General features: G+C 69.2%; 63 protein-coding genes and 1 pseudogene (1 of these 64 running past the window's edge). 26 read left to right on the top strand and 38 right to left on the bottom strand.

What is annotated here, in order from left to right; genetic code table 11:
• From ACWEVP_RS44935 to ACWEVP_RS44910, 6 genes are all read left to right on the top strand, one after another.
• A protein-coding gene (locus ACWEVP_RS44935) for an MFS transporter (RefSeq protein ID WP_452068713.1) crosses the window boundary here: on the top strand, nucleotides 1-719 show its 3' portion. Its footprint begins 709 nt before the window's first position; the window shows 719 of its 1428 coding nt (coding positions 710-1428); the start codon falls outside the window, past its left edge; it ends in the stop codon at nucleotides 717-719.
• Between the two features lie 19 nt (nucleotides 720-738).
• Nucleotides 739-1323, top strand: coding sequence for a TetR/AcrR family transcriptional regulator (locus ACWEVP_RS44930; RefSeq protein ID WP_452068712.1), 585 nt, complete (start codon nucleotides 739-741; stop codon nucleotides 1321-1323).
• Nucleotides 1324-1470: 147 nt separating this feature from the next.
• Nucleotides 1471-2790: an LVIVD repeat-containing protein gene (locus tag ACWEVP_RS44925; RefSeq protein ID WP_452068711.1), complete on the top strand. Its 1320-nt coding sequence runs from the start codon at nucleotides 1471-1473 to the stop codon at nucleotides 2788-2790.
• 17 nt (nucleotides 2791-2807) lie between these two features.
• Nucleotides 2808-4172: a hypothetical protein gene (locus ACWEVP_RS44920; RefSeq protein ID WP_452068710.1), complete on the top strand. Its 1365-nt coding sequence runs from the start codon at nucleotides 2808-2810 to the stop codon at nucleotides 4170-4172.
• A gap of 413 nt (nucleotides 4173-4585) precedes the next feature.
• Entirely contained in the window at nucleotides 4586-4792 is a 207-nt protein-coding gene (locus ACWEVP_RS44915; protein WP_452068709.1) for a heavy-metal-associated domain-containing protein, read from the top strand.
• Between the two features lie 5 nt (nucleotides 4793-4797).
• A complete protein-coding gene (locus ACWEVP_RS44910; protein WP_452068708.1) occupies nucleotides 4798-5040 on the top strand; it encodes a CDGSH iron-sulfur domain-containing protein in 243 nt (80 codons plus the stop codon).
• A 260-nt stretch (nucleotides 5041-5300) separates the two neighbouring features.
• Here ACWEVP_RS44910 and ACWEVP_RS44905 read toward each other — a convergent pair.
• Both ACWEVP_RS44905 and ACWEVP_RS44900 read right to left on the bottom strand, forming a co-directional pair.
• A pseudogene (locus tag ACWEVP_RS44905) lies at nucleotides 5301-5447 on the bottom strand (metal-sensitive transcriptional regulator); the annotation flags it as partial.
• Nucleotides 5448-5828: 381 nt separating this feature from the next.
• A complete protein-coding gene (locus ACWEVP_RS44900) occupies nucleotides 5829-7364 on the bottom strand; it encodes a M28 family peptidase (RefSeq protein WP_452068707.1) in 1536 nt (511 codons plus the stop codon).
• A gap of 345 nt (nucleotides 7365-7709) precedes the next feature.
• On the opposite strand from ACWEVP_RS44900, the gene ACWEVP_RS44895 reads away from it, so the two are divergent.
• The gene (locus ACWEVP_RS44895) at nucleotides 7710-10022 is read left to right on the top strand and encodes a hypothetical protein (RefSeq protein ID WP_452068706.1); all 2313 of its coding nucleotides are present in this window, start codon (nucleotides 7710-7712) and stop codon (nucleotides 10020-10022) included.
• 133 nt (nucleotides 10023-10155) lie between these two features.
• Here ACWEVP_RS44895 and ACWEVP_RS44890 read toward each other — a convergent pair whose 3' ends face one another.
• Nucleotides 10156-11055: a LysR family transcriptional regulator gene (locus tag ACWEVP_RS44890; protein ID WP_452068705.1), complete on the bottom strand. Its 900-nt coding sequence runs from the start codon at nucleotides 11053-11055 to the stop codon at nucleotides 10156-10158.
• Nucleotides 11056-11246: 191 nt separating this feature from the next.
• On the opposite strand from ACWEVP_RS44890, the gene ACWEVP_RS44885 reads away from it, so the two are divergent.
• Genes ACWEVP_RS44885 through ACWEVP_RS44870 form a run of 4 tightly spaced genes read left to right on the top strand, consistent with a single transcriptional unit; the run spans nucleotide 11247 to nucleotide 14634 of the window.
• On the top strand, nucleotides 11247-12344 hold the full coding sequence (locus ACWEVP_RS44885) for an aminotransferase class I/II-fold pyridoxal phosphate-dependent enzyme (protein WP_452068704.1): 1098 nt from the start codon (nucleotides 11247-11249) through the stop codon (nucleotides 12342-12344).
• Nucleotides 12341-13183, top strand: a complete 843-nt coding sequence (locus ACWEVP_RS44880; RefSeq protein WP_452068703.1) for a transporter substrate-binding domain-containing protein — start codon at nucleotides 12341-12343, stop codon at nucleotides 13181-13183. The genes ACWEVP_RS44885 and ACWEVP_RS44880 overlap by 4 nt, the downstream gene beginning before the upstream one ends.
• 33 nt (nucleotides 13184-13216) lie before the next feature.
• The gene (locus tag ACWEVP_RS44875; RefSeq protein ID WP_452068702.1) at nucleotides 13217-13861 is read left to right on the top strand and encodes an amino acid ABC transporter permease; all 645 of its coding nucleotides are present in this window, start codon (nucleotides 13217-13219) and stop codon (nucleotides 13859-13861) included.
• A gap of 2 nt (nucleotides 13862-13863) precedes the next feature.
• Nucleotides 13864-14634, top strand: coding sequence for an amino acid ABC transporter ATP-binding protein (locus ACWEVP_RS44870; protein WP_452068701.1), 771 nt, complete (start codon nucleotides 13864-13866; stop codon nucleotides 14632-14634).
• Between the two features lie 10 nt (nucleotides 14635-14644).
• On the opposite strand, the gene ACWEVP_RS44865 is transcribed toward ACWEVP_RS44870, so the two are convergent.
• Complete coding sequence (locus ACWEVP_RS44865) at nucleotides 14645-15247, bottom strand: TetR/AcrR family transcriptional regulator (RefSeq protein WP_452068700.1); 603 nt, start codon at nucleotides 15245-15247, stop codon at nucleotides 14645-14647.
• Between the two features lie 152 nt (nucleotides 15248-15399).
• On the opposite strand from ACWEVP_RS44865, the gene ACWEVP_RS44860 reads away from it, so the two are divergent.
• Nucleotides 15400-15960 (top strand): class I SAM-dependent methyltransferase, encoded by a 561-nt coding sequence (locus ACWEVP_RS44860; protein ID WP_452068699.1) that lies wholly within the window; start codon nucleotides 15400-15402, stop codon nucleotides 15958-15960.
• Between the two features lie 3 nt (nucleotides 15961-15963).
• On the top strand, nucleotides 15964-16590 hold the full coding sequence (locus tag ACWEVP_RS44855) for a DUF2218 domain-containing protein (RefSeq protein ID WP_452068698.1): 627 nt from the start codon (nucleotides 15964-15966) through the stop codon (nucleotides 16588-16590).
• 6 nt (nucleotides 16591-16596) lie between these two features.
• Here ACWEVP_RS44855 and ACWEVP_RS44850 read toward each other — a convergent pair whose 3' ends face one another.
• The 3 genes from ACWEVP_RS44850 to ACWEVP_RS44840 are packed head-to-tail and all read right to left on the bottom strand — an operon-like array spanning nucleotide 16597 to nucleotide 18987.
• Nucleotides 16597-17553, bottom strand: coding sequence for a M56 family metallopeptidase (locus ACWEVP_RS44850; RefSeq protein WP_452068697.1), 957 nt, complete (start codon nucleotides 17551-17553; stop codon nucleotides 16597-16599).
• Complete coding sequence (locus tag ACWEVP_RS44845) at nucleotides 17550-17912, bottom strand: BlaI/MecI/CopY family transcriptional regulator (RefSeq protein ID WP_452068696.1); 363 nt, start codon at nucleotides 17910-17912, stop codon at nucleotides 17550-17552. The genes ACWEVP_RS44850 and ACWEVP_RS44845 overlap by 4 nt, the downstream gene beginning before the upstream one ends.
• Before the next feature lie 58 nt (nucleotides 17913-17970).
• Nucleotides 17971-18987: a prolipoprotein diacylglyceryl transferase family protein gene (locus ACWEVP_RS44840; protein WP_452068695.1), complete on the bottom strand. Its 1017-nt coding sequence runs from the start codon at nucleotides 18985-18987 to the stop codon at nucleotides 17971-17973.
• Nucleotides 18988-19441: 454 nt separating this feature from the next.
• Between ACWEVP_RS44840 and ACWEVP_RS44835 the strand changes: the two genes are divergently transcribed.
• Nucleotides 19442-20365 (top strand): class I SAM-dependent methyltransferase, encoded by a 924-nt coding sequence (locus ACWEVP_RS44835; protein ID WP_452068694.1) that lies wholly within the window; start codon nucleotides 19442-19444, stop codon nucleotides 20363-20365.
• Here ACWEVP_RS44835 and ACWEVP_RS44830 read toward each other — a convergent pair.
• Nucleotides 20325-20849, bottom strand: coding sequence for a carboxymuconolactone decarboxylase family protein (locus ACWEVP_RS44830; RefSeq protein WP_452068693.1), 525 nt, complete (start codon nucleotides 20847-20849; stop codon nucleotides 20325-20327). The two genes, ACWEVP_RS44835 and ACWEVP_RS44830, sit on opposite strands and share 41 nt — an antisense overlap.
• A 61-nt stretch (nucleotides 20850-20910) precedes the next feature.
• On the opposite strand from ACWEVP_RS44830, the gene ACWEVP_RS44825 reads away from it, so the two are divergent.
• Genes ACWEVP_RS44825 through ACWEVP_RS44810 form a run of 4 tightly spaced genes read left to right on the top strand, consistent with a single transcriptional unit; the run spans nucleotide 20911 to nucleotide 24711 of the window.
• On the top strand, nucleotides 20911-21219 hold the full coding sequence (locus tag ACWEVP_RS44825; RefSeq protein WP_452068692.1) for a metal-sensitive transcriptional regulator: 309 nt from the start codon (nucleotides 20911-20913) through the stop codon (nucleotides 21217-21219).
• Between the two features lie 19 nt (nucleotides 21220-21238).
• Complete coding sequence (locus ACWEVP_RS44820; RefSeq protein WP_452068691.1) at nucleotides 21239-21445, top strand: heavy-metal-associated domain-containing protein; 207 nt, start codon at nucleotides 21239-21241, stop codon at nucleotides 21443-21445.
• 52 nt (nucleotides 21446-21497) lie between these two features.
• Nucleotides 21498-22433, top strand: coding sequence for a hypothetical protein (locus ACWEVP_RS44815; protein ID WP_452068690.1), 936 nt, complete (start codon nucleotides 21498-21500; stop codon nucleotides 22431-22433).
• A gap of 25 nt (nucleotides 22434-22458) precedes the next feature.
• Entirely contained in the window at nucleotides 22459-24711 is a 2253-nt protein-coding gene (locus ACWEVP_RS44810) for a heavy metal translocating P-type ATPase (RefSeq protein WP_452068689.1), read from the top strand.
• 40 nt (nucleotides 24712-24751) lie between these two features.
• Here ACWEVP_RS44810 and ACWEVP_RS44805 read toward each other — a convergent pair whose 3' ends face one another.
• The 11 genes from ACWEVP_RS44805 to ACWEVP_RS44755 form a co-directional block, all read right to left on the bottom strand.
• Nucleotides 24752-25687: a M56 family metallopeptidase gene (locus tag ACWEVP_RS44805; protein ID WP_452068688.1), complete on the bottom strand. Its 936-nt coding sequence runs from the start codon at nucleotides 25685-25687 to the stop codon at nucleotides 24752-24754.
• The gene (locus tag ACWEVP_RS44800; RefSeq protein ID WP_452068687.1) at nucleotides 25684-26046 is read right to left on the bottom strand and encodes a BlaI/MecI/CopY family transcriptional regulator; all 363 of its coding nucleotides are present in this window, start codon (nucleotides 26044-26046) and stop codon (nucleotides 25684-25686) included. Before ACWEVP_RS44800 ends, ACWEVP_RS44805 begins: the two co-directional genes overlap by 4 nt.
• Before the next feature lie 37 nt (nucleotides 26047-26083).
• Nucleotides 26084-27118: an NlpC/P60 family protein gene (locus ACWEVP_RS44795; RefSeq protein WP_452068686.1), complete on the bottom strand. Its 1035-nt coding sequence runs from the start codon at nucleotides 27116-27118 to the stop codon at nucleotides 26084-26086.
• Between the two features lie 260 nt (nucleotides 27119-27378).
• The gene (locus tag ACWEVP_RS44790; protein WP_452068685.1) at nucleotides 27379-28002 is read right to left on the bottom strand and encodes a DUF305 domain-containing protein; all 624 of its coding nucleotides are present in this window, start codon (nucleotides 28000-28002) and stop codon (nucleotides 27379-27381) included.
• A gap of 62 nt (nucleotides 28003-28064) precedes the next feature.
• The gene (locus tag ACWEVP_RS44785) at nucleotides 28065-28466 is read right to left on the bottom strand and encodes a DUF6153 family protein (RefSeq protein ID WP_452068684.1); all 402 of its coding nucleotides are present in this window, start codon (nucleotides 28464-28466) and stop codon (nucleotides 28065-28067) included.
• A 54-nt stretch (nucleotides 28467-28520) separates the two neighbouring features.
• Nucleotides 28521-29354 carry a class I SAM-dependent methyltransferase gene (locus ACWEVP_RS44780; protein ID WP_452068683.1) on the bottom strand — a complete coding sequence of 278 codons (834 nt, stop codon included), beginning with the start codon at nucleotides 29352-29354 and terminating at the stop codon, nucleotides 28521-28523.
• Between the two features lie 150 nt (nucleotides 29355-29504).
• Nucleotides 29505-30146, bottom strand: a complete 642-nt coding sequence (locus ACWEVP_RS44775; RefSeq protein WP_452068682.1) for a DUF305 domain-containing protein — start codon at nucleotides 30144-30146, stop codon at nucleotides 29505-29507.
• A 59-nt stretch (nucleotides 30147-30205) separates the two neighbouring features.
• Nucleotides 30206-30610, bottom strand: a complete 405-nt coding sequence (locus tag ACWEVP_RS44770) for a DUF6153 family protein (RefSeq protein WP_452068681.1) — start codon at nucleotides 30608-30610, stop codon at nucleotides 30206-30208.
• A 46-nt stretch (nucleotides 30611-30656) separates the two neighbouring features.
• Nucleotides 30657-31904 (bottom strand): MFS transporter, encoded by a 1248-nt coding sequence (locus tag ACWEVP_RS44765; protein WP_452068680.1) that lies wholly within the window; start codon nucleotides 31902-31904, stop codon nucleotides 30657-30659.
• Nucleotides 31901-33040 (bottom strand): PLP-dependent cysteine synthase family protein, encoded by a 1140-nt coding sequence (locus ACWEVP_RS44760; protein ID WP_452068679.1) that lies wholly within the window; start codon nucleotides 33038-33040, stop codon nucleotides 31901-31903. The genes ACWEVP_RS44765 and ACWEVP_RS44760 overlap by 4 nt, the downstream gene beginning before the upstream one ends.
• 71 nt (nucleotides 33041-33111) lie before the next feature.
• Nucleotides 33112-33471 (bottom strand): hypothetical protein, encoded by a 360-nt coding sequence (locus tag ACWEVP_RS44755; protein ID WP_452068678.1) that lies wholly within the window; start codon nucleotides 33469-33471, stop codon nucleotides 33112-33114.
• Between the two features lie 388 nt (nucleotides 33472-33859).
• Between ACWEVP_RS44755 and ACWEVP_RS44750 the strand changes: the two genes are divergently transcribed.
• Nucleotides 33860-34528 carry a hypothetical protein gene (locus tag ACWEVP_RS44750; RefSeq protein ID WP_452068677.1) on the top strand — a complete coding sequence of 223 codons (669 nt, stop codon included), beginning with the start codon at nucleotides 33860-33862 and terminating at the stop codon, nucleotides 34526-34528.
• A gap of 86 nt (nucleotides 34529-34614) precedes the next feature.
• Complete coding sequence (locus ACWEVP_RS44745; protein WP_452068676.1) at nucleotides 34615-35055, top strand: hypothetical protein; 441 nt, start codon at nucleotides 34615-34617, stop codon at nucleotides 35053-35055.
• On the opposite strand, the gene ACWEVP_RS44740 is transcribed toward ACWEVP_RS44745, so the two are convergent.
• Entirely contained in the window at nucleotides 35038-35205 is a 168-nt protein-coding gene (locus ACWEVP_RS44740; RefSeq protein ID WP_452068675.1) for a hypothetical protein, read from the bottom strand. The two genes, ACWEVP_RS44745 and ACWEVP_RS44740, sit on opposite strands and share 18 nt — an antisense overlap.
• A complete protein-coding gene (locus ACWEVP_RS44735; RefSeq protein WP_452068763.1) occupies nucleotides 35160-35675 on the bottom strand; it encodes a methyltransferase domain-containing protein in 516 nt (171 codons plus the stop codon). The genes ACWEVP_RS44740 and ACWEVP_RS44735 overlap by 46 nt, the downstream gene beginning before the upstream one ends.
• On the opposite strand from ACWEVP_RS44735, the gene ACWEVP_RS44730 reads away from it, so the two are divergent.
• Nucleotides 35631-36080, top strand: coding sequence for a helix-turn-helix domain-containing protein (locus ACWEVP_RS44730; protein WP_452068674.1), 450 nt, complete (start codon nucleotides 35631-35633; stop codon nucleotides 36078-36080). The two genes, ACWEVP_RS44735 and ACWEVP_RS44730, sit on opposite strands and share 45 nt — an antisense overlap.
• Here the strand turns inward: ACWEVP_RS44730 and ACWEVP_RS44725 are convergent.
• The 3 genes from ACWEVP_RS44725 to ACWEVP_RS44715 all read right to left on the bottom strand — a co-directional run bounded on the left by ACWEVP_RS44725 (nucleotide 36068) and on the right by ACWEVP_RS44715 (nucleotide 39326).
• A complete protein-coding gene (locus ACWEVP_RS44725; protein ID WP_452068673.1) occupies nucleotides 36068-36796 on the bottom strand; it encodes a TIGR03943 family putative permease subunit in 729 nt (242 codons plus the stop codon). The two genes, ACWEVP_RS44730 and ACWEVP_RS44725, sit on opposite strands and share 13 nt — an antisense overlap.
• On the bottom strand, nucleotides 36793-37833 hold the full coding sequence (locus tag ACWEVP_RS44720; protein ID WP_452068672.1) for a permease: 1041 nt from the start codon (nucleotides 37831-37833) through the stop codon (nucleotides 36793-36795). Before ACWEVP_RS44720 ends, ACWEVP_RS44725 begins: the two co-directional genes overlap by 4 nt.
• Nucleotides 37834-38096: 263 nt before the next feature.
• Nucleotides 38097-39326: a hypothetical protein gene (locus tag ACWEVP_RS44715; protein ID WP_452068671.1), complete on the bottom strand. Its 1230-nt coding sequence runs from the start codon at nucleotides 39324-39326 to the stop codon at nucleotides 38097-38099.
• A gap of 156 nt (nucleotides 39327-39482) precedes the next feature.
• On the opposite strand from ACWEVP_RS44715, the gene ACWEVP_RS44710 reads away from it, so the two are divergent.
• Nucleotides 39483-39800 carry a hypothetical protein gene (locus ACWEVP_RS44710; protein ID WP_452068670.1) on the top strand — a complete coding sequence of 106 codons (318 nt, stop codon included), beginning with the start codon at nucleotides 39483-39485 and terminating at the stop codon, nucleotides 39798-39800.
• A 19-nt stretch (nucleotides 39801-39819) separates the two neighbouring features.
• On the opposite strand, the gene ACWEVP_RS44705 is transcribed toward ACWEVP_RS44710, so the two are convergent.
• Nucleotides 39820-40338, bottom strand: a complete 519-nt coding sequence (locus tag ACWEVP_RS44705) for a VanZ family protein (protein WP_452068669.1) — start codon at nucleotides 40336-40338, stop codon at nucleotides 39820-39822.
• Nucleotides 40339-40535: 197 nt separating this feature from the next.
• Here ACWEVP_RS44705 and ACWEVP_RS44700 point away from each other — a divergent pair, with 197 nt between their 5' ends.
• On the top strand, nucleotides 40536-40961 hold the full coding sequence (locus ACWEVP_RS44700) for a DUF2231 domain-containing protein (protein ID WP_452068668.1): 426 nt from the start codon (nucleotides 40536-40538) through the stop codon (nucleotides 40959-40961).
• On the opposite strand, the gene ACWEVP_RS44695 is transcribed toward ACWEVP_RS44700, so the two are convergent.
• The 9 genes from ACWEVP_RS44695 to ACWEVP_RS44655 all read right to left on the bottom strand — a co-directional run bounded on the left by ACWEVP_RS44695 (nucleotide 40952) and on the right by ACWEVP_RS44655 (nucleotide 47472).
• Nucleotides 40952-41152: a hypothetical protein gene (locus ACWEVP_RS44695; protein WP_452068667.1), complete on the bottom strand. Its 201-nt coding sequence runs from the start codon at nucleotides 41150-41152 to the stop codon at nucleotides 40952-40954. The two genes, ACWEVP_RS44700 and ACWEVP_RS44695, sit on opposite strands and share 10 nt — an antisense overlap.
• A gap of 69 nt (nucleotides 41153-41221) precedes the next feature.
• On the bottom strand, nucleotides 41222-41848 hold the full coding sequence (locus tag ACWEVP_RS44690) for a TlpA family protein disulfide reductase (protein WP_452068666.1): 627 nt from the start codon (nucleotides 41846-41848) through the stop codon (nucleotides 41222-41224).
• Nucleotides 41845-42390 (bottom strand): hypothetical protein, encoded by a 546-nt coding sequence (locus ACWEVP_RS44685; RefSeq protein WP_452068665.1) that lies wholly within the window; start codon nucleotides 42388-42390, stop codon nucleotides 41845-41847. The genes ACWEVP_RS44690 and ACWEVP_RS44685 overlap by 4 nt, the downstream gene beginning before the upstream one ends.
• Complete coding sequence (locus ACWEVP_RS44680) at nucleotides 42387-42869, bottom strand: cytochrome c-type biogenesis protein (RefSeq protein ID WP_452068664.1); 483 nt, start codon at nucleotides 42867-42869, stop codon at nucleotides 42387-42389. The genes ACWEVP_RS44685 and ACWEVP_RS44680 overlap by 4 nt, the downstream gene beginning before the upstream one ends.
• Nucleotides 42862-44841, bottom strand: a complete 1980-nt coding sequence (locus ACWEVP_RS44675; protein ID WP_452068663.1) for a heme lyase CcmF/NrfE family subunit — start codon at nucleotides 44839-44841, stop codon at nucleotides 42862-42864. The genes ACWEVP_RS44680 and ACWEVP_RS44675 overlap by 8 nt, the downstream gene beginning before the upstream one ends.
• Nucleotides 44838-45269 (bottom strand): cytochrome c maturation protein CcmE, encoded by a 432-nt coding sequence (locus tag ACWEVP_RS44670; protein ID WP_452068662.1) that lies wholly within the window; start codon nucleotides 45267-45269, stop codon nucleotides 44838-44840. The genes ACWEVP_RS44675 and ACWEVP_RS44670 overlap by 4 nt, the downstream gene beginning before the upstream one ends.
• Before the next feature lie 108 nt (nucleotides 45270-45377).
• Nucleotides 45378-46109 carry a cytochrome c biogenesis protein CcsA gene (ccsA, locus tag ACWEVP_RS44665; RefSeq protein ID WP_452068661.1) on the bottom strand — a complete coding sequence of 244 codons (732 nt, stop codon included), beginning with the start codon at nucleotides 46107-46109 and terminating at the stop codon, nucleotides 45378-45380.
• Entirely contained in the window at nucleotides 46106-46786 is a 681-nt protein-coding gene (locus tag ACWEVP_RS44660) for a heme exporter protein CcmB (RefSeq protein WP_452068660.1), read from the bottom strand. The genes ccsA and ACWEVP_RS44660 overlap by 4 nt, the downstream gene beginning before the upstream one ends.
• Entirely contained in the window at nucleotides 46783-47472 is a 690-nt protein-coding gene (locus tag ACWEVP_RS44655; protein WP_452068659.1) for an ABC transporter ATP-binding protein, read from the bottom strand. Before ACWEVP_RS44655 ends, ACWEVP_RS44660 begins: the two co-directional genes overlap by 4 nt.
• Before the next feature lie 62 nt (nucleotides 47473-47534).
• Between ACWEVP_RS44655 and ACWEVP_RS44650 the strand changes: the two genes are divergently transcribed.
• Nucleotides 47535-48272: a cytochrome c biogenesis CcdA family protein gene (locus tag ACWEVP_RS44650; protein ID WP_452068658.1), complete on the top strand. Its 738-nt coding sequence runs from the start codon at nucleotides 47535-47537 to the stop codon at nucleotides 48270-48272.
• Here the strand turns inward: ACWEVP_RS44650 and ACWEVP_RS44645 are convergent.
• Both ACWEVP_RS44645 and ACWEVP_RS44640 read right to left on the bottom strand, forming a co-directional pair.
• Nucleotides 48199-48654, bottom strand: a complete 456-nt coding sequence (locus tag ACWEVP_RS44645; RefSeq protein WP_452068657.1) for a hypothetical protein — start codon at nucleotides 48652-48654, stop codon at nucleotides 48199-48201. The two genes, ACWEVP_RS44650 and ACWEVP_RS44645, sit on opposite strands and share 74 nt — an antisense overlap.
• A gap of 37 nt (nucleotides 48655-48691) precedes the next feature.
• The gene (locus tag ACWEVP_RS44640; RefSeq protein ID WP_452068656.1) at nucleotides 48692-50233 is read right to left on the bottom strand and encodes a multicopper oxidase family protein; all 1542 of its coding nucleotides are present in this window, start codon (nucleotides 50231-50233) and stop codon (nucleotides 48692-48694) included.
• Between the two features lie 50 nt (nucleotides 50234-50283).
• Between ACWEVP_RS44640 and ACWEVP_RS44635 the strand changes: the two genes are divergently transcribed.
• Entirely contained in the window at nucleotides 50284-50976 is a 693-nt protein-coding gene (locus ACWEVP_RS44635) for a DUF305 domain-containing protein (protein ID WP_452068655.1), read from the top strand.
• Between the two features lie 60 nt (nucleotides 50977-51036).
• On the opposite strand, the gene ACWEVP_RS44630 is transcribed toward ACWEVP_RS44635, so the two are convergent.
• On the bottom strand, nucleotides 51037-52485 hold the full coding sequence (locus ACWEVP_RS44630) for a hypothetical protein (RefSeq protein WP_452068654.1): 1449 nt from the start codon (nucleotides 52483-52485) through the stop codon (nucleotides 51037-51039).
• A 134-nt stretch (nucleotides 52486-52619) separates the two neighbouring features.
• Between ACWEVP_RS44630 and ACWEVP_RS44625 the strand changes: the two genes are divergently transcribed.
• Complete coding sequence (locus ACWEVP_RS44625; protein ID WP_452068653.1) at nucleotides 52620-52811, top strand: hypothetical protein; 192 nt, start codon at nucleotides 52620-52622, stop codon at nucleotides 52809-52811.
• Nucleotides 52812-52836: 25 nt separating this feature from the next.
• Here ACWEVP_RS44625 and ACWEVP_RS44620 read toward each other — a convergent pair.
• The coding region (locus tag ACWEVP_RS44620) for a cbb3-type cytochrome c oxidase subunit I (protein WP_452068652.1) at nucleotides 52837-53444 on the bottom strand (608 nt) is incomplete at its 5' end.

The raw sequence follows: 53444 nt of genomic DNA, 5'->3' as shown, positions 1-53444 counted from the left end.
GGACGCTGGTCGCCTTGGTCGCGGGGCTCATCCTGCTCGGCGCGTTCGCCGCCATCGAGCGTGCGGTGCCGGAGCCGCTGGTGCGGCTGACGACGTCGGCGCGGCGGCCCGTGGTGGCCGGGAACCTGGTGATGCTGGTGGCGTCCGGGCTGTTGCTGTCGGACTTCTTCCTCGCCTCGCAGTATCTGCAGCACGCGCTGCGGCTCAGTGCGTTGCGGACGGGGCTGCTCTTCTTGCCGGTCGCGCTGGTGATCGGCGTCGGGACGCATCTCGGAGTCCGGGTCGTCGGCCGCTTCGGCGGACGGACGGCGGCCGCCGCGGGGTTCGCGCTGGCCGCGATCGGAGCCGCCCTGCTGATCCGGTTGCCGGCCGAGGGCAACGCGCTGCTCACGCTGTTGCCGGGATTCGCCGTATCCGGTCTCGGGCTCGGCGCGGCGTTCGTCGCCTCGACGACCACCGCCATGGCCTACGTCGACCCGCGCGACGCCGGCGTGACGTCCGGGCTGATCAACACCGGCCACGAACTCGGCGCGAGCCTCGGGATCGCGTTCGTTTCGACGCTGGCCGCGAGCAGCCTGGGTGCCGGTGCGGGTGTCGGCGGCTTCGGGACGGCGTTCGCCGGCGCGGCGATCGTGGCCGCGGTGATGGCCGTCGTGGTGCTCGTTCTGGTTCCGGCCGGACGTCCGCCGGCCACCGATGGGCCGGTGTTCGCGCACTGAGCCCCGTAGGGTTGGGCCTGTGAGCAGTACGACAGGCCGGCGCCGCGCCGACGCCGAGCGCAGCATCGCCGCGATCCTGGACGCCGCCGCGGCCTGCCTGGGCACGCAGCCGCAGATCAGCATGGCGGAGCTCGCCCGGACGGCCGGCGTCGGCCGAGTCACCCTCTACGCGCATTTCCCGTCACGAGAAGCTGTCCTGGAGGCGGTCCTCGAGCGCGCGATTGCCGAGGCCGGGGCCGTGATCGAGGAGAGCCGGCCGGAGGAGGGCACGGCGGACGAGGCGCTGCGTCGGCTGCTGCGATCGTCGTGGCAGGCCCTCGACCGGCACCGGCGGCTGTTCGAGGTCGCCCGGCGGGAGCTGGGCGCGGCCCGGCTGCGTGACTTCCACGACCCGGCGATCGAGCGGATCGACAAGCTCGTCGCCCGCGGCCGCCGGGACGGCGTCTTCCGGACCGACCTGCCGCTGAGCTGGCTGGTAACCACCGTCTACACGCTGCTGCACGCGGCTGCCGAAGACGTCAACGCGAACAGGCTTCCGCAGGCGGACGCCGGTCACGTCCTCGAGGCGACGCTGATGTCCGCGCTCGCGCCGCCTTCAGCCTGAAAGCGATTCGCCGGAACCGTCCACTTCGGTCTCTTTGTCCGCTCTCAAGGGCCGATCGTCTGGTGACATCCGTAGTGCCGCGGAGGAGAATCCCCCACGCACTTGTTCGCGTCACGGACAATTCTCCATCGTCGCCGGGGGTGCGGGATGAGACGTTCACGATCGGTGTTGCTGGGCAGCCTCTTCGGCCTGGTGTTGCTGGGGTCTTCGATCCCGGCCAGTGCGGCCCCGGACGAGAGCCGGCCGCCGGGCGGAGCCGTGCTCGACAACTTCCATCTGGTCGGGCATTCCGCGCTCGACGGGTTCGGTGACTACGGCGACATCTCCGCACACGGGAACTTCGCCTACATCGGCAGCCGATGCTCCGGCACCCACCAGGGCGGCGACGGTGTTCAGATCGTGGACATCTCGCACCCGAACCGGCCGCGCCTGGTGAGCAAGCTGCCCAATCCGGCTTACACCCGTGCCGAGGACGTCACCGTGCTCGACGTCCGCACGCCGTCCTTCACCGGCACGCTGGCCGTTGTCGGTATCCAGGCCTGCTTCAGCAGCGGGCACGAGACGGAGGTCGTGCCCGGCGTGCGGCTGTTCGACGTCACGGACGCCGTGCACCCGGTCCTCCTCGGGCAGTGGGACCTGCCGCAGGGGACTGTCGGCTGTCACGAGATCGACGCCGTGCAGCGCTCAGACGGCAAGGTCCTCGTCGCCTGCGCCCGCAACCTCGTCGACCACCGGAACAGCAACGGCGCGACCGCACTGCACCTGATCGACGCCACCAACCCGCGCAGTCCACAGAAGCTGACCGACTGGTCGCTCAACCTCACCACCGACCAAGGCGTCGGCTGCTCGGCCATTCAGTTCGCGCACAGCGCGCGGTTCGAAGACGGTGGCAACTCGGTGTACGTCTCGTACTGGGACGCCGGAACCGTTCACCTCGACATCGCGCAGCCCGCCACACCTGTGGTGGTCAGCGACACCAAGATCACGCCACCGGACGAAGACGGCGACAACCACTCGATGACGTTGGCGAACAACGGCAAGTGGCTGATCATCAACACCGAGGACACGTCTCCGGAGGACTGCCCCGGCGAGTCCGCGTATGGCGGTTGGGGCGAGGTCCACGTCTACGACAACACCAACCCGAAGCAGCCGGTGTTCCTCGGCACCTTCTCCACCGGTGACAGCCGCTCGACCCGCACCGACGGCGAGTTCACCGACCACAACACCGAAGTCGCCGCAGGCGGCCAGCTCTTCTCCTCCTGGTACTCCGGCGGCATCGTGTGGTGGACGATGAACGAGCACGGCGTCAGCACCCAGCGCGGCCAGTTCGTGCCGCCACCGAACAGCGATGGTTCGCCGGCGTCGGTCTGGGGCGTCTCCGTCGACCAGACTCACAACGTCATCCTGGCCAGCGACATGACCAGCGGTCTGTGGATCGTCAAACCCGCCCGGCTCGGCACCCTCTGACCACCCTGGAGACATCGATGGGACGCTCCCGCCTACTCGTGTCGCTGCTGGCCGCCTGCACCTTGGCGACCGGCAACACCGCCTACGCCGATTCGCCGGCCGCATTGCCCACCGGCCCGGTCGACGCGCAGAACGTGGCATGGCTGGCGCACGCGGACACCCCGTCCGCGGTGGCGGGCCTCGCGTTCATCGACTACCCCGGGCGCCACGACTCCGACGTCATGTTCGCCGACGGGGTGTTCGGCCTGCGTGCCTGGTCGCTGTCGGACCCGAAACACCCGAAACTCATCGGCGAACTGCCCGCGTCGGCGCTGGCGCTGCCCGGCGACGACGTGAGCAAGGGCTTCTGGGAAGGCGAGCACCTGCAAGTCGACCCGGTGCGGAAGCTCGTCTTCCTCACGCGTGATCCCCGGGCCTTCGGCGGGAACAAGCAGACCGGCACCTCGGGCATCGACCTCGTCGACGCCCGCGACCCGGCCCACCTGCGGTTGATCGGCTTCCACGAAGAGCCGGGCGGGCACACCTCGCAGTGCATCAACGACTGCCGCTACCTGTGGAGCGGCGGGCCGTCGCACACCGGCACCGGAAACCAGCCCCCGGACTGGCAGGGTCAGCCCGCCTGGGTCACCGACGTCAGCCGCCCCGAACACCCGTACACCTTCCCAACGCCGGTCGATCTGCACCGCAACGACGGCGTCACCGACTACGTGCACAACACCGACGTCGATGCCGCGGGTGTCGCCTGGGCCTCTGGCGCGGGCGGCGTCCGCGGCTACTGGACCACGGGGATCCACTTCGACCCCGTTCAGGGCCGGGTGCGGATCGCCACCGCCGCCGATCCGGTTCCGTACGCCGGAGGGAAGATCATCAGCCCGAACGACGCCACCTACACCTTCGACCACAATTCCTGGCACCCCCTGCGGTCCATCGGCGGCTTCGCGCCGGGCGAACTGCTGTTCGTCACGGACGAGGACTTCGGTGACACGTGCGCCGACGCCGGACGGCTGCTCATCGTGTCGCTCAAGGGCAGCTATGGCGGCGAAGCCTGGCGCTCGACGCCGGAGCACCCCTTCCGGCTCACCGTGGTCGGCGACTGGGGACCGGTCGGCAGCCCGGGTGAGCAGCCGAACGCGGACTGCTCGGCGCACTACTTCGCGCCGCTGCCCGGCGTCGGCGACGGCAACATCCTCGTCCAGGCATTTTATGGGCAGGGCACGAAGTTCATCGACTTTTCCGATCCCCGGCACCCGGTTCAGGTGGGCTATTTCTTCCCACGGGGGAGCGAGGCTGCTGTCCCGGCTTACCATGACGGTCTGGTCTATGCGGCGCAGTACTCCGGCGGGATCGACGTCCTGCGCTTCACTGCGCCGCGTCGCTCCTAGTCCACCGTGTACACCAGGATGAAGATCGCGGCCGCGAACTCCTTTAGTCGGAAGAAGATTCCCGTCTGCTCCTGTTTCCGTCCTGGAGAGGGGTTCGGCGGGCCCGCTGTCCGAGGCCTGGCGCCGTCGGCTCTCGCCCGGGGCACCAATGCCCCGCATGCGCCGGGTCTGCGGGAAGTCAGTTCGCGAGCGACACTGCCTCGGCGGCCGAACCGGTGGTGCGGTGCGTCGCCGGCGCGGCGGTCCGCGGCCGTCGCGACTGACCCGCAGCTTTGCTGGACGCGGCCGGGAGGCCGACGACATCCGCGTGGACTTCATCGGGTTTACATACCCTACCCCCGTAATGTTATGGTGGCTGATGTCGGCTGATCGTCTTGTGCCGGCGCCGAGACTTGACTCGAAGGGACGATGTGATGGAGACCAGCGTGTACACGGTCAAGGGCATGACCTGCTCCGGTTGCATGAACAAGGTGACGGGCGCGGTCAGTGGTTTGGCCGGTGTATCCGAGGTCGATGCCGACATCGCCAGCGGCGAGTTGACCGTGGTCAGCGAGGGGCCGGTGAACGCGCAGCTGGTTCACGCTGCCGTCAAGGACGCCGGCTACGAGGTGCTGAGCTGAACGCGATGCCGGGACGGGACGGGTCCGTTCCCGATGCTGTGGTCAAGATCGTGGAAAACGGGCCGTATCAGGTGAAGGGTCCGGTGCGGCTGGTCGATCACGACAACAATGAGTACGACCTCGAGGGCAAGCGTTCGTACTTGCTCTGCCGTTGTGGACAGTCCGCGAAGAAACCGTTCTGCGACGGCGCGCACGCCCGTACCGATTTCACCGCCGAAGAACGCGCTGAGACAGCGGTACGGCAGTAGGCGGGCCCGGGTGGTTGAAAGGATCCAAGCTGCCCAGCCACCCCGCGGCACTAAGATCGGTGGGCTTCCGCGTGCTGGTAGTACACCGTTGGATAAAGGAGTTCAAGTGGTCGGATCCGCATTGCGTCGCCAGTCACCCAGGATCCGCGCCGCGCTCCGGTCGGACACGAGCCGTGCTGTTCTGGCCTGTGTGCTCGGTTGCGCAGTCCGCGTGCTCACGCACAAGAATCGCAGTGAACGTTCGTTGCCGGACGGCCCGGTTAGGACCGAACGAGCCGCACGATCGCATCGGAGGCTTCACTGAGCTTCGTCTCGGCGTCCTTGCCGCCAGCCGCTGGTGCCTGCACGACACAGCTCGAAAGGTGTTCGTCGAGCAGTCCCGAGGAGAACGACTGCAGTGCCCGTGTCACCCTGCGCAGGGCTTCGGGCGAGTTGATCCTGCGTCGTCCGGCTCGCAGTAGCAGGCGTGTCGACGATGCGGCGGCCGGCCGGTTCCCAGGCCGTCGGCCGCCGCACGCACAGCGGGTCGAGTCCTTAAGGAAGAGACCCGCCGTTGTCGGGCCGGCACGAAGCCGACGCCTCGCGCGGAGACCCCGTGCAAGGTGCCGCGCGTACCAGCCAGAGTACTAGACGACGTAGTAGACCGGGTGAGTGGGCTCGGGGAAGTCCACTGAATGCTGCCTGCTCCGGCTCGCTGGACTTCCGGTTGGTGCACCAAGGGTTTCGAAACCGATCGGACCCGGCCTGGTGCTGGAACCGGCGCGGTGGCCGGCTCCAGCACCATTCACTCACCCGAGAGCAGCCGGGTTCGCCGGAGCTGCCGCAGCCATGCTGCGCTGTGCCCGCAGCCGTGCCCGGTCCGCGCGCGGCTGAACGCCGTTCACGCCCTCGGTGCTGGTGGCGTACGTCCCGATCACCCACGCGGTGGCGTCGGCGTTCCGAGCCGCGGCGACGCGGTTGATGTTGCCGAGGTTGTCGCAAGCGAGGTGGTAGCACGGGTCGAAAGCGACGCCTGCCTGGCCGCCCCACTTCGCGGCCTGCGCGGCCGTCTTGAGCTCCTCGGCTCCGGTGAACGTTCCGCCGACCGGGATCCCGGCGTTCATGAAGCCGACGTAGTCGGTGCGGCCGTCGAAAGGCGTGCCTTCGGTCTGTACTCCGCGGGATGCGAATCGATCGGCGAAAAGCTTCTCGATCTGGGCCGAGCCGAACGGAGCCGGACCGGAGTTCGCCCCGTCCGAGTTGTCGCCGTCGAAGACGAAGTAGCCCGCGTTCTGGGAACCCATCATGTCGAAGTTCAGGTACATCGCGATGTCCAGCTGCTGCTCGAAACTCAGCGAATTCACGTAGGCCGTCGAGCCGACGATGCCGAACTCCTCGGCGCTCCAGAAGCCGAACCGGACGGCGTTGTTCACCTTCGGCTTCGCGCCGAGCTGCAACGCGATCTCCAGCAGCATGGCGCCACCGCTGCCGCCGTCGTTGACCCCGGGGCCTTCGAGCGTGGAGTCCACGTGGGAGCCGGCGAGCACGACGTTGTCCTTCCGGCCAGTCTTGGTCTCGGCGATCACGTTGACGCTGGTGCGGTTTTCCCGGAGCTCCCGCAGGTCGAGAACCGTGGCCGCGCCCTGCTGGGCGCTGAGCGCTTCGCCGTCGGCCTTGCTGATCCCGCCGGTGGGGATCCGGGCGGTGCTCGGGTCGCCGAGGGTGCCGTTCAACGCACCGTCGACGTTGTTGTAGATGACGGCGCCGACTGCGCCCGCATCAGCCGCCAGCTGCTGCTTCAGGGCGAAGGCGCAGCCGCCGCGCTTGATCAGCGCGATCTTGCCCGACACGTCGACGCCGGCGTAGTCGGTCGCTTCACAGCCGGGCGTGGTGTCCGTTCCCGCGGGGACCACGCCGAGGGGTGCGGTGATCCCGCCCGCCGGGGTCGCCGTGCTGTAGGTCATCAGGACGATCGGCACGGACTTTCCGGCCACAGTCAGCTTCTCGGCCAGCGTCTGCGTGAACAGGAACGGGAACTCCTGCTTCGTGACGTCGAACCCGGCGGCGGTGAGCTTGTTGGCGATGTAGTCGGCGGTCTCCTTGTGGCCGTTGGTGCTCGCCGCCCGGTTGCCCCCGTTGCGGTCGGCGAACCGCTGCAGCGCGATGAAGTTCCGGTTGATCGCGTCGATGGTCACCTTGCGGGTCAGCTGACGGGCCAACGCCGGCCCGTCAGCGTCGCCGGCCGGCCGGGGAGCCGCGTCGGCCGGAACGGCGGCGAAGCTGATCGCCGCCGCGGCGGCGCACAAAGTGGCACCCAAGCGGAGTATCGGTCTTGCAGGCTGCATGGCAAGCTTCCCTTCTTTCGAGCACGGCCCCAGGGCCACTAAGAGGGATAGTAGTCACGACTGTCCGATTCGGGCACCGACTGAAGTGTGGAGGCGCGGCTTCGTGCTGGGGTTCGACGGAAATAGACAACTATGTTGGATAGTACTCGACGCGGTTTGCGGTACGCGAAAACCCGTCGACATCGCCGTATGGCCGGCGGACCGCGGTTGAACAAGTCGTTGCCCGGGACGTGTATCAGCGACTGCTGTGCCGGCTCTTCATCGGACGAGAGCACTACTAAGCTCCTTCGCAGACAAGAGCCCTCGCGACCCGCGCCTGCGAACCGCACGTACGAGGAGGGCGCAATGCCAGGCACAGCCGGACCGGCAGCCGATGATTCCATCCACGACAAGTACGAACTCTGCACGAAGGCCCTGTACAACGGCGCTCGCAAGCTCAGCGAGCTGGACGACGTGATCGGCCTCGGGCTGGCACCGAAGCAACGCGGGGACGTACTGCTCCGCGACGAGCCCGCGGTGGTCGTCTACGTACGCGAGAAGAAGCACCTGAGCGAACTCGCCGACGATCAGCTGATTCCGGCGACGATCGACGACGCGCCGACCGACGTCGTCGTCCCCGGCCACCGTCCGGGCCAGGCCCGGACCGGCCAGGACTTCACCAATGTCAACTGGGCAAAGGTGCACGCCGGCAACCCGGACCGCGAAGTCAACCTCGAACCGCAAGCCGACTTCGACGTGGACGACGTCGCGGTACTGCAGATCGACGACACGTTCGTCACCAACGGCACCATCGACTGGGCCAAGGCGACCAAGCGATTCCTGGCCGGCCACGCCGACGTGTTCGACTTCGTCACCTTCTACATCGACACCGCCACCGGACTGCCCGGCCAGGGTTCCTTCCACAGCGGCATCTACAACACGACGACAGGCATCAACTACTACGGCGGGTCGACGCTGAACCAGCGTTCCGCGTTCGGCAGCACCAAGCTGCTGGCCTTCCAGTCGATCGGCTGGATCGGCAACCAGGTCCTGCTGCAGGAGACCGGCCACATGTGGGGCGCCTACGTGCGCAACCGCGATTCCCGGAGCGGACCGAACCGCTACGACCTGCTGATCAGCAACAGCGGGCAGGGGATATACCACTGGGGCCGCTACTTCGACAACGACCACTCGCCCATGGACTACGACGGCATCGACTGGCAGCCGCTGGGCGGAAACCAGTTCGCCGCCCACGGCATCGCCGACGACCGCTACCACTTCTGCCCATTGGACCTGTACCTGATGGGCCTGGTCCCACCGGGAGAAGTCGGGCCGTTCTCCGTGATCCAGAACCCGTCGGCCAGCACCGGCACGATCACGGGCACCGCGAAGAAGATCGGCGTCGACAACGTGATCTGGGCGGAGGGCCCGCGTAACCCGGCGTGGCCGAACACCCAGAAGGTGTTCAAGCAGGCGTTCATCGTGCTGACCAAGGACACGAGGGCCTCGAAGAACTTCATCGGCCAGGTCGCCGAGCAGCGGCGTGCGTTCACATGGCAGTTCTTCAAGGCCACCCGGTTCCTGGGCCAAGTCGACACGACGTTGCGCCCGTACGTGCTGCTTCCGCGGATCCAGCAGGTCGCGGTCTCGGTCGACGACGACCGCGCGGTCGTCGGCTGGGAATCGTTCCCGGCCACCGCGGGCCGGGTCAACTACGCCCTGACCCCGGCGGCGTTCCGGCGGGACCAGGCGCACACCGATCCGTTCCTCACGGTCTCGGACACCCAGGTGAGCTCCTCGCACGGTCTTCAGCTCACCGGCCTGACCCCGGACACGACCTACCACCTGGAGATCGTGGCCGAGACGGCGGAGGGGCTGGTCGCCCGCGGCGAGTCCGTGCTCTACACGCGCAAGACCGCGGACACCTGCGCGCCCGACATCAGCAACGTTTCGGTCGCGTTCGTCAAGGGCAAGACCGACGCCGTCGTCGCCCGGTGGCACACCGACGAACCGGCCGATGCGCGGGTGCGCTACGGCACCGGGACCGGGCCCACCCTGCAGCGCTACGACGGGCTCCCGGCCACCAGCCACGGGATCTCGCTGACCGGGCTCGCCCCCGGCAGCTACGTCGTGTCCGTGGAGAGCCGCGACGCGGCGGGCAACCTGACCGTCGAGGACAACGGCGGCAGCTACTACCGCGTAACGGTACCCGCGCCGGCCGCGACGAACCTGACGGCGATTGATCCCGCTGAGCTGGCCAGGCGTACCGCCGAGATCAACGACGCGGCCGAAAGGGGAGATGTGGAGCGGGCGATCCACGCTACCGGGCAGCTGGTCCTCGACGTCGGCGCAGCCGAGCTGGCCGGGATCGCGGGGCGTGACGGTCTGTCCGGAACCCCGTTGGAGGTCGCGGAAACCGCACTCACCGCGCTCGGCGAACGGCTGGGAGCCACCGTGAACGTCGTCGAGCGTGGCGAAGGGTACGTCGATCTCGAGGCAACGCCCGATCCGCTGCGCGCGCTTTGCCTGCGGCTTCCTGCAGACACCGTCGCGCAGGAAGCGGCGTTCCCCGTGTTGCCCGGCGTGGTGGCCGCGGTGGATCCGCGGCTGGCGCTCATCCCGCATCCCGATGGTGGGCCCGGCCGCTACCGGCTGAGCGAGGTGTCCGGCTCGCGGTGACATGCGGTTGCCGCCGTCCTGGCGGAAACGCACGAACTTCCGGTGTCCGTGGCGGTGAGTGAGGATTCGCCCGCCGCCACGAGCACCGGACAACGCTCGCAGGGAAGACGGCCGAACTGGTGGTGGACGTCGGTCAGCTCGATCCGATCAAACCGGCGATAGTTGCGGTGGCGGCATGCAACCGCTTGATCGCGTTGCGTTCGATGGCTTCGGGGCGGTGGGCCAGCCGAACCTGCACTTCCAGGCCGGTGTCAGGCATCGCCAACTGACAAAGCTGGCCTCGCCGTAGCGCTTGGGCAGCTGCGAAACGAGGGAGGACGGCGACGTACCCGTGGCGCACCGCGAGGTCGACGACGACGTCCGGAGCGCCGACCAGCCGGACTGGGTGTTCGATGCTCCGCTGCGGCCCGGTGAACGATTCCGCAAGTTCGAGCGCCTGATCGCTCCAGTTGTGCACGGCCAGCGGCGTGGTCAGAAGGTCCTCCGGCCGGAGATCGCTCCGGTGGGAGGCCGGATGATGCGGCGCGGCCACGGCCGTGATCGGCGAGCCGGCGACCAGCCACGCGTCCAGGCCGGGTGGTAGCACCCGCTGCAGCACGTACGCGGCGTGGGCGCTGCCGTCGAGCAGCGCGGCGACCGACTCGTCGCTGTGCGCGATCCGGCACACCAGATCGACCGGTTCCCCCGCCATGGCTGCGAGGACGGCCGGGAACACCACGTTGCCGATACTCGCCGGTGTGGCGACGACCAGCCGTTCCCGTCCCTCCGCCCGAACAGATGCTTCGGTCTCGGCCAGCAGCTCGAGGCATCGCCGCGCGTAGGCGCCGAGTCGTTCACCCGCCGGGGTGAGCGTGGTTCCGCGGTGACTCCGGTCGAACAGCCGCGTGCCGAGCCGCCGCTCGAGCGTCGCCATCCGCGCGCTCACCGAGGGCTGGGCCAGCTGGAGTTCGACCGCGGCGCCACCGAAGCTGCCCGCTCTGGCCACGGTCAGGAACACCAGCAGGTCCATGGTCTCGATGGCCGGACCGCTCATAGGCAGAGTCTAGGACTGTCCACAGGGAACCGCTCTACCGCCAACGCGGTGACGGAGGGACCGTGTGAGACATCGTTTCACCTGTTCGAGTGATCAGGAGACTGTCTGTGGACGTGGCGCAAGAACCCGTTTGGAGCGTCGAGCGGTCGGTCGCCCGTCAGTGCAAACGGTGGTCGACGCACCCGCCGGGGGTGCTCGACCTCCACGTTGCGGAGATGGACGTGTCCGCCTGCCCGCCGGTGTTCGACGCGGTCGGCCGGGCGGTGCGTGAGGAGGCCTTCGGGTATCCCGTGCCGGACACGCTCACGGAGGTTCCCTGGGCCGCGGCGAAATGGCTCGGTGAACTCGGCCTGAGCGTGGACGCCTCCGCCATCCGAATCGTGCCGGACGTGATGCGCGGGATCGCCGTGGCGATCCGGCGGCTCACCCGCCCGGCGTCCGCGGTGCTTGTCCCGACGCCGGCCTACCCCCGGTTCTTCGAAGTGACGTCCCTCGCCGGTCGCGCGTACGTCGAGGTGCCGATGCTCGAGGGGCCCGACGGGCTCGTGCTCGACCTCGACGCCGTCGAGCGGGGACTGCGCGAGGGCGCGGGCAGCGTGCTGCTGGGGAACCCGGTCAACCCGACCGGCACCGTTCTCGGCGTGGACCAGCTGTCGGCCCTGTCCGAGATCGTCGACCGGTGGGGCGCGAGAGTGATCGCCGACGAGGTCCACGCCCCGATCCGCTACGGCGTTCCGTTCGTTCCCTATGGTGCCGTGAACGACGCGAGCAGGGCCCATTCCGTCACCGTGACGAGCGCGACGAAGGCCTGGAATTTCCCGGGACTGCGCACCGCCGTGGTTGCCTTGACTTCGCCGGACGATGTCGAGGTGTGGAACGGCCTCCGGCACGCCGAGACGAGCGGGACCAGTCCACTCGGGATGGTCGCCACGGCTGCCGCGCTGGAGCTCGGCGGTCCTTGGCTCGCGGCGGTGTTGCGGGCGTTGGACTCGAGCCGCCGCATGGTGGGTGAGCGCTTGGCGCGCGCCGGTCTCGGCGAGATGTACCGAATGCCGGACGCAACCTATTTCGCCTGGCTGGATCTGCGTTCGTGGGATTCCTCGGCTCCGGCCGCACGGCTGCTCGAGACCGCCGGCGTTGCACTCGGCGAAGGTGCCCACTACGGCGCTGCCGGGGCGGGGTTCGTCCGGTTGAACTTCGCCACCCCGCCCGCCCAGCTCTCCCAGGCATTGGACCGCATCATCGCCGCCGTGCGCAGCGGAGGCCGTACGAGAGGTAGCCGACCATGACCATCGCCCCGAGTCTTCCGCGCCGGATCCTTGTCCTGATGGTCGCCGGTGCCGCGCTGACGGCGTGTTCCGTGGGGGGTCCGCGGAACAGCGGCGACCTGCTGGGCCAGGTCCGGCAAGCCGGCACCCTGCGGGTGGCGAACACGCAGTCGAACCCGCCCTGGAACTTCCTCGATGAGGCGACCCAGCCGACCGGGTACGACGTCGACGTCGCACGCGAACTCGCGAAGCGGTTGGACATCAAGAACGTCGAGTTCGTACCGTCCACCTTCCAGAGCTTCATCGAGGGTGTCCGCGCGGGGCGCTTCGACGTGGTGATTTCCGGCCAGACGATCACTGCGGAGCGCAAGAAGCAGGTGGACTTCTCGGTGCCCTACGAGGTGAACGGGGTTTCGATCTTCGTCAAGTCCGGCAACCGGGCCATCGGCGGCGTGAGCGACCTGGCGGGCAAGGTGATCGCGGTCTCCGCCGGCACGACCCAGGAGGCCTACGTGAAGAACAAGATCCCCGGGGCGACGGCGAAGACCTACCAGAACGCCACGCTGGCACTGACCGACCTGGCCCGGGGCAATGCCGATGCGGCACTGGTCTCTCGCTTCCAGGGCGCGTATCTGGCAGGCAAGAACAACCTGGCGGTCGTACCCGCCGGGCCGCTGCTGGAAAGCGAGGTCAACGGGATGACATTCCGGCAGGGCGCGGGAGCCTTCAAGCAGGAAGTCGACCGGGTGGTCACGGACATGATCAACGACGGCACGCTGACCAGGATCTCGCAGAAGTGGCTCGGCGGGCTGGACATGGCTGCCGAGCTGAAGAAGCTGCCTGCCGGTCAAGGCTCGTGATCCGGTGCGGCCAGGACGGATGAGGAGACGACCATGAACCTGTTCGCTGGGTTGTTCCCGTTACTGCTCCAGGGGATCTGGGTCACGCTGTTGCTGGGTGTGGTGTCGTTCGTGCTGGGGTCGTTGCTGGGCGGGCTGATCGCGCTGGCCCGGATCTCACGCTGGCGGGCTCTGCGGGCCGTGGCCATCGCCTACGTGTCGGTGTTCCGCGGTACTCCGCTGCTGATCCAGATCTTGGTCATCTACTTCGGACTGCCGCAGATCGGGATCCAGTTCGAACCGATCCCGTCGGCGATCCTCGCGCTGACCCTGTTCTCGGCCGCCTACCTGTCGGAGAACTTCCGCGGCGGGATCGTCGGTGTCGACAAGGGGCAGTGGGAAGCCGGTTTCTCCATGGGGATGCCCTACTGGCGGGTCTTCCGACGCTTGATCGTCCCCCAGGCGCTGCGGATCGCCACTCCTGCGGTGGGTGGCCGTTTCATTGCTCTGATGAAGGACACGTCGCTGGCTTCCGTGGTCACCGTGGTGGAGCTGACCCGGGTCGCCGAGAGCGTTGGTACCGCCACTTTCCGTTACATGGAAGCGTTTCTGGCCGCCGGCCTCATGTACTGGATGATCAACACGGTCCTGCTGCTCGGCCAGAACGCGCTCGAGCGCCGGTTGGGGAGGGCGTACTGATCATGGCCGACTTCGTGGTGGAAGCACACGGAATCCGCAAGTCGTTCGGGCCGCTACCGGTGCTCAACGGCGTGGACCTCGCGGTGTCCAAGGGCGAGGTCGTGGTGCTGATGGGCCCGTCCGGGTCCGGCAAGACCACGCTGATCCGCTGCCTGAACCTGCTCGAGGAGCCTGACGCCGGCCGGCTGAGCCTGTGTGGCTGCGCCTTCGAATGCGGACCCCGTCGCGGGAACCGCGCACGGGCCCGGCTCACCCAGCGGATGCGGCAGCGCACCGCGATGGTGTTCCAGCACTTCAACCTGTTCCCGCACATGACCGCGCTCGGCAATGTGATCGAGGGGGCGAGGTTCGTCCGTCGGCTGTCCGGAGAGGACGCCGCGGCGCTCGGCGAGCGGCTGCTGGCCCGAGTCGGGCTCGCCGACAAGCGAGACGAATACCCGGCCCGGCTTTCCGGTGGTCAGAAGCAGCGCATCGCCATCGCTCGCGCGCTCGCGATGGAACCCGAAGTGATCCTGTTCGACGAACCCACCTCGGCTCTCGATCCCGAGCTGCGTGCCGAGGTCCTCGACGTCATCAAAGAGCTGGCCGGGGAAGGCATGACCATGGTCGTCGTGACCCACGAGTCGCACTTCGCTCGCGAAGTCGCCGACCGGATCGTCTTCATGGACGGCGGCGTGGTGGCCGAGACGGCCGCGCCGGAAAAGTTCTTCACCGATCCGGCGCATCCGCGGGCCCGGGCGTTCCTCCGGCTCGTCGATCCGGGACACGGCTGACGAAGATGTCTCAGCCTGGCCGGCCGGGCGGGCGCAAACCGGCCAGGGTGATCTCGACCAGCCGGTCGGCCGCGGCCTCCGAGGCGAGGCCGCCGGCGGCGGTGAGCGCGTGCAGGCAGTAGGTGGCCAGCTCGCCGGGGTCGATGTCGGCGCGGACGGCCCCGGCTTCGGCTGCCTCGGTCAGCAGATCCCGGAACATGCCCAGCAGATGGCTTTGGGCCTGCGCGACGTGCTCGTCCGGATGCAGGAGGGCGGCGAGTTCGGTGCCGTACGGCTGGCTGTGGTGGTGGCGTACGCGCTCCTGGTGAATGAGAGCGTAGGCATGCAGGACCTTCTCGAGCCGGGTCGTCGCGTCATCGGCCTTGTCGCGGACCTCGGCGAGGCGGGCCAGATGGCTGCCGATCCGGCGCTCGTGCCAGGCGGACAGGATCGATTCGACATCGGGGAAGTACTTGTAGAGAGTCGCTCGCCCGATGCCGGTCTTGTCGGCGATCCGCGACATCGTCACCGATGTCAGGCCGTGTTCGGCGACGAGTGCAGCGGTCGTGTCCAGCGTCGCCTCACGCACCGCCTGGCGGTGCGCCTCGATCGTCTCGTTCCACAACTTCGGCACCAGCCGATCGTACACAACGGCCTAGTTGATACAGTATGCATTGACAGCGACATACTGTATCGATAAAACTTGGCGCGCCCGACCCCGAAAGGTGTGCGCTCATGGCCGGACCGGCTTCTCGCCCCCATCCACACGCTCCGGAAGACCTTTACGTGACCAGGCCGCCCTGGGACATCGGCAGACCACAGCCAGCGTTCCGCGCCCTGGCCGAGGCCGGCGAAATCCGGGGCAAAGTGCTCGATGTCGGTTGCGGCACCGGGGAACACGTCCTGATGGCGGCCGGGCTCGGACTGGATGCGACCGGTGTCGACCTGGCCTCGGCAGCACTGCGCGCAGCCGAGGAGAAGGCCCGCGAGCGAGGACTCACGGCGCGGTTCCTGCAGCACGACGCCCGCGGACTCGCCGAGCTCGGCGAGTCCTTCGAAACGGTGCTCGACTGCGGGCTCTTCCACATCTTCGGCTCCGGAGACCGGGCCGCGTTCGCCGAGAGCATCCGCGCTGTCCTCGTCCCTGGCGGCCGCTACTTCATGCTGTGCTTCAGCGACCGGGAACCGGGTGACGGCTGGCCGCACGTGCACCGGGTCACCCGGGACGACATCGCGGCCACGTTCACCGACGGCTGGCGGGTCGACTCGATCCGACCCGCGACGATCGAGATCATCGTCGAGCCGTACAGCATCCGCGCGTGGTCCGTCGCGCTCACGAGGAGCTGAGTCATGCCGGTTGCCGAAGCCGACGTCCGGACTTCCCGGGCGAGCCGGTTCGTCGTCCAGCTCTGCCGGCACGCCGAAGCGATGAGCGGCCGGGCGAAGCACTTGCACGGTGGCGACGCCGAAGCGGACCATCCCGAGGTGGTACGCGTCGAATGCGACGAAACCGAAGGACGGATCGAGTTCAATTGGGGTCTGTGCGTCCTGCGGTCCAGTTCGGACGCTCTGTCGATACGCGTCGAAGTCGACGGCGAGGAACGCCTCCGGTGGATCCAAGACCTCCTTGCCACCGACCTCGAGCGCTTCGGGCGCCGTGACGGCCTCGAAGTCACCTGGCGCGGGAACGAACCGAGCCGCGAAACCGTCGTCGGTCGAGGCAATCGTGGCACAACGGTCGCTTTGGTCGCGGCCGCCGCGGTGGCGGTCGTCGCGCACGTGGTGGCCGGCCGCGCCGCGCTGGCATCGTGGCAGTGGACCAGCGTGGCCGCGGACCTCGTCCTGGGCGCCGTTGTCCTGAAGATCCTCGTGGTGGTTGTCTTGTCGCGGCGAGGGATCCGGAAACGCCGCGGCCTTGCCGCGCACGCCCTCGGTCACCTGCGCTCTCTAGGGCCCAAGGCCGGACCACCGGAGTGAGGGGGATCAGCCGCCGGTGAGCGGGCAGGCGACCACCGCGATTCCGACGAGGAGCGCGGACCCGGTGATCGCGGGCAAGGCGGTCGCGGCAGCGGCCACGAAACCGCAGGAGAGCACCCGGTGCAGGCGCCCGGCCGGTGCCTTGCCGGAGTCGAGCCGCGCCAGCCGCAAGTCGACGTTGCCCTGTGCCATCGCCAATGTGCCGTCCGGGGCCGAGTGCCCGGCGACGCCGATCAGTGCCGTCCGGACCGCGTCCGCGCCGCACGCCCGGACCGCGGCCGTGTCGGCGACCAGTTCGACCAGTTCCCGGACAGCCGCCGGGGCCCGGCGGAACAACGGGACGAACGGCAGCGCCTTGCCGAGGGCGTCGACCCAGGTGAGCACGAAGTGGTGGCGGCCGCGCAGGTGTGCTTGCTCGTGCGCCAGCACGGCGGCGACCTCGCGAGCCGACAGGTGCCGGCTCAGCCCTTCGGTGGCGACGATGACCCCGCGGCCGTCGGCCAGGCTGAAGGCCATGGGTTCGTCGTGGTCGAGCCACCAGGTCGTGGGGGAACCGGAGTCGCACCGTGCGGCGATCCGCAGGATGGACAGGTGCTCCCGCCGGGTCCGTGCCCGGCGACGAGCGACGCGGACTCCGGTCACGGCGAACCGGCCGAGCAACGCCGTGACGAGGAGGATGCCGAGCACGCCTGCGAACTCCTCGGCGCGCGGAGAGGTGCCGTGGGAGATCGCTTCGAGGCAGCCGTGGATCGCCGACGCGATGCTGGTGCCGTTCCCGTGCCCGGGGAACAGGAGCAGTGCGATGCCGGACACCGTCGCCGCCAGCACCCCGGCCGCCGACAGCAGCCAAGCGGTCAGCAGGGCGAGCGGCTCCGTGCGGGTCAAGTCCGCGCGGCCGAGCAGTGCCGGCGCCAGCCAACCGGCGGCGAAGGCGCCCAGCAGGAGCGCGAGTGCTGCCGTCATCCGTCGGCGACCGTCCGCCGGAGTCCCTGGCGCAGGACGGCCGACTCGTGATCGGTGGCCGACCGGGCGAAATGCAGCAGCACGGCCTCCGGATCGCCCGACTCGTCGAGCACCTTCCGCAGGGACCGCGCCGCGGCCTCGGTGCGGGTGACGGCGGGGTCGTACGCGTAGGCCTTACCGATCCGTTCGCGGCTCACCCACCGCTTCCGGTGCAGGTTGTCCAGAACTGTCATCACGGTCGTGTAGGCCAGCGGCTTCCCGGTGTCGAGCCGGTCCAGCACCTCCCGCACTTTCATGGGCGCGCCGGCGGTCCAAAGGACGTCCATTACCGCCCGTTCCAGCTCGCCGAGTCCCTGCACGGGCCCTCCACCGGATAGTCGGCCGACACTACTAGGGGCCCTAGTATAGCTTAGCCGTTCAGGCCTGCACCAAGATCGCGGTGACCGCGATCAGGACGAGACCGCACATTCCCATGGTCGCGATGCGCCCGGCCCGGGTGTGCGGATCGGACCGGAGGGGGAACAGCAGCTGCCGTCCGAAGGTGTAGGCCGCGACGGCGCCGGCGAAAGCGGCGCCGCCGACGGCCGGTGTCACGGTGAGGTCGACCGCCAAGCTGGCCAGCCCGATGACCAACGCGAGAGCCGCCTCGGCAAGCTGAACGGGATGGCGGCGGATGGCCAGCCTCCGGTCGGACGACCACAGGCCCCACCGCGAGCTGGTCGGTCGTCCGGCGCAGCAGCCGCTGAGGAAGCACCCGGGCCGGCCGACGGCCATGCCGAGGAACAACCCGGGGGCTGTGGCGTCGAGCAGCGTGCCCACGGGCAGCCCGGCCATCGTCGCGCCGATCGCCAGCGTGCCGAAAGCTCCGACGAGGAAACCCTGAATGCACGCGCCGGCGGTGAGGATCGTCCGCGGGTGCCGACGGTGCTGAACCAGGTACCACGCCTTCGCCGTCGCGAAGCCGATGGTGCAAGCCAGTACGGCGAGCAGGAAAGTGCCCAGGACGTCGAAGTGGGCGCGGGACACGAGCGTTGCTTGCAGCGCGATCGCGACCACCGCGCCGAGGCCCACCAGGACGGGCCACCAGACCGGGTGCACCGCGGGGCCGTGTGCCAGCACGACCAGCCGTGTCCGTGCGACCGAGACCTGCCGCGGTAGCGCGAGCCCTGCCAGTGAGGCGCTGCGCGCGACGGGTTCGGCCACGACGCGCCATTCGCCGGGGGTGATGTCCGATATCCGTGCTGTGATCGCGACGGGTCCGCCCCGCGCGGGGATCTCGTCGATGCGCTCGATCCGCTCGAAGCGATCGGCCGGTCCCCGGACGACCGCGCCGCTGCGGGTCCCGCGAAACCGGACAGCGACCGCCGCCGAATCCTGCCCCGGTGGGACGTCGAACCGGTAGGTGACGGCGAGTGCTTGCGGCTCGGCGTCCATGACCGCGTCGGCGCAGCCTCCGCGTGCTGTCCGTCCGGCCGTCGATTGCGACGGCAGCTCGGGTGGTGCCGGAGCCCGGACTATCTGCTCCGCTTCCTGGTGGGCAATGGTCGAGCGGACCGCTTGGCGCCAATCAGTGTTGTCCGTGTGTGGTCGCGCGGGCCTGCGGGGCTTTGTCCGCTTCCTTGGCGTCTTGCCACTCATTGACGAAGGGCACTGCGTGGGAGGAACCGAGCGGCGACTCGACCGGGGTTTACTACCATTCATAGTACGAGTGTAGATAGTAGGTCCGCCGCGCCTTGTGAAGTTTGCGTGAGAAGTCCGCTTGAGCCGACTGGCTCATCCCCCTGTTGCTGCTATCCATCATAGTAGATATGACTACTATGGAGGATAGTTGTCATTGAGGGTGGCCTGGGTAAGCCCGGGTGTGAGCGGAGGGAAGGGAGTCCGGCGGATGACCGAACACGCTGAGGTCGACGACGGTAGAGCTGGAGCGGTGCAGGGTCCGGTTGTCGATCGATCCGAACCTGGCGGCCGCGACGAGCTCGTCCGGGCCCAGTTCGACGATCCGGCCGACGCGGCCTCCTATGCCGCGTTGTACCGGAGCCGGGGGCCGGTCGAACGGTACTTCTCGTCCCGGATGTGCGCCGTCATGGCGGCGCTCGAGCGGTCGCCGGGCGGCGACCTGGTCGACATCGGGTGCGGTCCGGGGATGTTCGCGCAGCAACTGTGGCGGTCTCGCCCGGATGACTTTCGGATCACCGTTGTCGACCGGTCGCCCGCGATGATCGCGGAAGCCGCGGCCCGCGTCCGGGGCTCGGACGTCCGGCTGGCAGTGGGGGAGGCCGAAAACGTGCCGTTTCCCGAAGCCAGCTTCGACATCGCCGTGGCGATGGGGGTCCTGGAGTACTGCGACATCGCCGCGGGGCTGCGTGAGTGCGCGCGGGTGGTGCGCGAGGACGGGCTCCTGCTGGTGACGATGCTCAACCCGCTCAGTCCGTACCGGATGTTCGAATGGGGACTGTACTGGCCGCTCCTGCGGCTGCTGGGCAAGGTGGAGGGCATATTCGGCCGGCCTGCCGGGAGACGGCACGGCCGAAACCGGACCGGGATCCGGGCGGTGCCGTCGCGGAAGCTGTGCGCGTTGCTCCGGGATGCCGGGTGGGAGCCGGTCGACGTCGTCCACTACGACGTCACGCCGGTCGTTCCACCGTTCGATCAGTTTTTGTGGCGGTGGTCCAAGCGGTGGCGTGATCATCCGGAGGTCACCCTCGGTCGTGGGGCGAGGAGGTGGCTCGGCAGCGCCTACCTGGTGGTCGCGGCCCGGGGCGGCCCGGTCAGGTCTCCGGTGTCGGCTCCAGTCCGGCGACCAGGTTGAAGGCGCCGGTCAGGTGGTTGAGCGACACCAAGCCCACGACGTCGGCGAGCGTCCTGTCGCTCCAGCCGTGCTGCCGCAGCTCGGCGATGTCCTCGCCGGTGATCGACGACGGCTCGGCAAGTACCCGGACGGCGTAGGTCAGCAAGGCTGCCTCGCGGGCGTCGGTCGAGGTGCCCTGACGTGCGAGTGAAATGTCCACTTCGTTCAAGCCGGCGTCGCGGGCGGCGTCCGAGTGGGCGGCAAGGCACAGCGCGCAGCCCAGCCATTCCTGAACGGCCAACGAGATCTTCTCGCTGAGCGCGCGCGGAAGCTTCACACGCTTGATCGCGCGGGACAGTTCGAGGTAGCCCTGCAGTAGGGCGGGGGAATGAGCCATCGTCGCGGTCATCGCGCCGGCGTCGCCGTGCCGGTCGACGATTTCCTGCAGCAGTTGCCGGGACCGCTCAGGTGCGTCGGCCGGGGTGAGCGGAGTGATGCGTGTCATGGGAACTCCTGTCGCCGATCGGCTTGTTGCCTACCGTACCCCCCTAGGGTATAAATGACGTATGAGTGAGACGACCTCCGGCGCCGGCCAGCACGGCTACAGTGCCGGCAAAGAGGACTACCTGAAGCGCCTGCGGCGCATCGAGGGGCAGATCCGCGGGCTGCAGCGGATGGTCGAGGACGACAAGTACTGCATCGACATCCTGACCCAGGTGTCCGCGGCCACGAAGGCGCTGCAGTCGGTGTCGCTCGGCCTGATGGACGAACATCTGCAGCACTGCGTCAGCCAGGCGATCGCCGAGGGTGGCACGACGGCCGAAGACAAGATCCGCGAGGCGAGCGACGCGATCGCCCGGCTCGTCCGTTCCTGAACCGAAAGGGAGAGAGACCATGAGCGTGCAGACCTACACCGTGACCGGCATGACCTGCGAGCACTGCGTCCGCTCGGTCACCGAGGAGATCAGTGAACTCGGCGGCGTCACCGACGTCGTCGTGGATCTGTCGACCGGCAAGGTGATCGTGACCAGCAGCAAGGACCTCGACGTCGCGGACGTGCGCGGCGCCGTCAAGGAAGCCGGGTACGAGCTGACCGCCTGAACCGCGGCAGCTTCTCGACCTGCGGGCGCCTGCCCGCGGTGAGGACACGGACATGAACACAGCAGCGAAGCTCTCCGCCTACGGTGCGGCGCTCGTCCTGGTCGCCGGTGGCGCCTGGGCGACCGGCACCGCTGTCGGTCCCTTCTCCAGCGCGGCTGGAGTGCACGGCGACGAGGACGCCGGGCACGGGGACGCCCACAGCGGCACCGTCGCGGAGGCCGCGAGCACCCACGAGCCCGGCGGGCTCGCGTCGTCCAGGGGCGGCTACACCCTCACGCCCACCAGCACGACGCTCACTCCCGGGACGAAGACGCCCTTCACCTTCCGCATCACCGGCCCGGACGGGCACGCGGTGACCGCCTTCGACGTCGAGCACGAGAAGCGGCTGCACCTCATCGTCGTCCGGCGGGACACCGCCGGTTTCCAGCACGTGCACCCCGACCTCGCGGCCGACGGCACGTGGAGCGTGCCGCTGTCCGTCGTGGACGCGGGCAGCTACCGCGCGTTCGCCGACTTCAAGCCGACCGGCGCCGAAGCGACGACGCTGGGCGTCGACCTGGTGGCACCGGGTGACTTCCGGCCGGTCGATCATGCGCCGTCGAAGACGTCCGCTGTGGACGGCTACCAGGTCCGGCTCGACGGCGACCTGGTACCCGGCAACACGTCGAAGGTCGCCGTCACGGTCACCAAGGACGGCAAGCCCGTCACCGACCTGCAGCCTTACCTCGGCGCGTACGGCCACCTCGTGGCCCTGCGCGGTGGCGACCTGGCCTACCTGCACGTCCACCCGGACGGCGAACCCGGCGACGGCAAGACTCCCGCGGGCCCCACGGTGACGTTCTACGCCGAGGTCCCCTCGGCGGGCACCTACCGGTTGTTCCTGGACTTCCAGCACGCCGGGAAGGTCCGCACGGCCGAGTTCACGCTGACCACGTCCGCCGCCACCGGCGCACCCGCGGCCGAAACCGGCCACGGCGCCCACGGCTGACCACCGCGATCAGGGAAGGAAAGACATGAGCACCGAAGTCGAACGTCCCCAGGTCGCGGCCAACGAGGTCGAGCTGGCGATCACGGGGATGACGTGCGCGTCGTGCGCGATGCGGATCGAGCGGAAGCTGAACAAGCTGGACGGCGTGACCGCGACGGTCAACTACGCCACCGAGAAGGCGAAGGTGGTCTACTCCGGCGACGTCGAGCCGCAACGCCTGGTCGAGCAGGTGGAGGCCGCGGGCTACGGCGCCACGCTGCCCGTCCCGAAGACCGAGGCACCGGAGGCGGTCGAGGAAGAGGATCCGACGCGGGCGTTGCGGCAGCGGCTGATCGTGTCGGCGTTGCTGTCGCTGCCGGTCGTGCTGCTGGCCATGGTGCCGGCGCTGCAGTTCACGTACTGGCAGTGGATTTCGCTGACGCTCGCCGCGCCGGTGCTGGTGTGGGGTGCGTGGCCGTTCCACCGCGCGGCCTGGGCGAACCTGCGCCACGGCGCCGCGACGATGGACACGCTGATCTCGCTCGGCACGCTGGCGGCGTTCCTGTGGTCGTTGTACGCGCTGCTGTTCGGCACTGCGGGCGTGGCGGGGATGACGCACCCGTTCGAGCTGACCATCGAGCGGATGGCAGGTGACGGCAACATCTACCTCGAGGTCGCGGCCGGCGTGACGACGTTCATCCTGGCCGGCCGCTACTTCGAGGCCCGCTCCAAGCGCCGCGCCGGCGCCGCCCTGCGGGCGCTGCTCGAACTGGGCGCGAAGGACGTCGCCGTACTGCGGAATGGCCGTGAGGAGCGCATCCCAGTCGACCAGCTGCAGGTCGGGGACCGGTTCGTCGTGCGGCCCGGCGAGAAGATCGCCACCGACGGCGTGATCGAGGACGGCAGCTCGGCGGTCGACGCCAGCATGCTCACCGGCGAAAGCGTCCCGGTCGAGGTCGCTCCCGGCGACTCCGTGGTCGGCGCGACCGTCAACGCCGGTGGCCGGCTGGTCGTGCGGGCGACCCGGATCGGGTCCGACACGCAGCTCGCGCAGATGGCGAAGCTGGTCGAGGACGCGCAGACCGGCAAGGCCCAGGTCCAGCGGCTCGCCGACCGCGTGTCCGCGGTGTTCGTCCCGATCGTCATCGCGCTCGCCGTGGGCACGCTGGCCTTCTGGCTCGGCGCCGGAGGCACAGCGTCGGCAGCGTTCACCGCGGCGGTGGCCGTGCTGATCATCGCCTGCCCCTGCGCGCTCGGGCTCGCGACGCCGACCGCGCTGCTGGTCGGCACCGGCCGCGGCGCGCAGCTGGGCATCCTGATCAAGGGTCCGGAGGTGCTGGAGTCGACCCGGCGGGTGGACACCGTGGTGCTGGACAAGACCGGCACCGTCACCACCGGCCAGATGGCGCTGGTCGACGTCCACACTGCCGACGGCGTCGAGGCGGACGAGGTGCTGCGGCTGGCCGGCGCCCTGGAGAACGCCTCCGAGCACCCGATCGCCCAGGCGATCGCCCGCGGCGCCCGGGACAGGGTCGGCGACCTGCCCGAGGTCGAAGACTTCACGAACATCGAAGGGCTCGGTGTTCAGGGGGTCGTTGACGGCGCAGCGGTGCTCGTCGGCCGGACGGCGCTGCTGGCCGAGTGGAGCCTGCACGTGCCCGACGAGCTGGCCAAGGCCAAGGCCGAAGCCGAGCAGCTCGGCCGGACAGCGGTCGCGGTCGGCTGGGACGGGCAGGCCCGCGCCGTCCTGGTCGTCGCCGACACGGTCAAGCCGACCTCCGCCGAGGCGATCGCGAAACTGCGTGGGCTCGGGTTGACCCCGGTGCTGCTGACCGGCGACAACGAAGCCGTTGCGAAGGCAGTGGCCGCCGAGGTCGGAATCGAGCAGGTGGTCGCCGAGGTGCTGCCGAAGGACAAGGTCGACGTCGTCCGGCGGCTGCAGGAGCAAGGCAAGGTCGTGGCCATGGTCGGGGACGGCGTCAACGACGCCGCGGCCTTGGCGCAGGCCGACCTGGGCCTGGCGATGGGCACCGGCACCGACGTGGCCATCGAGGCCGCGGACCTGACGCTGGTACGCGGCGACCTGCGGGCGGCGGTGGACGCGATCCGGCTGTCGCGGCGGACGCTGCGGACGATCAAGGGCAACCTGTTCTGGGCGTTCGCCTACAACGTCGCGGCGCTGCCGCTGGCCGCGGCGGGCTTGCTGAACCCGATGATCGCGGGCGCGGCGATGGCGTTCAGCTCGGTGTTCGTGGTCAGCAACAGCCTCCGCCTCCGCGGTTTCCGCGCGGCGAGCTGAGTGGTTCCGTGAGGGCCGCCCACCAGCCGGTGGGCGGCCCTCACGGGCAGGAAATCAGGCTGGTCCCGATCACCAGAGCGGCGGCGACCGCTGCGGGGGCAACCAGCGCGGCGAACCCGCCGGCCACCGACACCGCCTGGGCGACGAGCCGCGAGCCGGAGCGGACGGTCAGCCGCTGCAGCCGGATCGCGGTGTCGCCGCCCGCCATGGCCAGCGAGCGCCGGGGACCCCCTACCGCCCGGATGGACAGGAGGGCGGAACGCAGAGGCTCGGAGCCGCACTGCGTCGCCGCCGTCCGGTCGGCCGCCAGCTCGACCAGCAGCTGGACCGCGCCGGGCAGCTCCCGCATCAGCGGGATGAACCCGAGCGTGCGGCCGAGGACGTCCGCCACCGCCGTGAGCAGGTGGTGACGGCTGCGGACGTGGGCCCGCTCGTGCGCCAGAACCGCGTTCAGCTCCCGCTCCGACAGCCGGTCCTTCAACCCCGTGCTGGCGACGATCAGCGCCTGGCGCCCGCCGAGGCTGTAGGCGACCGGTTCGTCCTCCGGCAGCCAGAGGGTCGGCAGCGGTCGGCCGTCGGCGGAGCCGGACAGCCGCAGCGCGACCAGATGGCGGCGGTGCAGAACGTTGCGGCGCCGACGGCGTCCGGCTGAAGCCAGCGCGAGCCGGGTGGTCGCGGCCAGCACGACGACGGCCGCCACGCTCCCGGCTATCGGGTCGAGGGCGGGCAGGCCGCCGTGGCCGACCGCGACCCAGCAGTCGTGCAGCACGGCCAGGACGGCCGCGGCCGGGCCGTGGCCTGGCAACGCCAGGAGCAGCACGCCGGCGATGGTTCCGGCGATGAGCCCAGCCGCGGTCAGCAACCACCAGGCGAGCGCCGTGCCGGGGCCCACCTGGGCGGAGAGCCTGCTCAGCGGCCGTGGTGACCACCAGCCGACCACCAGAACCCCGAGCAGGAGCGCCGCCGCGGTGATCACCGTTTGCGCGGCTTCCGGCGCAGGGCCTTGCGGAGGAAGTCCGACTCCTCCTCAGACGCCGAACGCACGAAGTGCAGCAGCACCGACTCCCGGTCGCCGCCGGAGTCGAGCAACTCCCGCAGCGTCTGCGCGGTGGCCTCCTCACGCGAGGTGACCGCGGTGTATCGGTAGGCGCGATTCTCCATCTCCCGGACGACCAAGCCTTTGCGGTGCAGGTTGTCCAGCACCGTCATGACGGTCGTGTAGGCCAGGTCGCGATGCTGGTTCAGCTCGTCGAGCACTTCCCGGACCCGCATCGGCTCTTCCGCGCTCCAGAGCACGTCCATCACCGACGCCTCGAGCTCACCCAGCTTCAGCATGGCACCTCCGCGCAGAAGGATACCTGTCCGGCCGGGATCACCCGACGATGCGCCGGGCGCCCATCAAGTGGCCGTCACCACGGATCGGGCGCACATCGACCAGCTGGCCCTCGGTTGGCGCGTCAACCATCTTGCCGTCGCCGACGTACATGCCGACGTGGTGGATGGCGCCGGCGTTGCCCGAACCGTCGTCGTAGAAGACCAGGTCGCCGGGGACGAGCTGGTTGAGCGCGACGGCCTTGCCCGCGGTGAACTGCTGGCGGCTGGTCCGCGGGAGGGTCACGCCGGCCTGCTTGTACGCCCAGGACGTCAGGCCGGAGCAGTCGAATTCGCTCGGGCCGGTGGCACCCCACTGGTACTCCGAGCCGCGCTTGGACAGCGCGGCCTGCAGGGCGTCGTTCGCGGCACCGGGCGGGCCGAGGTAGGAGCCGTTGTCCTGCACCTTGCCGAGCTTCTGGCGATCGGAGGAGGGCAGCTGGCCGAGCGCCTTGCGCACCTCGGCGATCTGGCCCTTGAGGTCTTCCTGGCGCTTGCGGACCTCCTCCACGGCCGCCGTCGCGTCGTCGGCGGCCAGCTGGGCCGTCTTCTGCGCGCTCGCGGCGGAGGTCTTGGCGTTTTCGGCACGATTCACAGCGTCGCGAAGCGCACCGAGTGTGGTGTTCTTCTGGTCGGCCAGCATCGACAGCGCCGAAGCGCGATCGAGGAACTCCTGCCGATTGCCGCTGTCGAGCAGCATCGCGGCGCTGTTGAGTTGTCCGCCGTCGAGCGCGGACAGGGCGATCTTGTCGACCTGCGGCCGGAACTGGGCGATCGCCGCCTGCGCTTGGGCCAGGTCGTCGTTGGCCTTGGTAACGGCCGCGTTCGCCTTGTCACGGTCCGCCTGCCGGGCGGTGAGCTGATCCTGAGCTGTGAGCAGGTCCTCGTCGGCCTTGGCGGCCTGCGCGCCGAGTTCCTGGTAGCGCTGCATGGGGTCCTGGCTGCTCGTGGGCGGCTGCGCCGGCTGAGCGCTCGCGGGAATCGTTCCCAAGCCGATGAGCAATAGGGCAGCGGTGGCGACGAGCGGATGTCGCATGGATCGCCGATGGGGTGTCACGGGTACCGAATCTCCTGTCGTGGGGACCTGCGTTCGAGTGGACCGCCCCGCCGGCCCGCGGTCACAGTAAGGTAACGCGCGAACCTTGTCCACTAGTCCCCTTAGTACTAGCCAGGTAGTTGTCATGACGCTGTGAGCGTTTTCACGGGTGAGTCCAATGGGGACGCGGGTCACAGGCTGGGAACACGCTGAAGGCCGTGCCGGGATTCCCCGGCACGGCCTTCAGGATTTCGAGGTTGTCAGCTCTGCGACAGCAGACCCTGCATCTCCGTGATCTCCGCCTGCTGGGCATCGATGATCTTCTGGGCGAGCGCCTTGGCGTCGGCGTTGCCGCCCTTCGAGAGCTCGGTCTTGGCCATCTCGACCGCGCCCTGGTGGTGCTTGATCATCATGTCGAGCCACATCTTGTCGAACTCGGCGCCCTTGGCCTGCTCGAGCTTCTGCATGTCGGCCTCGGACATCATGCCTGGCATGGAGCCCATCGACCCGTGGTCCATGCCCGGCATGCTCGGCATCGACGAGGTCGCCGGGGCGCCCCACGTGGACAGCCAACCCTGCATCTGCTGGATCTCTGGGCCCTGGGCCTTCTCGATCCGGCTCGCCAGATCGATGACCTTCGGGTTGGTGCTGCGGGACGGCACGAGCTTCGCCATGTCGATGGCCTGGCTGTGGTGCTGCACCATCTGCTGGGCGAACGCGATGTCGTCGGCGTTGTGGCCTGCCGCCTGCTGGCTCGGCGCCGCGGCCGGCGCGGACGAACTGGAGCCCATGCCGGGCATGGACTCGTGGTCGCCGCTGCTACACGCACTCAACACGAGCGCGGACACGACGGCGATGCCGCTGACGAGCAGAGTTTTGCGCATGACAAATCCTTCTCTGTGAATTGCTGGGTAAGACCGGTGAGGACCGCGGAGAACGCGGCCGGTCAGGTTCGCAGGACGCAGAGAGAGGTGAGGATCAGCCGACCACGTCTGTCGGGTGGACGCCCGGGGATCGGAGAGCCGCGGGGGCTCGCGGGCGCCGTAATCGCCGCCGGGCGCGACTGCCGGAGCGCCACGAGCGCGAGGAGGAGTGCCACTGCCGCAGAGATCACGGCCAGGCAGAGGTGAAGGAGGCCGTGTGCGCCGTCCGGCATGCCGGGGTGGTGCTCGCCGGTGTCTGTGCCGACGACCTCGACAGAGACGACTTGGGCCGTCGGCGTGGCGTGCATCACAGAAGCGCCCTGGCGGTTTCCGGCCATGCTGACGTGGTGCATGGCGACGACGCACAGCGCGAGCGCGCACAGCAGGATCACCTGCTGTGCCTTGCCGAGCCGGGGCGTTGCCATGCCTCTACGGTACTCAACCCCCGTCAGCCGAGCCCGCCGTGGTCCGCTGCTCGGCTACGCCGAGTTCTCGTTGGTCATGAAGAAGTAGGCATAACGCTCGTCCAGCTCGTTTTTCGGGACGAGCTGGACGGCGTGCGGGGTCAGCCCGCACTTCGTGGCAAGTTGCCAGAACGAATCGATCGGATAGGTCGTCATCTCGGCCAGCCCGGACCGGTAGGAGCGGTGCCGCGGCCTGGTTCGCCACCGGCCGGTGTCGTACTTGATCTGGACCAGCGCCAGGCCGCCCGGAGCCAGGAGTTCTCGCGCGATGCGCAGAAGTCGCTCGCCGTAAGCAGGTGTGGGGATGAGCTCGAAAACGTAGAAGCACAGGAAAATGTCACACTTGACGTCGATCTCCCGAAGAGCGGCTTCGGGGTGGTCGACCGCGATCTCGATCGCGCGGAAACTGGTGTCACAGGTCGCCGCGACTTGCCGTCGGCACTCGTCGAGCGTCTCCGGAGAAATGTCGACACCGATGAATTCGCCGCATCGCGGTGCAAAATGGACGGCATTCGCCCCGCCGCCGCAGCCCCATTCCACGACGTGGTTCCACGGCCGCGCCGAACCGACCATCCGGGCCCCGGCCTCGAACATGGTCAGGTGTTCGGCGCCGATCCGCGCCCAGACGTCGTTACCCGCAAAGGGATCCGAGGCCTTCCAATGCGAGTTGGCCTTCCAGTGGCCGTCACGCGGCCTCTTCCAGTATTCCTGAGAGTCGGCTGCTATCGTCTCCTCGGCTTGCCTGACACCAACCGTGGCGAGGCTTCGCTGCAGGAGCTCTTCGCCTCGCCTGACGACCTGTTTCGCTCCGGTCGCCGCCGACGAAAGGTAACTAGCCAGCTGAGTCATGCAGTTGGTGCCTTTCCGGACGGCTTGGGCAGCGAAACCTGAGTGCTATCGAGCGTAGTACTATTTTTGATGGTTGACCATCTTCGTTACCGCATGACAAACGGCGCGGTGTGGGCGTGAACCGCCCACACCGCGCCGCTGGCCGTTTGGTCAGCTCCCGGAGAGCATCCCCTGCATCTCGGTGATCTCACCCTGCTGGGCGTCGATGATCTTCTGGGCCAGCGCCTTGGCCTCCGGGCTCGCGCCCTTGCCGAGTTCGGTCTGCGCCATGTCGAGGGCGCCCTGGTGGTGCTTGATCATCATGTCGAGCCACATCTTGTCGAACTCGGCGCCCTTGGCCTGTTCGAGCTGCTTCATTTCGTCGGCGGACATCATCCCGGGCATCGATCCGCCGGACATGCCCGGCATGGAGCCGTCGCTCATCCCGGGCATGGTCGGGGTGTTCATGCCGGGCATCGACGCGTTCCAGTTCGACAGCCAGCCTTGCATCTGCTGGATCTCGGGATCCTGGCCCTTCTCGATCCGGCTCGCCAGATCGATCACCTGCGGGTTCTTGCTGCGGCCCGACACCAGTTTCGCCATGTTCACGGCTTCGGTGTGGTGGGGGATCATCTGCTGGACGAAGGTCACGTCGTCGGGGTTGTGCCCGGCCTGCTGACCGGCGCCGGCACCGGCGGCCGGTGCGGAGGACTGCATCCCGGGCATGGAGGTGCTGCCGGAGTCGGTGCCGCAGGCGCCGAGGAGCAGGGCCGAGGCCAGGGCGATGCCGCTGATGAGGATGGTTGTGCGCATGTCGGATCCTTCTCTACTGGTCAAAGGGAATCGAACGGGTCTCGGGGAGAGCCGATCGATCACACTCGCAACACGCAGAGAGAATTGAGCGCAGCACGCCCGTGCAGGTCCGGCGGCTGGCTGGGCCGAGGCGCCCCGCGGGGGGTCGGTGTCGGCGGCGCGCCGAGCCGGGAGAACCCGGCGAACGCCAGCGACAACAGGAGCAGAAGCGTCGTCCCGTCCAGGATGGCCAGGCACACCTGCGTCATCACATGTGCGCCGCACAGCGCGCAGGCATGGTGCGGTGAGTCGAGTTCAGAGGCCTGGACCGTTACGGCCGAAGCCGGTTCCGCGTGTTGAGCGACGGTTTCGGCCGGGCTGAATATCGCACCTGGAGCACTGACGTGGTGCATCAGGATGACGCCGAGAGCGAGCGCGCACAGCAGGAACAGCCGCTGTGTCCTGCTGAGCGCGCCCGCCGGCATGGCATCTCCGAACAACGACCCCCGGGCCGTTCCCGGGATACGCCTCCTACACGGACGCCGGGGCGAGCCGGTTCATCGCTCCGAGGGCGCGGAGGCACCACGCGCAGCCCGCGCCGAGCGCAGTGAGGGCGAGCCATGGTGCGGCGGGAAACCCAGCGTCTCGCGCGAGGTCGAGCACGCTGCCGGTGAAGAGGTTCCCCAGCAGGATTCCGACACCGACAACCGTGTTGTAGAGCCCGTAGTGCGTCGCGACGAGGTTGCCCCGCGAGAGCGCGACGATGGTGTCCATCTCGAACGGGAAGACGACGACCGTGCCGAGGGAGAGCAGAACCGCGGACAGAACCAGGGGAATCCAGGCCAGCACGCCGGAGTCGCCGGTCCATCCGGAACTGAGAGCGGGCGGCAAGAACGCGATGGCCATCAGAGCCAAGCCTGTGGCCAAGCACCGGCCCGCACTCCACCGTTCCCGGCACCAGGCCGTGACGCGCAGCTGCCCCGCGATCGCGAGGGCTCCGGACAGTCCGAAAAGGATCGTGATCAGCGCGGTGCCGGCGAATCCGGAACCGGCGATCCGCCGGGCTTCCAGCGGCAGAGCCAGGTAGATCTGGAAGGAAAGTACGTACGAACCGATCATGGCCAGCGCGAACAGAACGAACGAGCGGTTGCCGAACACGGTGGCCCAGTCGTGCCGGATCGACCGCGCGGCCGGTTCCCCGGTGGCTGAATGCGCAGGCAAGGCGCGGATTTGCAGCACGGTGAGCACGGCGAAGACGGCGGCCGCGGTGAGGCAGGTCAGTTTGAAGTCCACGCTGGTGAGGGCCAGGCCGACGACAGGACCGAGCAGGATTCCGGTCTGGTAGAAGACGTTGAAGAGGGCGAACGCCTCGACTCGCCGCTGGCCCGCGTTCTCGGCGAGGTAAGCGCGGACCGCGGGGTTGAAAAGTGCGCCGGCGAACCCGGTGGCGGCCGACGCGACGATCAGCGCGGGAACCGAGTCGACCAGCCCGAGCAAGGCGAACCCGCCGGTGCGCAGGGCGCACCCGGCGATGATCAGCGGCTTGTAGCCGAACCGATCGGCCAGCGTTCCGCCGATCAGGAACATGCCTTGCTGGGAGAAGTTGCGCACGCCCATGACCAGCCCGACGACCCAGCCGGCCAGCGCGAGATCGCCGGAGAGATGGGTGGCCAGGTAGGGCATCAGCATGTAGAAGCCGAGGTTGATGGTGAGCTGGTTCAGCATCAGCAGCCGGGCCGGCCGGTCGAAGGACCGGTATCGGGAAAGCGGTGATGTCACTGGTGCACCGCCAGGGGCCCCGCTGCGACCGGATCCACGACCTGGGCGCACCTCGTCCAGCGGTCGACGACTCGCTCGGCCGGGTGGGTCAGCGTGTCCGGTTCGGCGCCGGGTGGGACGTCGAGGAGCCCGTGCCGGGTGCAGTACTCGTCGTTGTAAACGGTGTCGAAGTAGCGGTGTGGTCCATCCGGGAACACCGCTGCGATCCGCGCGTCGGCCGGCTCGGTGCGGGCCAGCCAGCCGGCGACGAGCGCGACCGCGCCGACGCTCCACCCGCCGGTCGCGTGCTGCGACGCGGCGAGGCGCCGACAGGTCCACACGGACTCGGCCGGCGAGACCCAGTGGACCTCGTCGAAGCCGGCGTAGTCGACGTTGCGCGGGTAGATGCTCGAGCCGAGCCCGCGCATCAGCCGCGGCCGCGCGGGCTGGCCGAAGATGGTCGAGCCGACGGTGTCCACGCCCACGACCTTCAGGTGCGGGACATACTGGCGCAGCACCTGCGAGACACCGGCGGAGTGACCGCCGGTGCCGACCGAGCAGACGAGGACATCGACGCGGCCGAGCTGGGCGACGAGCTCGAGCGCCAGTGGCGCGTAGGCGGCGATGTTGTCGGGGTTGTGGTACTGGTCCGGGCAATACGCACCCGGGAGGGTGGCCAGGAGCTCTTGGACCCGTTCGCGGCGGGCTTGCTGCCACCCACCGGTCGGGTGCGGCTCCGAGACCAGATCCACGTGGGCGCCATGAGCGGTCAGCATCCGATGCACGATCGGCTCCAGGCCGGGGTCGGTGACCACGGTCACCGGGTGCCCGTGCACGATGCCGGCGAGCGCGAGTCCCAGCCCGAGAGTGCCGCTGGTCGACTCGACGATCGGAGCGCCGGGCGCGAGTTCGCCGCGAAGCCGGGCCTGTTCGATCATGTGCAGGGCGGGACGGTCCTTCATGCCGCCCGGGTTGAAGCCTTCGAGCTTTGCCCAGTAGCCGCGGCCCGGTGGGGCGTCGGGCTGGTCGATCCAGAGCACCGGGGTGTTGCCGACGGCGTTGGCCGGGTTTTGGCACCGCGCCGCGGTCGTGAGCAGCCGGGGCGGCGAGCCCGTTCCAGGGGTGGGCAGGCCGTTGACGGGCAGGGTTGTCCTCATCGAGTTCTCTTTCGCGTGTGTGCCGCTCGGGCGGCGAGGGGACGGTGAACAGGCCGGCTTCTCCGGGCTGATCACGTCCGCGAGACGCAGAGCTCGATGAGGTAATGCGGTCCCGATCTGACCACCGGCGGGCCGGCGGCGGCGAGATCGTTCCCGACCGGCGGTTCCCGCCCGGTCACGAGGGCCGCGAGCGCGGCCAGTGCGAGGACCTCGAGCCAGGAGCCGTCGGTGATGCTCCTGAATCCGCGGCACACGGTGTCGTCGACGCCGTGGGAGCGGTGGTGACCGGGTGCCGGGTCGCAGTCCTGGTGTTCCGGTGCTGGTTCGGCGGCCTGGAAGGCGACGACCTGGTCGGTGGGGGCGTGGTCGTGCGTCGCGTGTCCCGCCGGGCAGCAGAGGCCCAGGTGCAGGGAGAGAAAGCCGAACAGCACCACGAGAAGCCAGCGGACGTGCTTGCTGGTGCGACAGTTCGTAGTCGTCGAGCCCCTCACAGTTACCGGACCGTATCAGTGATGATCTTGTGCATGCCACGTTCCGGGGGATGATCACCGGAGGTTTGGCCGGAATTCACTCGATTCAGCTCTTCTACTACTGTAGGTAGTTGCCGTGCGTAGTGTCGGCGACCCGACGATCGGCCGGGGCCGGTCGGGTGAGCGCAGCGGGCTTACTGCGGGCATGCACAACTAGTCTACTTAGTAAAGTAGTAGTAAGTGGCGTGTTTGCGACTTTCGTAGCTGTGAAGCCAGATCTTGCCGGGTTAACTTTCCGTCTGCCGTCCGTACTCCCGGATGGGTCCCCAACGGAATCAAGGAGTTTGCCATGCGCAAATGGCGACTGCTTCTCCTGGTGCCGCTCGCTGTGGCGGCACTCGGCCTCACGACGACCGAGGCATCGGCGAGCAACAGCTGGGGCGGGTACCACTGGGCCCGCTCGTCGACGTCCACGACCCTGCGGCTGACCATTCTCGACAGCGTCACCTCGACCTGGGATGCCAACCTCAGCAAGGCCAACTCGGACTGGAACCGCTCGCCGGTGTTCGAGAACGTGATCTCGGCGAGTGACACAAGCACGACGACGCGGCGCAGCTGCCCCGCCTCGTCCGGCCGGGTCCGGGTCTGCAACTACACCTACGGCAGCACGGGCTGGCTCGGCGTCGCCGAAATCGACCTCTCCAGCGGCACCCACATCGCCTGGGGCACCACGAAGGTCAACGACTCCTACGGGATGGGGTCCGCGGCCAAGCAGCACGTCATGTGCCAGGAGGTCGGGCACGACTTCGGGCTGGACCACCAGTTCACGAACGCCCAGTCCTGCATGGACTACGCGGGGCAGACCGACCCCGCGTACGTCTCGCCGAACTCGCACGACTACAGCGAGCTGCTGGCGATCTACAACCACGGTGACGGTTCCGCCGCGGCGGCGTCGGCTCCGTCGCAGTCGAAGATCACCGCGGGCGGCGTCCAGACGTCCATCTACTGGAACGACTGACCGGGTGACTCGGCCGGCCCGGATGTGTTCCCGGGCCGGCCGAGCGCCCTGCAGGTGAGGAGTTTCTCATGCGTTTGCGCGGTCTCGTGCTTCTCCTGATCGGCTCGACTGTCCTGGTCGCGTGCGGCGCGGAACCGGATCCCGGTGGTACACCGTCGATCCCGCCGCACCAGCCGTCCGTGGTGACCGGGCCGTCCGGCACGCTCGACGTGGTTGTGCGCGAGCCCGCGAACCGGTCCAAGACCGCTGTCCGTTACCTGCGTGTGGAGAACGACCAGGGAAAGCAGGTACTGGAACAGGAGTTCCGGACGGCGCCCGCGGAGTTCTCGGCACCGTTGGGTGCCGCGCGCTACCGGGTCATCACCTGGAGCCGGGACTGCTCTGGTCCGTGCGAGAGCGCGACCGACGCGACGCTGGGCAAAGCGACGCGGATCTGCGGAACCCGCGTCACGATCGCGGAAGGTGTGGTGGCCCGGGTCACCGTCGAGGCGCCGGCCGATGCAGATTGTTCAATGAGCCTCGCCTGACGGCTTGCCGGCGGCCGCGATGAACAGGGGCAGGGCGACGAACAGGCGACCGGACCGCACCCGTTCGACCTGGTCCGCTGTCCACGTCTCGAAGTCTCGGTCGTTCACGGCGCCGACGGACAGGGCCGCGTGCGCGATGCCGGTGAGCATGCGGGAGCATGATCTCGTCTGTGAACATCGCCGTCTGCACCTGGACGGTGACATCGGGTGAACCCGGCGTCGAGCAGTAGCGTGCGGTAGCCGCGTGTCGAGCGCGGGCTCGGGACCGCGTCGGCCCTGGCGTGCACGATGGTGCGGGTGAGGGCCGGGTCGCCGGAATCGATGACGAAGGTGTCCCAGTCCTGTCCGATCAGGACGATGCGGCCACTGGGTCTCAGGACGCGCCGAGCCTCGACGAGCGCCTTCGCCGGGTCGTCGAGGTCGTGGAACACCTTGTCGGCGCGGTAACCCGCCGCGGTGGCGTCGCCGAGCGGCAGATCGCGGGCATCACCGAACCGGAAGTCGCTGTCCGGCCAACGCTTCCGCGCGGCGGCGATCATCTGCTCGCTGACGTCCAGGCCGACCGCGGTCACTCCGTGGCCGCTCAGCTCGGCGACTGCACCGCCCGAGCCACACCCGATGTCGACGACGAACGCCCCGGGTGCGGGATCGAGCAGGTCGTAGGTCCGGGGGGGGTTTCGGTCGGCGAGGTCGCCGGCCGCTTCGGCCTTCCGGCGCACGTGCTGCCGGACTTGTTCCGCGTGGCGGTGATCATGCGCGCCAAGGAGGCCGGGTTCGGCCTCGAGGGCATCCGGCAGATGATCGCGACGCCGGACGTGGTGGAGCGCCGGGACATCCTGCGGCGGCAGCGCGGCGAGCTGGCGCGCCGGATCGCGGAGGCGCATGCCTCCCTGGCGCTTATCGAGTGCGCGTTGGAACGCGATCCCGACGACTTCGCGCAGTGCGACGAGTTCCGCGCCATGGTTGCCGCCCGGATCGGTGTCGAATCGCGGCCGCACGATCAGATCTGCGCTCAGTATTCGTAGGGGTCCGCCGGTGCCGCGACGGACTTGAGTGCGGCAACGACGTAACTCGGTGTGTAGCTGTTCGCGGGGGTGGCCGTGTCGGGCCGGACGGTCCCGGTCGTCTCGATCCACTGGTCGTCTCGCAGCGCCGCCACCCCGGTGCCGGTGAGCCTGACCTTGACGGGGAACGCGTCCGCGGCGCAACAGCCGATGACCAGGCGCGCCAGGTAGACCGAGTTCCGGCTGTGCGCGACGAAACCGGTGAGGCGGACTGTGCGCCCGTTCAACGAGTTCGTGGCGTCCCAGCCGGCTCGCGTCACGACCTCGGTCAGGGTCATCGGCAGCGGATCGCCGGCCGGGAGTGGCGCGAACGCTGTCGTTTTCACCTGTCTGGCTTGTGAGATGACGCGTCCGTCCGAGCGGTTCACGCTGTCGGCTCCGAGAGCCGGCGGGGCGATGAGGAAGATCGCGAGCACGGGCAGGATGAGCATCCACGTGCTGCGGGTGCGGTGGCCATGGGCAGTGTGCTCGGGCGAGGAGTCCGGTTCCGCACGGCGTGCGGTGATGATGTCCCTGGTGATCGCGGCGACGGCCAATGCGGCCATCGCGGCACCGGCGAGGATCAGCCACGGTTGCTGGACCGGCTTGACGTAGCGCAGGTAGCTGCCGTCCACCGCGATCTTGATCAGCGCCCCGCCGAGCAGGAGCAGCAGGATGTTCTGGGATTCCCGCCTCATCGAGCACCTCCGAGGAACAGCAGGCCGGCGCCGACGCCCGCGGCGATGGCCACGAGGAAGGCCGCCGGCGCGAACCTGACGACGAACCGGCGGCCGAACGTGCCGCCGTAGAGCGCGATCAGCTTGACGTCGACCGCGGGGCCGACCACCAGGAACACGAGCCTGGGCAGGAGGGGGAGCGCGGACATCGAGGCCGCGACGAACGCGTCGGCCTGGCTGCACAACGCCAGCACGACCGCCAGCACGGCGAGCACGAGGACCGCCAGGACGAGGTGGCCGCCGAGCGAGACCAGCCAGGACTGGGGGACGAGGACGTTGAACACCGCCGCCGTCAGCCCGCCGACCACGAGGAAACCGCCCGCGCCGACGAGGTCGTGCCGGGCGGTCTCGGCGAACACCGACCAGCGTGAAGCTGTGGGATCGGTGGCCGTCTTGCGCAGGACCCGTTCTGCCATCCACTCGGCACGTCCGACTTTCGTCCAGAGCCAGCCCATCACGACCGCCGTCGCCAGCGAGCCGGTGAACCGGGCGGCGACCATCTCCGGCCGTCCCGGGAACGCCACAGCTGTCGCGACCAGGACGACCGGGTTGACCGCGGGCGCGGCCAGCAGGAACGCGAGCGCGGCGCCTTGAGGGACGCCTTGCTGCATGAGCCGCCGGGCGATAGGAACAGACGCGCACTCGCACCCGGGCAACGCCACACCGGCGACGCCCGCCACGGGAACCGACATCGCCGCGTTGCGGGGCAGGAGCCGCTGCAAGAGCGCAGGCGATACGAAGGCGGCGATCGCTCCGCTGAGCAGTACGCCGAGAACGAGGAACGGGAGGGCCTGGACGCAGACGGCGACGAACACGGTTGCGCCGGTGCGCAACGCGGGGACGTCCAGGAGCTGGATCAGCCATTTCTGCCCGACGAGCGCGAGTACAAGGATCGCGCAGAGCACCTCGAGCGAGCCGACTTTGCGGCGTCTTCCCGCCGGAGCCGAGCGCTCGGGTGCGGCCGGGTCGTCCTTTGCGGTCGCTGTCACGCGGGACATGCTGCCACGTGTGGTACGAACAGAGGTAGTAGACCCGTGGGAGCGGGCGCGGGTCCGTGAGGAACAAGACCCGCGCCCGCCTTACGCGCCGGAGCGGGGGGAGGATCCGGCGCGGTCGCGTGACGGCCTTCGTGCGGCGCCAGGCGACATAAGCGACATACTACGCTAGGTAGTAGCTCGTCGGCAACGGTACTGGTTCGTTCCTGGGCTGCCGGCACTCAAGTAGTTCGAGAGTGTGGGCCTGTCTGTCGTCATTCTCGCTGTCAGTCATCGTGGCCGCCCGACGTGGGATCGCAGTAGTCGATTTGACTGGTCGGGTGGAACGGGCCGAGAAGGATCTCGCGTTTGAAGGCCCCGCCGTCGAAGATCTCTTCGGCGGAGAGGTCGAAGGTGAACTGATCGCCTGTGCGCAGCTGCCGTCCGGCGATGACCACGGGCATCCGGACCAGGTAGATGGCCGACCAGGGACAGCAGTAGTAGTTGCCGATGGCGCCGCCGGCGGGCGTCGCGCCGGCGACGATCGCTCCGCATCGTGCGGCCGCGGTGATCTGGGCCAGGATCGTCAGGGTTGCCGCTGGGTCCGGGTCGGACCGCCAGAGCAGATCGATCGCACGACGGGCGGCCGGATCCCGCTGCCAGCGGGTTCTGGTCGCCGGGTCGGTCAGGCACCAGGGATCGAATCCCGGTTGTGTCGGCAGGGGGAGGTCGGGGCCGGAGATCAGGGTGATTTCGGCGCCGGGTCGATCGAGCAGGCTCGGCATGGCGAGCAGCTGGCCGGCTCGGTAGTAGCTTTCCAGTGCCCGTTTGATCGTTGTCTCGATGCGCTCGTGAACCTGTTCCCCGGTCGAAGGGGACCACAGCGACTCCGCGAAGGACACCCCGGCGTCGGCCTCGGCCACGATGCCCGCGAGTTTCGCCGCGACGGGCTCCTTGCCTTCGGGGACGCCTGCTCGGGTGAAGTCGGCCAACGCGACCTGGAGACGTTCACGCATCGAACGCGCGGCTGTCACCATCGCCGCGAGATGGGCGCGGGGGCAGGGCTCAACCTCGACCCAGCCGGGCAGCGGGGCCGGCAGGCTCAATTCGGCCCCGACGTCGTAGTTCCGGTCGTGCTCGGCCCGGCGTGCGCGCGCGGACCACTGTTCGATCTCGCCGAAGCAGGCTGCGGCCTGCTCGGCGGTGACCGGGGGCAGGAAACCCACCGTGCGGGGATCGGTCAGGTAGTCGGCTTCGACGAACTGCTCGCCGAGCGTGTGCAGGACGAAGGCGTTCCAGGAGCACAGCAGCTGGGTCGATTCACCCGGCTGGGCGTTCCAAAGGTCGGTTCCACCGCCTGCGAGACGTTCACGGAGTTTCTCCGCTGCCAGGAGATCGTCGTAGGCAGCGGCTCCGGCTCGCCGGTACGCCTCGACCGTCTCCGCGGAGACCTCACCACGCAAGGCCGCGGCCAACCGGGTCATCAGCCGTGGGCGCGCGGCTTCGTCTTGTCGCATTGACAGTCATCCATCCGATCCGGCACCGGATCCGGGTGGACCGCCGGATCCTTCTACTTCCCCGGATAGTAGAGGATGGCGCATGCCTCCCGGTCCTCTGCGGTACTACTATGTGAGTTAGTATTTATGAGAGAAGTGATCAGGGAGGCGGGTTTGATGCCGAAGATCTCCGCGCGGGCACTCAAGCGCCGGCAGCAGGAGCGGGCCGGTGCGGCCGATGCCCGCAGTGGCCTGCGGCGGCCGCAGAAGGCGGCGTACACGGCGGCTTACCGGAAATGGCTCGTCGGGCGGATCTTCGGGTTCGTCCTGATGGCTGTCGGCGTCGTGATGGCTCTGGTGCACATCGGCGCACACCTGGGAAACTTCTCGCTGTTGCCGACGGTGGGTCTGCAGGACCTGTTGATCGGCTGGCCGATGGCGGGCGTGCTGTTCATTATCGGAGGGGTCTTCGCGTCCCGGCGAATCCGGGCCTGACGCGTCCCCGGGTGGCGGTTCATGCGGCTGTGCTCGCTCGGCGGCGCAGGAGCCAGTATCCGAGCGCGACGCCGGCGAGGGCGCCGCTGATGTTGGTGATCAGATCGGACAGGCTGCAGTACCGGCCGGGGATACGGGTCTGCGTGGCTTCGATGATCACGGGCAGCAAAACGGACATCGTGGCCGCGGGTGCGATACGCCCGGTGAGCACGACGACCGAACTGGCGAGCGGTAGCAGAAGCAGCAGGTTGAGCAGATTGCCGACCATGCCGCCGCCTGACCGGGCAACCGCGTTCACGAGATTCGGAAGGTCGTCCGGCAGGCAGTTCCGCGTGCCGTTCACGTGTTCCTCGGCGCCAGGTGTGAGGGTTATCGACAGAACTGCGACCAACAACAGCAATGTTGTCGTTACTGTCGGCCTCCGCCATCCTGCTCGCCGGGCGAGCGGTCGGGCTATCGCCATCGCGGCAAGGGAGCCAAAACCCATGACGGCCACTGTCCAGCTGGAGAAGGGGACCTGCGTGGTCAATGTCGTCACGCCTGCTCCTGTGCGTACTCGTCCCCTGTGGACATTTCGGCTAGCCGCCGTTGCCAGAATACTACTAATGTGGATAGTATGCTGCTGTGAGGCCCGCTTGCGGGACTCCTCACCGGCGCGGTGGGTACGGATCACGCTGCTAACACGGTTCGTACCCACCGTCGGTCTCCGGGTGGCGGGATTTTCCGAGGTGTGGGTTGAGTGATCCTGTCGCCGCCCGGCGCCGGGTTCACCCGGTGCTGGTTTCGGTTCCTGTCGGCTGCTGGGTGGCCAGCGCGGTGTTCGAGATCGCCACCGTATCGGGGCAGGATCCCCGGGAGTTCGTGACGGCATCGACCTGGCTCGTCGGTATCGGCTTGCTCGGCTCCGTGGCGGCGGGGTTCGCCGGGTTCGTCGACGCGATGCCGATCCCTCCCGGCTCGGCGGGCTATCGCGGCTTGCTGGTCCACATGAGCCTGGCGATGGCCGTGATCTTGCTCTACCTCGTGGAGTTCTTGATGCGCTTGGGGATTCCGTCCGATCGTCCGGTTCCGGCCGCTCTGCTGGTATTCGCGTTGTCGAATTCCGCGGTGCTCGTGGTGACGATCTGCTGGGGAGCCGTGCTCGCGCGCCGTCAGGCGTGACGGCGCGCCGTGGCCTCGACATCGGCCTTGACCGCTTCGAGCAACCGCACCACGGGTTCGAGTTCGTCTACTTCGCGGCGGCAGGGTATGCAGAACCGGATGTGCCGCCGGTAGGCCGTTGCGTCCGCGGGCTCGAGGGCGCCCAGCAGGTAGGTGGCGGCGGTCGTGACTTGTGGGCAACTCCGTTCCACGGCCTGCGTCCTTCCGGTAGCCTGCCGATCAACTACTAGTCATAGTAGTATATTCGGGGCGTCGCCGGGTCATTGCCCGGGCGCGGGCTGGACGGAACCACCGGTCCGGGACGCCGGACGGCGCCCGGCCCGGATGTCGTCGAGCGCGGCGGTCAGGAGCCGGGGATCGACCTTGCCGGTCGCCTTGGCGACGATCGTCCCGGCGCCGTCGACGAAGAACGTTTCCGGGATGCCGAAGACGCCGAACTCCATGGCCGCCCGGGAGCCGGGATCGGTGACGTACTGGTAGCCCTTTCCGCGGCCGAGTTCGTCGAGGAACCGGACCGCGGGCCCGCGCTGATCCTGGTAGCCGATGCCGACGAAGGTGACGCCGGTGCCGCTGTAGGTGTCGGCCGCAGCAGCGAGGGTCGGTTGTTCTTCACGGCACGGGACGCACCAGGACGCCCAGAAGTTGACGACGACGATCTGTCCGCGCAGCGATCGCAGGTCGAGGCTGCCCGCGCGCTCAAGGTACGGCAGCGTGAGGTCAGGTGCCGGTTCGCCGATCAGCGGAGTGTCGACCAGCTCCGGGTCTTTGCCGAGGCCGGAGCCGAGGACGGCGCCCACGGCGATCGCGGCGACCGCGACGGCGAGTGCGACCCACCGCAGCCAGCGCATGGTGGAGCTGTAGGCGTCGGTGCCGGGCGTGTTGCTCATCGGCCCGCCTTGTCCAGCTCTCGCCGGGCGGTGCCGATCATCGCGTCGACGTCCTGTTGAGCCTGCGGAGACAGCCCGGGCTGCGCACGCAGCTGCTGAAGGGTGCGCAGCGCCGCGGCGGGATCGTTCCGGGCGAACAGCTCGAGGTTGGCTTGCAGCCAAAGTGCGGTGCCGGCCGCGCCGATACCGGAGGGCAGCGACGGCGTGGCGGTGGCCGGCAGCATCTCGTTGCCGGTGACGAAGCCGTTCTGCGGTCGTTGCTGCACGGCTCCGGGCAGGACGACGATGGCGGCGACGGCGGCCAGGACGACCGTGGCCAGGTAGATCGCCGCTCGCGTCCGCGAAGAACGGCGAGGCGCTGGGGGGTCGTCGGCCTGGAGGAGGCGTTTCATCGCTTCGGCGGCGGTTCGCTCGTACTCGGCCCGCAGGCGGGTGGCCGCCTCCGGGGGGATTTCGCCGGCATCGACCTGGGCTTCGAGGGCGATGATGTCGCGGAATGCCTGGTCCCGCTCGTCGGCGAGCTGTTCTCGGCTCACGGTCATGGCAAGTCCTCCACGCGGTGGTTCCGGCGTGCTTCCTCGAGCGCCTGCGCTACTTCGCGGCGGCTCTCCTCCGGCAACAGCGGGACGCTCGTGCGGCGGTGCCGGACGAGCGTGGTGAGCACCCCCGCCCCCGTGAGGAGGCCGATGGCCGGCAGCAGCCACACCCACAGCGTGCGACCGCGGGCGGGCGGGTCGAGCAGCACCCAGTCGCCGTAGCGAGCGCGGAAGAAGTCCAGGACCTGCTGGTCGGAACGGCCGGCGGCAACCTGCTCCTGGACCGCCTGCCGCATCGCGGTCGCGGTCTCGGAGGGCGAATCGGCGATCGAGACGCTCTTGCAGACCGGGCATCGCAGCCGCTGGTCCAGTTCGTAGGCCCGGTCGCCCATGCCGCCTCCGGCACCGAGCAGCAGGGCCGCCGTCACCGCGAGGAGGACGGCGATCCCGGCCAGGCAAGCTACGGTGACAGCTTTCCTACGCATGGGCAGCCGGCTCCCGGTCCGGGGGGACGTCGACGCTCGCCGGGCGCCGGCGGCGGCGTTCACTGAGCGCCCACAGCCCGCCGGCCGCGATGACGAAACCGCCTGCCCACAGCCAGGACATCAGCGGGTACCGGTACAGGTTCACCGTGACACTCCCCGGCGCGAGCTGGGCCAAGGCCACGTAGATGTCACGCCCCGGTGTGCTCCAGACGACCGGAGTGCCGACGGCCTGCGGCTGGTTGGCGAACGTCTCGAGCCGCGGCTGCGCGGACCACCGGACTTGCCCGTTTTCGCGGAACTCGAGGTGGACGTCCCGCTGCGTCCGATCCGGTTCGACGTGCTGCTCCGCGGTTTCGAACGTGACGGTGTACCCGGCGAACTCCGCGGAGGCTCCCGGCGTGAGGCTGATCGTGGTGCGCGTGGCGGTCGCCCCGGCCACGGAGATCGCGACCGCGACGATGGCGATGCCGATGTGGGCGAGCTGGCCGCCCCAGTACGCCCGTTGCCCGGACACCAGGCGCCACATCCCGGACGGGCGCCGGTTCGGGGCGGTGACCACCAGCTGCCGGGCGCTCGCCGCGACGATGGTCGTGGCCAGGAAGACCACCGCGACGACCCCGGCCGAGCGGACACCGGACACTGCGACCGCTGCGGCCGCGGCGCTCCCGGCGACGAGCGGGAGCCGCAGTCGCGTCCACAGCACGCCCGGGGTGGCCCAGCGGTACGGCGTGAACGGTCCGGCACCCATCGCCAGCAGTAGCGCGAAGGACAGGGGCACGGCCATCCGGTCGAAGAACGGCCGGCCCACCGAGACCTGGCTGCCGCTGAACGCCTCGATGAAGATCGGGTACACGGTGCCGAGCAGGACGACGAAGGCGAACAGGCACAGCAGCAGGTTGTTGACCAGGAAAACACCTTCGCGGCTGGCCAGGCGCAACGACCTGGTGCGGTTGGCGACGTGTTCACCGCGGAGGGCGAACAGGGTGAACCCGCCGGCCAGGACGAGCACGAAGAAGCCCAGCAGCGCCGGGCCGACACCGGACTGGGTGAACGAATGCACCGACGCCACCACCGAGGAGCGCGTGAGGAACGTACCGAGGATGGTCAGCGCGAACGTGGCCAGTGCCAGCACGAAATTCCAGGCCTGCAGCATCCCGCGCTTGATCTGGACGACCGCGGAGTGGACGAACGCGGTGGCGACGAGCCAGGGGATCAAGGCGGCGTTCTCGACGGGGTCCCACGCCCAGTAGCCGCCCCAGCCGAGGACTTCGTAGGACCACCACGCCCCGACGACGAGCCCGGCGGTGAGGAACGTCCAGGCGACGAGGTTGGCGCGGCGGGTCCGCACCAGCCAGGCGACCCCGCCGCGGCGGATCAGCAGGGCCGAGATCGCGTAGGCGAAGGTCACGGTGAAGCCGACGAAGCCGAGGTAGAGCAGCGGTGGGTGGATCGCCACCATGATGTCGTTGCGCAGCAGCGGGTTCGGTCCCGGCCCGTCGGCGGGCGGGTTGGGCAGGATCGTGAACGGGTTGGCGACCGTGGTCACCAGGCCGAAGAAGAACGCGGCGACGACTCCCATGACCCCGAGCGCGCCGGTGCCGAGCCGGTCGTCGGTGCCGGTCACCTTCCGGCAGGCGATGACGACGTATCCGGCCAGCAGGAGCGTCCACAGGACGATGCTGCCACCGAGCGCCGACCACGCGCTGGTGATCGTGAACAGCAGCGGCGTGTTGCGGGAGTGTGTCTCGGCGACGTAGGACATGGTGAAGTCGTCGGTCAGCAGCGCCGCCTCGAGCGCGGCCATGGACAGCACCGCGCCGCCCAGCATCACGACCGTGGCCGCGCGCAGCTGTCCGATTCTCACTTTGCCGGGCGTCCGCTGGGCGCGGAAACCGTAGTAGGCGAGCACCAAGGAAGCAGCGAGGCCGAGCAGGGCCCCGGCCCAGCCGGCGGCGGGGAGGGCAGTGGTCACCGGGGATCAGCTCCTGGGGACGCCGCCGGTGTCGTCGGCGGCCGGTAGTTCTCGTCGTGCTTGACGATCATCGTGTCGGACAGGAAGACGTCGCCCTGCCAGGAACCTTCGACGACCACGCCGATGCCGGGCTGGAACAGCTGGGCGAGCGCGCCGGTGTGCCGGACGTCGACCGCGGGACTGTCCGGCGTCGTCGAGGCGGCGACGAGGAACTCCAGACCCGATGCGGTGTGCCGGACGCTGCCCGGCCGGACGAACCCGCCGAGCTGGAACCGCCGGCCGTCCGGGTAGTCGGCGTGCTTCGCGATCGCCTCGGCCGGCGTGAGGTAGTAGACCAGGTTGCCGTTGAGGTTGCCGAACAACAGGACGCCGACCAGCACAGCGACGATTCCGACGCCGGAAACGGCGAACAGGCGGTACCGCTTCACCGCTCCTCCCGGTCCCGCCGAACCGCGTTCGCGCGCAGACACAGCTTGAGCGTGTACCCGGCGAGCGCGGCGAAGGTGATCACGAAACCGATAGTCACCCAGGCCCATTCAGCCATCGCTCACCGGTCCTTCCCAGCGCGGGGCGGCGACGACGCCACCGGCCAGCTCGCGGTCCGCCACGGCCTGTGCCGTGTCGAGGTCGTCCTCCCGGACGGCCAGCCGCAGCCGGGCGCGCAGCAGCATCCCCGCGAACACGGTGAACGCGAGCAGGTTGAGCAGCAGGACGGCCAGCATGCGGTGGTCGATCGTCGGATCGCCCGGTTTCAGCACCGTCGGCGGCTGGTGCAGGGCACGCCACCACACCACGGACATGTGCACGACCGGCACCTGGACCAGTGCGACGACGCCGAGCACCGCCGAACGTCGAGCGCGAGCGTCCGGATCGAGGGTCGCGCGGCGCAGCGCCAGGTAGCCCACGTAGACGAAGAACATCAGCGCGGTCGTGACGAGCCGCGGGTCCCAGGTCCACCACACGCCCCAAACCGGTTTGCCCCACCACGACCCCAGAACGATGGTCAGCGCGGTGAACAGCACGCCCAGTTCGGCGCTCGCCGCGGCCAGCCGGTCGAACCGGGCGCGCCGCCGCCACAGCCACAACGCGCTCGCGAGACCGGTCAGCCCGAAGCACAGATACGCGACCCACGCCGTCGGGACGTGCACGTACATCAACCGCTGGTAGTCACCTTGCACCCGGTCCGGTGGTGCGAGCACCGCACCGGCCAAACCGGCCGCGAGCAGGGTGATCGCGACGGCCGGAAGCCATCGCCCGAGCAGGTTCACGACAACTCCTCCAAGGCGTTCGCGCCGACCATCAGGGCGAGCCAGCCGATCGCGGCGACGGTGATCAGGAGCACCAGCCACAGCCACGGTGCGCGTCCGTAGCCGGCGGCGTTCCCCGCTTCGGTCGCGCCCAGCAGCAGCGGGAGCGCGAGCGGGCACACCAGCATCGGGCCGAGCGTGGTGCGCCCGGCCATCCCTTGCACGAGGGCCCCTGCCAACGTGCCGAGCGCGGCCAGCCCGGCCGCGGTCAGCGGCAGCACGGCCGGCAGCCACGGCCACCCCGCCAGGTCCGGCTGGTAGAGGACGATCACGACCGGCAGGAGCACGAGTTCGAACATGAGCAGTACGACCGTGGTGCCGGCGGCCCGCCCGGCGAGCCGCGCGGCCGCCGGCGCGCCGGTCAGGCGCAGCATGGCCAGGTGGCCGGGCGGGTCGGTGACGGTCTGGCGCAGCGTGACCAGCACACCGAACAGCAGGACCACGACCCAGTACATGCCCATGCCCAGTTGCGCGAGCAGCGGCCGGTCGGCGCCCACGGCCATCGGGGTGAGTAGCAACGCGGCAGCACCGAACGGGGTGATCACCCAGAGCGTCTCGCCCGCGCGAGCTTCGATTCGCAGCTCGGTGCGGGCCACTTCGCAGGCCTGGCGCAGGGGAGCGGGGAGCGTGGGGTTCACTGCCACTCGCTTTCCGGCGCCGGTTCGCAATACTTGGGGACGAGACCGCCGTCATCGAGTTCCGCGACGTGATCGGCCAGCGCCCAGACGCGGGGCGCGTCGTGCGAGACGACGACGGCGGCGCCACCGCGGGCGCGGACACGCTGGACGACCAGGTCGACGAGGCCGAACGAGGTGCGATCCAGCCCGGCGTGCGGTTCGTCGAGCAGCAGCAGCGAAGGCTCGGTCAGCACGATGCGGGCCAGGTCGGCGCGCCGGAGCATTCCCTGCGAGCATTGCTCCGCCCGGCGTCCAGCCGCCCGGCGCAGGCCGACGACGTCCAGTGCCTCCAGCACCGCCGCCTCGGTGCGTCCGGTCAGCCTGGCCACGTGGCCGAGGTTCTCCGCCAGCGTCAGCTTCGGGTGCATCGCCGACTGGTGGCCCACGAAGGCGATCGAGGGCCGCACCGCGCGGACCTCGGCGGTGCCCAGCCGGGCGCCGAGGACGAAGCACCGGCCGGAGACCGGCCGCACCAGAGTTGCGAGCACGCGCAGCAACGTGCTCTTGCCGGCGCCGTTCGGGCCCAGGACGCCGAACACCTCGCCAGGGCGAACGACCAGGTCCAGTGCACGCAGGACGGGCGCGCGGCCGACGTCGACGCCGAGTCCGGCCACCGCGATCACCGGCTCCCGCTGCTCTACTATCATCCTTCGTAGACTACAAGCCCCGGTGTTACGCGGGGGTGGGCCCCTACCGGCAGGGTGTTTTCGTGGATCTGTACACGTCGTTGTCGCTGGCCGTCGTCGCCGGGATCATCTCCTTCACGTCCCCGTGTGCGCTGCCGCTCCTGCCTGGTTACGTCTCGTACGTTTCGGGGCTCGGTTCGGGGGCCGGACAAGGCGCGACAACGGTGCGGACTGGATCGCGCATCGGTCTCGCTTCGGCGTTGTTCATCGCCGGCTTCACGGTCGTCTTCGTCGCGCTCGGGGTTACGGCATCAGCATTCGGTTTGTTGCTGGCCCAGCACAAGCAAGCCCTGGCGATCGCCGGCGGCGTACTCGTGGTCGCCATGGGACTCGTCACGCTCGGCGCCATCCGGATCCCCCTGCTGCACCGGGAACTACGGTTCGACCTGCACCGGGTGCGCCGCGGGCCGGCGGGCGCGCTCGTACTGGGCGCGGCGTTCGGACTCGGGTGGACGCCGTGCGTCGGGCCGGTGCTGGCGTCGATCCTCGCAACCGCGGCGAGCACGGCGACGGTCGGCACGGGGGCGCTGCTGCTCGCGGCCTACTCGCTCGGGCTGGGGGTGCCGTTCGTGCTGGTGGCCATCGGCATCGCCCGCGGCCGGCGCAGCCTGCGGTGGCTCCGCGGGCACACGCGCAAGGTCGAGGTCGCCGGTGGGGTCCTGCTGATCGTGATGGGAATCGCGATGCTCACCGGGGGGTGGACACAGTTGATGAGCTGGATGCTGGCGATGTTCGCGCGGCTGGGGTGGCCTCCGCTGTGACGTCCACGGCGCAGGTCTCCGGACCGCATCCGCGCCGGCGCCAGCGGATGACGACGGCGGCGGCGAGGGCGAGCAGGGACAGCGCGGCGAGCGCCGGCTGAACGGGAGCCCAGATGCCCAGCGCGCCGGAGATGCCGAGCAACCCGACCACAACCTTGTTGCACACCGGGCAGCCGACGGCGAGCACCGCGGCGGTCACCGAACCTACAATGCCGCCGCGACCCCGGACGTCACCGGCCGGACGGGGTATCGCCACCCACAGACCGGTCAATACGGCAGTCAGGGCCAGCACGGGGACTTCCCACCACCGCACCGGCGTCATCCGGGTGAAGAACGACGTGTCGATCACATCGGTCGGCACACCGACGGCGAGCGCGCTCAACGCCGCCGCACCTGCTGCCGCCGTCCAACGGCGCCAATCATTCCACATAGGACACCACCGTCATCATCGTCGACTCCCCGTGGTAGACGTTGTGGCAGTGCGTCAGCCACTGCCCGGGATTGTCCGCGTCGAAGTCCACTTCGACCGTCCGGCGCGGAAGGACGAGCACGGTGTCCTTCCGCGGACCGGGCGCGTTCTGCCCGCGTACCTGAAAGGTGTGGCCATGCAAGTGCATCGGGTGGTACATGTCGGAGTCGTTGACGAACCGCAGCCGCACCCGCTGTCCCCGCCGGACTGGGAGGCCGTCGGCTGGGTTGTACGGTTTGCCGTTGATGGTCCAGTCGTACTTCGCGCCCGGACCGGCCAGCTTCAGGTCGTGCGTGACGTCGGGCGCTCGGTTCTTGAGGTCGACCTGCGGTGCCGCCGAGAAGTCGCCGACCGTCTGCACCTTCGCCTTCTTCAGCAACTCGACGCCGCTGTCGTTCGCCGTTCGGGCGCGGCTGTTCCCGGCGTGCACGAGGACCTGGGCGTAGCCGCCCTTGCCCTCGGCGAGGGCGAGGACCGGGACACCGGTGGCCGGCACGGTGAACACGGCGTCGATCCGTTCCCCCATGCCGAGTAGTACCGCTTCGGTCTCGCCGGACGCCGTGGTGGGGAACCCATCGGTGTGGGTGACCCGCAGCGAGACTCCGGGCACGCCGACCCGGAACGCGGTGTCGGCGCCCGCGTTGATCAGGCGCAGCCGGACGCGCTGCCCGGGCTTGGCCGCGAACGACGTCGGCGCGGTGGCGATCCTGCCGTTGGCGAGGAAGTGCGGATAGGTGACGTCGCCGGCGTCGCCGCCGAGCAGGTCGGATTTCGGCATCCCGCCCATGTCACCCATGCCCGGCATGGACGACATGTCACCCATGTTCATGCCGTTCTGCTTGAGGTTGGCCAGCACGGCGTCGGGGTCGGTGGCGGTGCCGTCGATCCAGTCGTCGAGCACGACCACCAGCTCGGTGTCGTAGTCGCCGCCGTCGTCCGGGTCTTCCACGATGAGCGGTGCGTAGAGGCCCCGGTCGAGCTGGACACCGACGTGCGGGTGGAACCAGAAGGTGCCCGCTTCGGGGACGGTGAACTCGTAGGTGAAGTCGCTGCCCGCGGCGACCGCCGGCTGCGTGAGATCGGGCACGCCGTCCATGTCGTTGCGCAGGGCCAGGCCATGCCAGTGGATCGTGGTCGGCTGGGGAAGCCGGTTGCTCAGCTTGGCCTGGAGCACTTCGCCGCGCTTGACCCGGATCTCCGTGCCCGGGAGCGTGCCGAAGCTCCACGTCTTGACCTGGACGCCGCCGAGGTCGACGTCGCCGACCTGGGCGCTCAGGCCGACCGGGCGGACGACGGCGCCGGCCGGCCGCCGGGCGGCCTCGGCGCGGGCGATCAGCGGGGACGTCGGGCCGACCTTGGCAGCAGGCGGCGTCGAAGTCTCGGAAGAGCACGCGGCCAACCCGAAGGCGGCGGCAGTGCCCGCGCCGAGGACGAGAAAACCGCGCCGGTTCAGCACGCGGCCCGCGGTCGATGGGTGTTCGGCAGGCGTCATGGAGTCCTCTGCTGGGCGACCGGCTGTCTACTAGATCTAATAGTACATGGGTGGGCTTCGTCTCGTCGCGCCGCAAAGGCGGCGTTGAAATTTCTCCACTACTCGCGTTAGTAGGCCGGTGGGAGGGGGTAGCCGGGCTGGTCACCACAGCCGACTCGCGAAGGAGAACCCGACTCATGTCCCGACTGATTCCCGCCCGTGCCGTCCGCCTCGCGGCGGTCACATCGGTGCTGGGAGCACTGCTGCTGCCACCGGCGGCGAACGCCGCGACGTCGGCACCCGCGCACGGCGCAGACGCCACGGTGAGCCACGACATCACCTTCATCGCCATGCTCGTTCCGCACCACCAGATGGCCGTCGACATGGCGTCGGTCGCCCGCACCAAGGCGACCGGCTCCGATGTGCGCCGGCTCGCCGCGCACATAGCCGACGAACAGAGCGGGCAGATCCGCCGGATGAAGACCTGGCTGGCCGACCACCGCGCCGCGCCCGAGCCGCCGCCCGGGCCGGTGCAGGAAATGGCCCGGCAGGATCTGCGGATGCTCCGCTCCGCCTCGGGTACCGAGGTCGATCGGATGTTCCTCATGATGATGCGGCCGCACCACGCCCAGGCGGTTTCCGAATCGGGCGACGAACTGGATCACGGCCGCAACGGGTTCGCGCTCTCCATTGCCCGCTCGGCCAAGAGCGACCAAACTCGGGAGATCTCCGTGATGAACGACCTGCTCGCCGGGATCGGTTGAGCGAGCGCCGGGCGGGGTCCGGCGCCGCTCTGGCCTGGGCCCTACCCCGGCGCCAACCCGTCAGGTGGATGCTGAAGCGCGGTTCTCCGCGGCACGTCGGCGGACCGCCACCGCGGCCCAGCCGACCAGCCCAAGGCCGACGGCGAGGAGCGCTGCGCCCGCTACGACCTCGTCCGTGTAGGTCGGTCCGGCGCCCGCGGGAAGATACACCGGCCGGGTTTCGGTCGCGGACTCGTTCTCCGAGTGGGCCGGGAGCCAGATCTCGGTCGCCTGATCGTTGATCCGGAGCTCTCCGTAGACGAGCCAGAGGCCGCTCGACGGCACCTGGAGCGACCCGGTGAGGGCGTCACCCTCGCGGGCAAGCAGCCCTGAGACGGTTTGGCCCGCGCGGCGCGCCAGCAGGCGCATCGGCCGGACCTCCGGTGCCGGATCGCCGGCGAAGTTCCGGATACGCACTGCCAGGCGGCCGTCCCCTTGTGTGTGGACGGACATCTCGGCAGTGGTGACTTCAGGTCCTTGACCCGGGTCGTGTGCCCGCGCCGGCGGTGCCAGCAGCGACGATGCCGCGGCCAGAATGACCAAGGCCACCGCCGTTCGCGCAACGCGGTTCCGGGCCACGACCGCCACCAGAATGGCCACGAGGACCGGGAGCACCATCGTCGCGGCCAGGAGAACCGGCCTGGTTGGCACGGAGCTGATGCCGGTCGCCGAGGCGACGAGTTGCAGCCCGGTCATCGCGATTCCGGCCAGCGGCCACCGTGCCGCGCCGAGTCGCCCTCGCAGATCGAGTACCAGCAGCCCGAGCAGGGCAAGTGGCAGGTCCGGCGCGATCCAGCCCGTGGCAGCCAAGACGGCGAAGAGACCTGCCCGCAGGAGGAGGTAGCCCAGAACCGACCAGCCGAACCGCGTCCGGTGTCCGGAGATCGACCGGGCGATCCACGCGACTCCGAGTCCGACGACCACCAGCAGTGGCAGGTAGAGCGACTCGGAGAACTGCGGGACGTCGGTGTCGTACTCCAGCACGATCAACTCGCCGGCGCCGAGGAGTACCGCGCCGAGCGCGGCGTGCAACGCCGGCGGGCTGTCGTCGCGAAGCCCGAGGAGCACGGCGATGACCAGCACCGCGGTTGCCAGCACGGACAGCAGATGGGGCGGAGACCAGAGTACTGCGTCGCGTCCGAACAGTGCGTGCCAAGCCGCGTCCACGGGTGCGGCACCTGCGGTGGCGATCCCGCCCGCGACCGCTAGTGCCAGGCCAGGCACCGCGGACAGCCGGCGGAGCGACCGGCTCCGCAGGAACTCGGCAACCACCCAGACCGCGAGTGTGGCACCGACCAGTGCCATCGAGGCGTACAGCAGCAGGTGGGGTGGAATGAACGTGCTGTCCCGGCCGCGCACCGTGTGCCAACCGTCGTCCCAGTAGGTGGCGACCAGACCGGCCGTTCCGCCGATGACGACAGTCCAGGTCCCAGTGGGAGCGATTCCGTGCCGTGGCTCGGGGGTGTCCACCGCTGCCTCCTCATCTCGCGTTAACCGTATAATACCCCCAGGGGGTATTTGGTCAAGCGTGAAACGGCTGCGATCTACTATCGCATCTAGTAGTGTGTCGCCGAGTCGTGCGTGTGCGGGATAGGAGGTCTCCGGTGGCGCCGTTCTGGTGGGGTGTGGCCTTGGTTGGTGGGTTGGTCGGGCTGGGAGTGGTGTTCTTCGTCTGGGCCACCGCCGCCGGGCACGGAACCGGTGATCTTCATCCGGAGAATGACGCGCAGCTGCGGGCCGCCGCCAGGCAACTGATCGCCGACATGGACGAGAAGCGTGACGGCGGCCAGTCGTGATCCGGAGCTGTCGGTCGCCCGCGATTCAGTGTCCGCCCCGGTCGTCTGCGGGGTCTTCGCCGGGCGAGATGGTGTCGGCCAGCAGCTGCGACGGCGCTTTGGCGTCGTGGTGCTTCTGCTTCCCGAGGAAGCCGATTTCACTCTCGGTCTTGAGGCGTTCGATCATGTGCGGGTAGTGCAGCTCGAACGCGGGCCGCTCGGAGCGGATCCGGGGCAGCTCGGTGAAGTTGTGCCGCGGCGGCGGGCAGGAGGTCGCCCACTCGAGCGAGTTGCCGTAGCCCCACGGGTCGTCCACCGTGACGATCTCGCCGTACCGGTAGCTCTTGAAGACGTTCCAGATGAACGGCAGCGTCGAGGCGCCGAGGATGTACGCGCCGATCGTGGAGATCGTGTTCAGCGTCGTGAACCCGTCCGAAGGAAGATAGTCGGCGTACCGGCGCGGCATGCCCTCGGCACCCAGCCAGTGCTGGACGAGGAACGTGCCGTGGAAGCCGATGAACGTGGTCCAGAAGTGCCACTTGCCGAGCTTCTCGTCCATCATCCGGCCGGTGATCTTCGGGAACCAGAAGTAGATGCCGGCGAAGGTGGCGAACACGATCGTGCCGTAGAGCACGTAGTGGAAGTGCGCGACGA

The sequence above is a fragment of the Amycolatopsis sp. NPDC003865 genome, assembly GCF_053605345.1.
Note: the sequence above shows the minus strand (reverse complement) of the source record. Positions and strands in the feature narration are given on the sequence as shown.

Coding starts and splice junctions, on each gene's coding strand:
- ACWEVP_RS44910 (WP_452068708.1), top strand. CDS start 4,798: ATGCCGGGACGGGACGGGTCCGTTCCCGATGCTGTGGTCAAGATCGTG.
- ACWEVP_RS44680 (WP_452068664.1), bottom strand. CDS start 42,869: ATGCGTAGGAAAGCTGTCACCGTAGCTTGCCTGGCCGGGATCGCCGTC.
- ACWEVP_RS44870 (WP_452068701.1), top strand. CDS start 13,864: ATGGCCGACTTCGTGGTGGAAGCACACGGAATCCGCAAGTCGTTCGGG.
- ACWEVP_RS44900 (WP_452068707.1), bottom strand. CDS start 7,364: ATGCAGCCTGCAAGACCGATACTCCGCTTGGGTGCCACTTTGTGCGCC.
- ACWEVP_RS44785 (WP_452068684.1), bottom strand. CDS start 28,466: ATGGCAACGCCCCGGCTCGGCAAGGCACAGCAGGTGATCCTGCTGTGC.
- ACWEVP_RS44775 (WP_452068682.1), bottom strand. CDS start 30,146: ATGCGCACAACCATCCTCATCAGCGGCATCGCCCTGGCCTCGGCCCTG.
- ACWEVP_RS44640 (WP_452068656.1), bottom strand. CDS start 50,233: ATGACGCCTGCCGAACACCCATCGACCGCGGGCCGCGTGCTGAACCGG.
- ACWEVP_RS44795 (WP_452068686.1), bottom strand. CDS start 27,118: ATGCGACATCCGCTCGTCGCCACCGCTGCCCTATTGCTCATCGGCTTG.
- ACWEVP_RS44820 (WP_452068691.1), top strand. CDS start 21,239: ATGAGCGTGCAGACCTACACCGTGACCGGCATGACCTGCGAGCACTGC.
- ACWEVP_RS44830 (WP_452068693.1), bottom strand. CDS start 20,849: ATGACACGCATCACTCCGCTCACCCCGGCCGACGCACCTGAGCGGTCC.
- ACWEVP_RS44880 (WP_452068703.1), top strand. CDS start 12,341: ATGACCATCGCCCCGAGTCTTCCGCGCCGGATCCTTGTCCTGATGGTC.
- ACWEVP_RS44875 (WP_452068702.1), top strand. CDS start 13,217: ATGAACCTGTTCGCTGGGTTGTTCCCGTTACTGCTCCAGGGGATCTGG.
- ACWEVP_RS44770 (WP_452068681.1), bottom strand. CDS start 30,610: ATGCCGGCGGGCGCGCTCAGCAGGACACAGCGGCTGTTCCTGCTGTGC.
- ACWEVP_RS44810 (WP_452068689.1), top strand. CDS start 22,459: ATGAGCACCGAAGTCGAACGTCCCCAGGTCGCGGCCAACGAGGTCGAG.
- ACWEVP_RS44710 (WP_452068670.1), top strand. CDS start 39,483: ATGCCGAAGATCTCCGCGCGGGCACTCAAGCGCCGGCAGCAGGAGCGG.
- ACWEVP_RS44720 (WP_452068672.1), bottom strand. CDS start 37,833: ATGTCCCGCGTGACAGCGACCGCAAAGGACGACCCGGCCGCACCCGAG.
- ACWEVP_RS44760 (WP_452068679.1), bottom strand. CDS start 33,040: ATGAGGACAACCCTGCCCGTCAACGGCCTGCCCACCCCTGGAACGGGC.
- ACWEVP_RS44685 (WP_452068665.1), bottom strand. CDS start 42,390: ATGACCGTGAGCCGAGAACAGCTCGCCGACGAGCGGGACCAGGCATTC.
- ACWEVP_RS44780 (WP_452068683.1), bottom strand. CDS start 29,354: ATGACTCAGCTGGCTAGTTACCTTTCGTCGGCGGCGACCGGAGCGAAA.
- ACWEVP_RS44815 (WP_452068690.1), top strand. CDS start 21,498: ATGAACACAGCAGCGAAGCTCTCCGCCTACGGTGCGGCGCTCGTCCTG.
- ACWEVP_RS44825 (WP_452068692.1), top strand. CDS start 20,911: ATGAGTGAGACGACCTCCGGCGCCGGCCAGCACGGCTACAGTGCCGGC.
- ACWEVP_RS44915 (WP_452068709.1), top strand. CDS start 4,586: ATGGAGACCAGCGTGTACACGGTCAAGGGCATGACCTGCTCCGGTTGC.
- ACWEVP_RS44715 (WP_452068671.1), bottom strand. CDS start 39,326: ATGCGACAAGACGAAGCCGCGCGCCCACGGCTGATGACCCGGTTGGCC.
- ACWEVP_RS44855 (WP_452068698.1), top strand. CDS start 15,964: ATGCCGGTTGCCGAAGCCGACGTCCGGACTTCCCGGGCGAGCCGGTTC.
- ACWEVP_RS44725 (WP_452068673.1), bottom strand. CDS start 36,796: ATGAGGCGGGAATCCCAGAACATCCTGCTGCTCCTGCTCGGCGGGGCG.
- ACWEVP_RS44925 (WP_452068711.1), top strand. CDS start 1,471: ATGAGACGTTCACGATCGGTGTTGCTGGGCAGCCTCTTCGGCCTGGTG.
- ACWEVP_RS44750 (WP_452068677.1), top strand. CDS start 33,860: ATGCGCAAATGGCGACTGCTTCTCCTGGTGCCGCTCGCTGTGGCGGCA.
- ACWEVP_RS44655 (WP_452068659.1), bottom strand. CDS start 47,472: ATGATAGTAGAGCAGCGGGAGCCGGTGATCGCGGTGGCCGGACTCGGC.
- ACWEVP_RS44790 (WP_452068685.1), bottom strand. CDS start 28,002: ATGCGCAAAACTCTGCTCGTCAGCGGCATCGCCGTCGTGTCCGCGCTC.
- ACWEVP_RS44835 (WP_452068694.1), top strand. CDS start 19,442: ATGACCGAACACGCTGAGGTCGACGACGGTAGAGCTGGAGCGGTGCAG.
- ACWEVP_RS44890 (WP_452068705.1), bottom strand. CDS start 11,055: ATGAGCGGTCCGGCCATCGAGACCATGGACCTGCTGGTGTTCCTGACC.
- ACWEVP_RS44920 (WP_452068710.1), top strand. CDS start 2,808: ATGGGACGCTCCCGCCTACTCGTGTCGCTGCTGGCCGCCTGCACCTTG.
- ACWEVP_RS44895 (WP_452068706.1), top strand. CDS start 7,710: ATGCCAGGCACAGCCGGACCGGCAGCCGATGATTCCATCCACGACAAG.
- ACWEVP_RS44850 (WP_452068697.1), bottom strand. CDS start 17,553: ATGACGGCAGCACTCGCGCTCCTGCTGGGCGCCTTCGCCGCCGGTTGG.
- ACWEVP_RS44690 (WP_452068666.1), bottom strand. CDS start 41,848: ATGAGCAACACGCCCGGCACCGACGCCTACAGCTCCACCATGCGCTGG.
- ACWEVP_RS44740 (WP_452068675.1), bottom strand. CDS start 35,205: ATGCTCACCGGCATCGCGCACGCGGCCCTGTCCGTCGGCGCCGTGAAC.
- ACWEVP_RS44800 (WP_452068687.1), bottom strand. CDS start 26,046: ATGCTGAAGCTGGGTGAGCTCGAGGCGTCGGTGATGGACGTGCTCTGG.
- ACWEVP_RS44840 (WP_452068695.1), bottom strand. CDS start 18,987: ATGGACGCCGAGCCGCAAGCACTCGCCGTCACCTACCGGTTCGACGTC.